This window comes from Enterobacter sp. K16B, assembly GCF_020216105.1.
In the GTDB taxonomy this organism is placed as follows: domain Bacteria; phylum Pseudomonadota; class Gammaproteobacteria; order Enterobacterales; family Enterobacteriaceae; genus Enterobacter; species Enterobacter sichuanensis.
Genome location: NZ_JAIWJZ010000031.1, coordinates 1 through 55,202, shown reverse-complemented (window position 1 = coordinate 55,202; position 55,202 = coordinate 1). Strand labels below are relative to the sequence as shown.

Sequence of the window (55,202 nt, the reverse complement as noted above, 5' to 3'; positions counted from 1 at the left end):
CGAGTCTCTCGCCGGGCTTCTTTTTTGTATCCGGCAGGAGAATCATTTAAGCTCAACGTTTAACAGGCAATGGAGTGATGACGATGGGTAACGTGACCAAAGATGAAGCGCTGTACCAGGAGATGTGCCGGGTGGTCGGCAAGGTGGTGCTTGAGATGCGTGATTTAGGGCAGGAGCCAAAGCATATAGTCATTGCCGGGGTACTGCGTACCGCGCTGGCGAACCAGCGCGTGAAACGCAGTGAATTGACAACCAAAGCGATGGAAACAGTGGTTAAAGCGCTGGCCGGGTAATGCGCCAGCGCTTCGCAAGTTGCTCGAGCGAGCAGCAGAGCAGGTAATAGACCACGCCCGTAAAGATAAAAATGGCCGCCGGGTAAATCTGCACCCGGTTGTTGACCTGTCCCGCCACCGTGGTCAGTTCCGGTACGTTCACGATAAACGCCAGCGACGTATCCTTCAGCAGGCTGATAAAAATCCCCACCAGCGACGGCAGAATGTTCCTCAGCGCCTGGGGCAGCAGCACGCGCCACAGGATTTGCCGGGTGCTAAACCCCTGAGCGAGTGCGGCCTCGTACTGCCCGGACGGTAAGGCCTTCAGCCCGGCCAGCACCGAGTGCATCACGGTGGCCGCGGTAAACCAGGCCAGTGCCAGCGTGACGGTCAACGCGCCCGGCAGATCGCCTCCGGTGATGAGCGGCAGCAAATACCACATCCAGAAAATCACGAAGATGAGCGGGATCCCGCGAATCAGCTCTGCCCACAAGAAGAGGGCTTTTCGCACAAGCCCGGTAAAGCGCCAGGCCAGACACGCGAGTGCCACCCCGCCGGGCAGGGCGATGATCGCTGCCCCCACCGCCATCATTACCGAGAGCAATACGCCACCCGGTTCACCGGTTGCCGCGCGTCCCCACAGCAGATAATCGAGGTTATCGGTGATGACATTAAGTCCGGCAATCATGTTTTTCACTCCCTGTGGTGACGACAAGCGGGCGTTTACGCTTCGCGTGAGGTCCAATGCGAACCAGCACCATCCCCATCACCAGCCCGGTCAGGAGATAGAGCGCGGTGCCGAAGGTAAATGCCTCAAGCGCGTGCGCGTTATAGCTTTCAATCTGCCTGACCTGATAGGTCAGTTCAGCAAAGCCGATTCCGCTGGCGAGCGAGGAGAGCTTCATCAGATTCAGATACTGCCCCACCACGGGCTGCCAGGCGTTGGCCAGCCCCTGCGGCAGCAGGATGTAGCGAAACAAGCGCCACGTGGAGAACCCCTGGGCGAGGGCCGCCTCCCGCTGTCCGGCCGGAACAGAGCGCAGCCCCGATTCCACTTCTTCGATTAAAAATGCCGAGGTAAATACCCCCAATCCCCACGCCGAACAGAGAAACTCGGGCGTAAACCACCAGACGTCGCCGGGCAGCATTGACCAGCGGTGATCCGCATTAACCGCATCCCTGAAGAGCTGCGGTAACCCGTTCCAGGCGGCAAAATACCAGAACAGCAGTTGCACCAGCAGCGGTGTATTGCGAAACAGCGAGACCCAGCTACTGACAATCGCCTTCCCGATGTGTCCGCCGGAAAGGCGCAGCAGCATAAACAGCACCGCGAGCAGGCTGGCCAGCAGGATGCCCGCAAGCGTTACCCAGAGCGTGGTGAGAAACCCGGAGAGGATCCACTGCAGAGGCTGTCCGGTCAGTACCCCCTGCCAGTCGAGCGCGGGCATTACAGGTGCTCCTGATGTAGCGGGTTGAGCACTTTTTGCAGGAACCGCTGTGCGCGGGGATGCGACGGCTGACTGAAAAATTGTGCCGGTGGCGCGATTTCCAGAATGTGCCCCCCGTAGATAAAGACAACCCGGTCAGCAATTTCCCGGGCAAACTGCATCTCGTGGGTCACCACAATCATCGTGATCCCGCTGTGGGCCAGCGCTTTCATCACAAACAGCACTTCGCCAATCATTTCCGGATCGAGCGCAGACGTGGGCTCGTCGAACAGAATGATTTGCGGCGATGAGGCCAGAGCGCGGGCAATCGCCACGCGCTGCTGCTGTCCACCGGAAAGCTCGGCCGGGAAATGGTGGGCTTTTTCCAGCATTCCGACCTTTTCCAGCAGAGCCAGCGCGCGTTCCTGGGCCGGTTGCGGCTTCCAGCCGTGGACGTGCTCCAGCGCGAGCGTGATGTTCTGGCTGGCGGTGAGATGGGCATAAAGATTGAACTGCTGGAACACAAACCCCACGCGGCTTCGTAGCTGACGCAGCCCGGTACCGGAAAGCGTACCGGTCGGTTTGTTGTCGACCAGAATCTCCCCGCCGCTCAGGGTTTCAAGCTGGTTGATAAGCCGAATCAGGGTGGATTTACCGGAGCCCGAAGGGCCGAGGATGGCGACCACTTCACCGGGCGTGATGGTGAGATTAATGTCGTTCAGAACCTGATGGTCACCGTAGCGTTTGTCCACGTGGCGAAACTCGACGCTGGCCTGTTCCAGATGTGAAAAATCCGCGGCACCGGCCGCGGAGTGTGAAAATAAACCTGAGAGCATATTACTTAGCTTCTATTTTAAAGGCGCGAGGCTGTGGAGCAGGAGTACCGGGACCAAACCAGACATCATAGATTTTTGCCGCCTGGCCGTTCTTTTCAAGATTGACCAGCTCATCGTTAACCGCTTTCAGCAGCGCCGTTTCACCTTTTTTCACCCCAACGCCAATCTCTTCTTTGCTGAGCAGGTCAGGCAGAATTTTGAAGTTCGCTTTGTCCGGCGCCTGCGCCAGCAGGCCGGCCAGAATGGTGCTGTCCTGGGTAATCGCCTGTACGTTGCCGTTGCGCAGTGCCGTCAACGCCAGCGGAATATCGTCATAAGAGAGCACGCGGGACTGAGGGAAACGCTGGTGCAGCGCCTGCTCGCCGGTGGTGCCTTTTACCGCACCAATGCGTGCATGGCTATACGCATCCAGCTTATCGGCGGATTTGGCCGGGACCAGGAACTGTTGCCCGGTGACAAAGTAGGGTGTTGAGAAATCGATCACCTGCGCACGTTCCGGGGTAATGGTGATATCCGCGACAATTAAATCGGCTTTACCGGACTGAAGCAGGGGAATGCGGTTTGCCGGGTTGGTGGCTACCAGTTCCAGCTTCACGCCGAGTGATTTTGCCAGTGCTCTGGCGAAGTCCACGTCGTAACCCACGATCTCGTGCGTTTTGGCATCAATCGAGCCAAACGGCGGGTTGGCGTCAAACGTGGCCACTTTTACCACGCCTGCGGCCTTTATATCCGCCAGCTGATCGGCCTGCGCCTGCACTGAAAGCAAGCTCCCGGCCGCCAGCAATCCCAGAACCAGTGTCCGTTTTGTAAACCCTTTCATATTTGCTGCCATAGTCATACGTCATCCCGTTGTTTTTGTTTTCCCTCGCTACGCTCCCATAAGCGAAAGCTATCGCCAAATAAGAAATCGTTCTTTGCTTTTAGCAAAAAAGCATTAGTGAACAGTGTGTTAATGAAGCGTGAAAAGCACGGGGCGCTATTTGCAGATCCTGCACATCGACAGTGGATTTTGGTATTTCCCCTGCACGCAGTTTGGGTTTTAACTGAGTACAGGTTAAGCGAGAGGGGATTGACGATGAAAAAGTGGATAAGCACGTTACGGCGGTTTTTTGCAACCCGACCAGTGAATGCGGAGAACAGCGCGCAACGTGTTCTTGAGTCGATACTGCCTGTCGCGAGCCTGTATGGCGTGGACGTCGCTAACATTGATCCGGAGTGGTTCCATGATAAAACGTCACGCTGAACTGCGCCGCACGCGCGAAATGTACTGGAATGAGCTGTGCCTGATTTTGTTCTGATAACGGATAACTGTTAATGTTGACAGATGGTTAAGTCTGCTCAGTTAACGGAATGAAGAACCCCTTTTTCAAGCGCGGTATTATTGTCTGGACGATAGTCTGCCTCATCAGCGGCATCCTGCTCTATGCCGAACAGATCCGTCGCCAGTTCTGGGAGCGCGATCGCGAGTTCGCGGCTCTCTTCGCGGAATTAAGCGCGGTACTGACGCAAAATGAATCCGTATTGCCGCTTCTGAACGGCGATGAAGATATTGCCGCCCTGCGCAAAAAATTCCCCCAACTGCTTGCCCTGGAAAAGACCTCCGGACGCGCCCTTGATGCGCCACGGGTTGAACCTGCCCACGAGATGCAGTACTGGCTTTACAATCCCTGGCGTCAGATCCGCGTGCGGGTGGATCTCGGGCCGATTCTGAATGCCCATCATCCCTTTACGCATCTCGGGATCCGTTTTATGCCAAACGGCGACGAACCGACGTCTGACGCCTTCTGGCACTGGCAGCGCACCTTCCCGCAGCATACTCAACCTTTTACGCTGGAGGCCGACTCCCGCCCGGACTGGCTCGGCGTCAATGGGGTGCTGTACCCTATCCTGTTTATCGGGTGGGGGATAGTGATTGCGCTGGCGAGCGTGGTGCTCTGGCAGCGTAAAGCGCGCAAAGAGGCCGAGCAAAGGGCGCTCTACTACCAGCACGCCAGGCTCAATACCCTGGGAGAGATCACCGCCGGTATTGTGCATGAGATTAACCAGCCGTTAACCGCTGCGCAGACGTGGATCCAGGGAGCGCAGCGTCAGCTGCAGCAGGAAAACGGGCCAGCGGTGTCGCAGGCGCTGGCGGCCGCGCTGACGCAAATGCAGCGCATTAGCGCCTTGCTGACGCGTTTTCGCGAGCACGTGGTGCAGGAGAAAGTCACCCTGCGGGAAACCGACCTGGCGCAGTGCTGGCAGCAGGTGGTGAATTTGCTTGAGCATGAGCGCAGGGCCGAACATATCATGGTCACGCATGCGTTTACCCCAGGGGCCACGACGGTGCTGGCAGACCGTCTCTGGCTTGAGCAGGTCCTGCATAATTTGCTCAGCAATGCGATTCAGGCCCAGCAGGCATCGGTAGCCGGCTGGGTAAAGATTGAAAGTCAGAAAAACGAGCATGGCGTTGTGATTACCGTGACTGACGGCGGCCCGGGCTTTAGCCCGGAGGCGTTACAACATGCCTTCATGCCGTTTTACAGCGGCAGAGAAGCGGGCATGGGGCTGGGGATGACCCTGACGGAATCATTGATGACGCGTATGAATGGATCGATTACGCTGGGTAATGCGCCGCAGGGCGGGGCGCAGATCCGACTACAACTGGCGCACGGAAAGGAGGCTATGGATGGATAATACAATCTGGCTGATTGATGACGATGAATCCATCAGGGAGTCGATGACGTTTTTACTTTCAGGCATGGGCTGGCCGGTCAGGGCATATGAAAGCGTCGATGCGTTTACCGCTGCCCATGCACAGGAGAAAGCGCTGGTGGGCTGTATGCTGCTGGATATGCGGATGCCCGGTAAAGGCGGTCTCACCTGGCTTGAGGAGGGCACATGGCCCTGGAGCCTGCTGCCGGTGATTATCATGACCGGCCATGGTACCGTTGACGCCTGCCGTCGGGCATTCCGTAACGGCGTGTTTGAGTTTTTCACCAAGCCGCTGGATGCCGACAAGCTTATCGAAACCGTGGGCCTGGCCTTTGAGGAGAGTCACCGTCGCTTTGCCGACTGGCAGGAAACCACCCGGATCGCGACGCGTTTCGCGCAGCTGACCGCGCGGGAACATGAAGTGCTGGGGGAGTTGATGAAAGGGCTCAGCAACAAAGAGGTGGCCGCCCGGCTGAATCTCTCACCGCGTACGGTAGAAGCGCACCGCGCGGCGGCGTTTACCAAGCTTGGCGTCAGCAGTCTGGTTCAGGCAATACGCGAATACGATAAATTGCAATCCGTATAACTACCAGGATGAGTGCGTAATCAACCGAATACCGTTTCATCGTGCGGCTGGGTAACCTCTGGGTGTCTCTTAACACGCGAGGAAGTGCGATGAAAAAAATGATGGTGGCTGCGGCACTGGTGGCTGGTAGCGTAAGTCTGGCGGCGCAGGCCGAAACGTTAAACCAGAAGAATCTCTCACTGGCGCAGGCTAATGCGCTGGCAACGTCCGCCATTCAGGCCTGTACGGCAAAAAATTACCAGGTGACCGTTACCGTGGTTGACCGCGCGGGCGTCGTGAAAGCGGTACAGCGCACGGACAATGCTGGTCCACATACGGTTAAAGCCAGCGAAATGAAAGCCTGGACGGCGCTCAGCGCAAAGAATGCGTCCGGCAAGGTGATGGAAGCGGCGCAGAGCAACGCGGGTGCGCAAAACATGCGTGATATTCCGGGCTTCCTGCTGCTGGCGGGTGGCCTGCCGGTGAAAGAGGGCGATGAGGTGATCGGGGCGATTGGTATCGGCGGTGCGCCGGGCGGTCATCTTGATGAAGCCTGCGCGCAGGCAGCCATTGACGGGCTGAAAAAGTCATAAAAAAAGCACCGGCTTGCCGGTGCTTTTTACTTAGATCTTGCAGGCGTCGCCGCAGTCATCGTCGGCGACAATCGCCTGCGCTTTTTTATCTGCGTCGTCCAGACGTTCCGCATTACGCTCTTCGGCTTCATCCAGACCGTTAAAAACTAAGTTATCGAGATCAATTTCCATGTGGCACCTGCTATGTTCAGTGTTTGATACTGGCAGAGTATAGGGCAAAAAACGCCAGCAATGTACCTCGCAGCACATAACGATAATCCCTGCCATACTCAGTGCTTTATCGCTGAGGAGCGCACATGATTACACTCTGTAAAACCTGCGGAACCGCCTATGATGCACAGCCGGAAAGATGCCCGATTTGCGAGGATGAACGTCAGTACGTGCCTGCTGCGGGCCAGGCATGGATCGATTTCGACACCGTAACCGCCACGCATACCAACAAATGGCAGCAGCTGGAGCCGCGGTTGTTCGGCATCAAAACGGTCCCCGCCTTTGCTATCAACCAACGAGCCCTGCTCCTGCGAACGCCTCACGGTAATATCCTCTGGGACTGCATTGCCAACCTCGACTCCGCAACCAGAACGCTCATCACCGCGCTTGGCGGCATCAGCGCGATGGCGATTTCACATCCGCACTATTACACCACCATGCAGGAGTGGGCTGCGGCGTTTGATGCGCCGTTGTATCTGCACGCCAGCGACAGAGAGTGGGTCATGCGTGGCAGCCCGGCCATTCATTTCTGGGAAGGCGATGCGCTGGAGATTTTCCCGTCTGTCACCCTGCTGCGTCTGGGCGGGCATTTTGCCGGGGGAACGGTGCTGCACTGGCAGGAGGGGGACGGGGTGCTGCTGGTGGGGGACATCCTGCAGGTCACGCCGGGTAAAGACGCCGTCTCGTTTATGTGGAGCTATCCTAACTATCTCCCGCTGCCGGCCCGTACCGTAGAGTCAGTCGTGAATCAGCTCGAAGACAAAAAATTTGCACGCCTGTATGGCGCCTTCGAGGGGCAGAACATCCTGGCCCGCGCGGACGCCATTGTGCAGCGGTCGGGCCAGAAATATATTGCTTGTCTGAAGTAAACCACGATGGGTACACTTTACGAGTGTGATCGCGATCATACCTAAACTAAAACAGATAAAAGAGACATTGCTATGCAACATATCATTGAAGGTTTTCTCAGCTTTCAAAAAGAGATTTTCCCGCAACGTAAAGAACTCTTCCGCAGTTTAGCGTCCAGCCAGAATCCCAAAGCGCTGTTCATCTCATGCTCCGACAGCCGTCTGGTCCCAGAACTGGTCACCCAGCAAGAGCCGGGACAACTCTTTGTCATTCGTAATGCTGGCAATATTGTGCCACCGTTTGGCCCCGAGCCTGGCGGTGTGTCTGCAACCATCGAATATGCGGTTGTGGCGTTGGGCGTCACGGATATCGTCATTTGTGGTCACTCCAACTGTGGCGCGATGAAAGCGATCGCCGATAACGCAAACCTGGAGCCGATGCCCGCGGTGTCACACTGGCTGCGCTATTCCGACGCGGCAAAAGCGGTGGTTGAGAAGAAAACCTGGGATAAGCCGATCGATAAAGTTAACGCGATGGTGCAGGAGAACGTGTTTGCGCAGCTGAGCAACATTAAGACCCATCCGTCCGTTGCGGTGGGCCTGCGTAATAACTCCATCCGTCTGCACGGCTGGGTGTACGACATTGAAAGCGGCGAAATTCTTGCCCTGGATAAAGGGACGAAAACCTTCGTTTCGCTGTCTGAAAACCCGGAAGTCTTCTTCGAGTAATCATCCACAGCAGGGCAAGGATGCCCTGTCAGCTCTCATTGTACGGTAATCTCCGCCGCAATCCTGACGCGGGCTTCTCTGCCGCTTTCGCCATCGCCTCCGCAATCTCTGCGCACTCTGCCAGTCCCTGAACGAAGGGATGATCGTGCATTAGCCACGGTATCGCGCCGAAAGCGATTTTCCCGCGCACCGAGTCAGGCGCTTTCAGGGTGTAATCTTCGCCAATATCGGGTATCTCATCGCCCGTTGCCTGCAGCTGTTTGCGCAGCGTCGGGAAGGGCAGGTCTTTCGTTTTGAGCGGCTTTTGTCCGCGTGCGTCAATAAACACGTCGAAACGATACACGCGCTCTTGTGTGGTGATCACCGTCTGGTCGCTGCCTGCGTCAAGGGTGTAGTCGTCGCCGAGCGCTGCCACGCTAATGATGCCGGCCTCGCGCAGCGCAAGCAGCCGGCGAATAGACTGCGGAGGGATGGCGGCATAGTTGTCGATAAACACCCGGGCCAGCCCTGCTTTGAAGCGCTGAGTGTCCTGCTCATTAAGGTGGGGGACAATCTCCTGAACCACCTCATGCAGCCGAAGCACGGTATAGCGCCAGGCCACGGTGCGCCGTTCACGTTTGTTGCGCTCAACCTCGTTGAGATTCTCTTCCGCCCAGGTAAAGGGGTCGTGCCGTTTTCGATCCTCAAACCAGGCATCACGAATGCTGTCCGCATCTAGCTTATGCAGCGACATTTTCTCGCACCACGCCGGATCGGCGAGCTCCAGTTCGTTGACCATCAGCGCAAAGATGCGGTCAAGCAGGCCATCCGGCCCTTTGCCGATCTCGGTTTCAACCCTGAATTCGGTCAATACCGACAGCGGCTCGTAAGGAATAGGGCAGTAAAAATCGGCTTCTGGCAGAATGCCCGTCCGGGACATCAGGACGATGTTTAATGCTTCACTGCCTTGATCCAGCACGAATTTATCGTCGCGAAACGCGCCATGCTGCATCACCACCGCCATGGCCGCATCAAGGCCGCTTAACGATGTTCCCATAATGCCGACGCGGCACGGTGGAATGCTGGCGTCCATCAGACCGGACCACGGACTTGGGAAGAATGCGCGCGTGGCCTCGTCCTCGTCCGGCCAGACGTGACCGGTGGCGATCACCGCGAGATCGAAGCGTTCGGGAAACGCCTTATCGTTGACGCAAAGCGTGACGCCAGTCGTCGAGGGAATAACGTCGGTCACCCGGGAAGATTCATGGATATCCACCTGGAACCCCAGTTTTGTAGCCTCATTAACGATTGTCCGAAAGCTGTCGCGAAAATATTCCCCCAGCAGGATCCGCGGCAGAAACTGCCGGTCATGCAACCGGGCTTTATCCACCTTAAAGCGCGCCAGATGGTCGTCGCTCTGCTCCTTAAGCCAGTCCAGGTAGGTCATAAACAGAGGGGGGATCTCAATGCTCGCGATGTTTGCCAGCATCAGACGCGAGTTATCGTCGTCGTTATAGGGCATCCCTACGCCCGCTTCATCAGCCTGTTCAAAGACCGAGACCGAAAGCGGCTGCGGGTTTTTAATAAGTGCGTAAAAGGTATAAATCCCTGTAGGGCCGGAACCGATAATGGCGATTTTTTTCATCGACGGTTTTCCTCATTTTTTCCATGAGAAAAGCGTAGCAGGAGAACAGTGATGAAAATAAGGGATTAGGAAAATTCAGGGTATCAGAAGAGGATTTGCACCATTTCAGGACTGAAATGGTGCGTCCGAGTGGACTCGAACCACCGACCCCCACCATGTCAAGGTGGTGCTCTAACCAACTGAGCTACGGACGCAGAATGGTGCGTTCAATTGGACTCGAACCAACGACCCCCACCATGTCAAGGTGGTGCTCTAACCAACTGAGCTATGAACGCAACGTGTTGTCGGTGACAACGGGGACGAATATTAGCGGCACAGCACCAATGAGGCAAGAGGGAAAATGCATTTTTCTCTCTGATTTCACGCGATTGCTTCATTACCGCGCAAAGTGAAGAGAAAGTAGCCGCCAGCAGGCGGCTACTGCGTATTTAACGTGCAGCGCGTTGCAAAATGATGGTGGATGGCTGGCGCTGCAGGAAGCGCATCCGCATCATCATCATGACAGCCGCCGACGTCAGGCCGATGATAAAGCCCATCCAGAACCCTGCAGGCCCCATACGTTCCACAACCAGATCGGTCAGGGCCAGGATATAACCACATGGCAGACCTAACACCCAGTAGGCGATGAAGGTGATAAAGAAGATCGAACGCGTGTCTTTATACCCACGCAGCACGCCGCTGCCAATCACCTGGATGGAGTCAGAGATCTGGTATATCGCCGCCAGCAGCATCAGGTGTGATGCCAGAGCGACCACTTCCGGATTGTCGTTATAGAGCAGGGCAATCTGCTCCCGCAGTGCAACGGTGAAGAGCGCCGTACAGATCGCCATGCAGACACCGACACCAAGCCCGGTGCGCGCGGCCGTTTGCGCATCCAGCGTCGAGCCCTGACCCAGGCGGAAGCCCACGCGGATCGTCACAGCTGCCGCCAGTGACATCGGCAGAACGAACATCAGGGAACTGAAGTTCAGCGCAATCTGGTGCCCGGCCACGTTCACAATGCCCAGCGGGGAGACCAGCAGGGCGACCACGGCAAACAGGGTAACCTCAAAGAACAGTGCCAGGGCAATCGGTAACCCTAACTGCACCAGACGCGTCATGATGCCCCAGTCCGGGGTGCTAAACCGGTTCTCGTTACGAATATCGCGCATTGAGCGGGCGCGTTTTACAAAGGTGAGCATCGACAAGAACATCACCCAGTAAACGGCAGCTGTTGCCACGCCGCAGCCAACGCCGCCCAACTCCGGCATCCCGAAATGACCATAAATAAAGACATAGTTAACCGGAATATTGACCAGCAACCCAATAAAGCCCATCACCATGCCGGGTTTGGTTTTCGCCAGACCTTCACACTGGTTACGCGCTACCTGGAAAAAGAGGTAGCCTGGCGTGCCCCAGAGCAGGGCGCGCAGATAGCCTACGGCTTTATCAGCAAGTGCCGGGTCAATGTTATGCATCGCGCGGATGATATGGCCCGCGTTCCAGAGCACGACCATAATCAGCACCGAGACAAACCCTGCCAGCCAGAAGCCCTGGCGGACCTGATGGGCAATGCGTTCGCGACGGCCCGAGCCATTGAGCTGAGCGATAACCGGCGTGAGTGCGAGCAGCAGACCGTGGCCGAACAGGATGGCCGGGAGCCAGATTGACGTGCCGATGGCAACGGCCGCCATATCGGTGGCGCTGTAGCCACCTGCCATTACCGTATCCACAAATCCCATTGCGGTCTGGGCCACTTGCGCGATGATCACTGGTATAGCCAGTGCCAATAACTGGCGCGCTTCATTCATGTACTTCTGCACGTGAACACCTTTATTTTGTAGTTATTTGAGAGACTAAAAAAGCCGCCGAAACGGGCAGCAAGAAGAAAATGCAGGGGGGTGCCAGCTATTGTAGCGGGCTTTAGCTATTTATCTAGTGAAAAAATCGCCAGAAAATGCGCTCCGCTGGCAACCTGTTTTTCCAACTGTTATTGTGGTGGGATTAAAACGGTGTCACCACCGTCCGGAAAAAACAGGAGTTGTAAGCATGTTTACTGGTATTGTGCAGGGCATCGCCAAAGTGGTGTCCATTGATGAAAAACCGAATTTCCGTACTCATGTTGTTGAGCTGCCGGAATATATGCTGGAGGGCATCGAAACCGGCGCCTCGATTGCCCATAACGGCTGTTGTCTGACCGTTACCGAAATTAACGGCAACCAGATTAGCTTTGATTTAATGAAAGAGACGCTGCGCATCACCAACCTGGGCGAGCTGGTGGTGGGAGATACCGTCAACGTTGAGCGGGCGGCTAAGTTCAGCGATGAGATTGGCGGCCATCTGATGTCGGGACACATCATGACCACCGCTGAAGTGGCGAAAATCGTGACCTCGGAAAATAACCGTCAAATCTGGTTTAAAATGCAGGATCCGTCATTAATGAAATACATCCTCTATAAAGGATTTATTGGCATTGATGGGATTAGTCTGACGGTGGGGGAAGTGACGCCAACGCGTTTTTGCGTGCATTTAATTCCTGAAACGCTGCAGCGCACCACGCTGGGGGCGAAAAAGCTGGGACAGCGCGTGAATATTGAAATCGATCCGCAAACCCAGGCGGTGGTCGATACGGTTGAGCGTGTACTGGCGGCAAAAGAAGCCGCAATAATAAAGGCGGCGGAAGAAGAATAAAAAATAACCCCGGCTGTCCGGGGTTATTTTTTTAGCGTGCGACACGTAATCCGTGTTCAATGCCACGGCTGAAGACAACCTGCCAGAGCTGAATATCCCGTGCGCGAAACGCGCCCGCGCAGGCATTCAGATAATAGCTAAACATCCGTTTGAATCGTTCAGAATAGTTGTCCGCAATCTCCGGCCACGCTTGCTGGAAACGTTCATGCCACGCCATCAACGTGGTGTCGTAATCCGCGCCAAAGTTGTGCCAGTCTTCCATCACGAAATGGGATTCACTGGCGTTGGCAATCTGGCGAACGGAGGGTAAACAGCCATTCGGAAAGATGTACTTGTTGATCCACGGGTCGACGTTATTGTCGGTCCGCTTAGAGCCGATGGTATGCAGCAGGAAGAGTCCATCCGGTCGTAAATTACGGTCCACCACCTCAAAGTAGGTGTCGTAGTTTTTCGGTCCTACGTGCTCGAACATGCCCACGGAGACGATCCGGTCAAATTGTTCGTTCAGGTCACGGTAATCCTGCAGGCGGATATCCACATCGAGACCCTGGCAGCGTTCCCGGGCCATTTTTTGCTGCTCGGCCGAAATCGTCACGCCCACCACGCTGACGCCATAGTGTTTCGCCATAAACCAGGCCAGCCCACCCCAGCCGCAGCCGATATCCAGTACGCGCATACCGGGCTGTAACTGAAGCTTCTCGCTGATCAGACGCAGCTTGGCCTGCTGAGCCTCTTCAAGCGTCGTTGCCTCTTTCCAGTAGGCGCAGGAGTATTGCATGAAAGGGTCCAGCATACGGCTGAACAGATCGTTGCCCAGATCGTAATGCTCTTTGCCGACGATCCATGCGCGTTTTTTACTTTGCAGATTAAACAGTCGGGCAGAGGCAACACGCAGGGTGTCTTTGAGATTGCGGGGTAGTTGATTTTCCAGACCGGCGCGCAACACGCTGGCGAAAAAGATATCCAGCCGTTCACACTCCCACCAGCCGTCCATATAGCTTTCTCCCAGCCCTAACGATCCCTCGCGCAATACGCGTTTAAAAAAGTCGGGATGTTTGACCTGGGGATCGGATGGCGAAGATCCGTTAATAGTGATGCCTGCACGACCCAACAGTTCACTGACGATCCGGGACCAGTTGTCGTCCGGAACGCTGACTTCTTCTATACACGATGAACTCATAGCTTCTCCATCACCCTGATGTGATCAGAACCTTCAAACAGCGTAGACGCTTTTTTTGGTTTGTGAGAAATCTCACGGTAAATACCGCGAGGCTAGTATCCGACGTAGAACAGAGGAAGGGAGATAACCCTTGCCGAAATGCCTTCCATGGTAAAACGGGAGCACTCCGGCTCCCGTTAACGCATAATAATTATCGTATTTATCGAACCAAATTTAGTATAGGCCTCAAAATTTGGTGATTCAACAGAAAATTGTTAGCAACCTAATTACTGAAAATTAACATGATATCCGGCGCAATCAGGCATGTGAGGTTTCCACTCCAGCGCCGTTATCCTGCTCACGCTGGGCGGAGGCCTGCATGCGATAGCCCATCACCGCCAGCGCAACGGTTACCAGCATTACGCTGGTGGTCGTCAGCAGCGGCGTGGCAATCAGCGCAGAGACCACCAGGCTTGCCAGGAAGCACAGCCCCAGCTGCAGGGTGCTCTGCAGCGCGGCGGCGCGACCGGTCGCTTGTGGGAAGGGACGGAGCGCCTGCGCCACCACAATCGGGTAGATCGCCCCGTTAGCGACGGCCATGACACAGAAAGGCATCAAAATCTCTGCCAGGCCCGCACCCGGGATAAACCCAACGGCCCAGGTGCCAATAACGCTCAACGCATACAGCACCAGCAGCCATGGCAGCATCTGCTGACCTTCCCATTTTTGCAGCGCTGCGCGGCAGCCGTACCCGCCCACCAGGAACGCGATGGTTTGCGGAACATAGCTAAGCCCGATAGCCGCCGGGCTGTAGCCCATATCGTGCAGAATAAACGGTGACCCGGTGAGCCACGCGAAGAAGCTGGCCGAGCAGGCGGCATAGATCAGGACATTACCGCGATACGCTTTGGCGCTCAGCAGGGTGGTGAAGGTGATCGGTTTTGCGTCAGCATGCACGTCTTTTTTGTGCGCAGGCTTGAGGGCGAACGCCGGCAACATCAGTACCAGCGTGATGGCAAACAGCGTGGCAAAAATGGCCTGCCAGTCAAAGTGCGCAAGGATCCAGCTGCCCAGCAGCGGCGCGAGGGCAGGTGAGAGACCCACCAGCGGCATAATGGTGGCGAAAATACGGTTTGTACGGTTAGCCGGATAGTAGTCGGTGACCAGCGCCTGCCAGGTCACGGCCGCGGCACAGACCCCCACAGCCTGAATAAAGCGCAGCACCAGCAGCCAGGTGGCATCGCGGACCCAGAGCATCCCCAGACAGCCCACGGCAAAAATCGCCAGGCCCAGCAGTAATACCGGTTTACGTCCAAAGCGATCCGAGAGCGGTCCCCAGAGCAGCTGTGCGAAAGCAAAACCGGCGAGGAACAAACTCAGGCTGGCGCTGATGGCCGCGGCAGGGGTTTGCAAATCTTCCTGCATCGCGGCGAAAGCCGGCAGGTACATATCGGTGGCCAAAAAGCCCAGCACGCTTAAGCCGCCAAGCCAGACTAAAAAACCTTTCCTGGGTTGCATTATTTTCTTCTCCTGAAGGAGGCAGGTGTACGTTGGCGCTGAGTGTATGTAGTGCAAAGCCGCTTGTGAAACGCTAATATTTGGCGGGTGCATTCAAATTTTTTGCAGGCAGAAAATGTGGTCAGATTATTCTCTTGAAGTGGTCGATGCTGTCGCGCGTAACGGCAGTTTTAGCGGTGCGGCGCAGGAACTGCACCGCGTCCCGTCGGCTATCAGCTACACGGTGCGTCAGCTTGAGGAGTGGCTGGCGGTTCCACTGTTTGAACGGCGCCATCGTGATGTGGAATTAACGCCCGCAGGGGCGTGGTTTTTGAAGGAAGGGCGTTCTGTTATCAAAAAAATGCAGATCACCCGCGAACAGTGCCAGCAGATCGCAAATGGCTGGCGGGGTCATCTTTCGATTGCGGTGGACAATATCGTTAAGCCGGAACGCACCCGGCAAATGATCGTGGATTTCTATCGACATTTTTCCGATGTCGAACTGCGGGTCTCACAGGAGGTATTCAACGGCGTCTGGGATGCGCTGGCGGACGGAAGGGTGGAGATGGCGATTGGGGCCACACAGGCGATCCCGGTCGGGGGGCGTTACGCCTTTCGTGATATGGGGATGCTGAGCTGGAAATGCGTGGTGGCCAGCGATCATCCCCTGGCGGCGCTGGAAGGGCGGCTGAGCGACGATACGCTGCGCAACTGGCCATCGCTGGTGCTGGAGGATACCTCCCGTTCATTACCCAAGCGCATCACCTGGCTGCTGGATAACCAGCGGCGCGTGGTGGCACCTGACTGGGAATCGTCAGCAACGTGCCTCAGTGCCGGGCTGTGCGTCGCGATGGTGCCCGCTCATTTTGCGCGCCCCAGAATCGATACCGGAGAATGGGTAGAACTGACGCTGGAGAATCCCTTCCCGGATGCGGCCTGCTGCCTCACCTGGCAACAAAATGACGTCTCGCCCGCCATGGCCTGGCTGCTGGATTATCTGGGAGACAGCGAAACGCTAAACCGGGAATGGTTACGGGAGCCAGCATAGCTGGCCCCGTACAAAATTAACGACGATAGTCGCGGAACGGACCATCCGCAACGGAACGGCGTTCGATAAGACGCGGATGAACTTCAATGGACTGCGACTCTTCGCGCTTGTTGACGATCCTGTCCAACAGCATATTGAAAGCCGTTTCACCCAGTGAATCTTTTGGCTGGTGAATGGTGGTCAACGCGGGGGTAAAGAAGCGCGCGTTACGCACGTTATCATACCCGATCACCGAAATATCCTGCGGTACGCGCAGACCCAGCTCATCGGCTGCGCAGAGCGCGCCCATCGCCATGATGTCACCCCCGCAGAAAACAGCGGTTGGGCGGTGCTGCTGGGAGACAATCTGCTGCATCGCGCGGTAGCCTGATTCCGGCTCAAAGTCTCCCTGTACGATCCAGTTTTCCGGTACGGTGATCAGCGCTTCTTCCATCGCTTTCATAAAACCGGCCAGACGGCCCGCGCCGGTATTGCGCTCCAGAGGGCCCGGGATCACGCCAATCTCACGGTGGCCGCGCTCGATCAGGTAACGACCGGCCATATAGCCGCCTTCAAAGGCGTTATCGATGACGGAATCGGTGAAATCTGCTCGCGCTTCACCCCAGTCCATCACCACCATGGGAATATGGCGATACTCTTCCAGCATCGACAGCACGGATTCCGGGTATTCGGAACACATTACCAGCAGGCCATCCACGCGCTTTTGCGCCATCATCGACAGGTAGGCGCGCTGTTTTTCAATGCTATTCCACGCGTTGCCCAGAATCAGGGTATAGCCTTTCTGGAAGCAGTTTTTCTCTACTGCCTCGATGATCTCGGCAAAATAGGCCGCTTCACTGCTGGTGGCCAGCAAGCCAATGGACTTGGTGTGATTCACCTTGAGGCTACGCGCAACCGCACTTGGCGAGTAGTGCAGCTCTTTGATTGCCGCCCAGACGGCGTTGCGCGTCTCTTCCGCCACAAAGCGGGTTTTGTTAATTACATGTGATACGGTTGTAGTGGAAACGTTTGCGCGTTTTGCTACGTCTTTAATTGTTGCCATTAAATGTCACTCCAGACCATATCCTAAGCTCCTGAAAAACTTGAAGGTAAACGTTTGCCTTCTCTCACCCTTATCACGCAATTTTGAATTGCGGCACGCCGGGAAAACGACACGGGACGTCAGGAGGGGGTCAATGGCCGGTACGCTAATAAATTTAGCGTGGAATTTTGTCCTATCTTGATGAAAAGGGGAAGAGGTAAAGTGGTTATCAGTTTAAATCCAGGAAGATTTTTGACGTAAACTGTGCAAAAATGAGCAGGCTCACTTTTCGTGGGGGGATTAAAAGGAGAAAAATTGATGAGTGCCGATCTGAAGTTTTCGCTGTTCACCACCTTTATTGTGCTGGCGCTGATTGTTGCCGCAGGCCTGACGGCGGCGCTGCACTGATTTACGCGCAGGGAGCGCACGCTCCCTGCGGCTGCGCCTGATTGTTACATCTACGGCAAAAATCTTTTGCCATTTTGTTAACTTCTCATTTTTTGTGATTGATGTCATGCTTTGCGCTTCTTTGTTCTGTGTCACCACATGACACGGCATCCGGAGTTGACGCATGAAAATCAATTTTCCCCTGCTGGCCCTGGCGATTGGCGCTTTTGGGATTGGCACCACTGAATTCTCCCCGATGGGGTTACTGCCTGTTATCGCCCGCGGCGTGGACGTCTCGATCCCTGCGGCAGGCATGTTAATCAGCGCCTACGCCATCGGCGTGATGGTAGGCGCTCCGCTGATGACGCTGCTGCTTTCACACCGCGCGCGTCGCAATGCGCTGATTTTCCTGATGGCGATCTTTACCCTCGGTAACGTGCTTTCCGCCATTTCGCCGGACTACACCACCCTGATGCTGTCACGCATTCTGACCAGCCTTAACCACGGCGCCTTCTTTGGGCTGGGCTCAGTTGTAGCGGCAAGCGTGGTGCCAAAACATAAGCAGGCGAGCGCCGTAGCCACCATGTTTATGGGGCTAACGATTGCCAACATTGGCGGCGTTCCTGCGGCTACCTGGCTGGGTGAAGTGATTGGCTGGCGAATGTCGTTCCTGGCGACGGCCGGGCTGGGCGTGGTCGCGATGGTAGCGTTATTCTTCTCTCTGCCAAAAGGCAGTGCCGGTGAACGTCCTGACGTGCGCAGGGAGCTGTCGGTGCTGATGCGCCCGCAGGTGCTTTCCGCACTGCTGACCACCGTGCTGGGGGCAGGCGCGATGTTTACCCTCTACACCTATATTTCGCCGGTGCTGCATGACATCACCCACGCGACGCCACTCTTTATTACCGCGATGCTGGTACTGATTGGCGTGGGCTTCTCGATTGGCAACTATCTGGGTGGTAAATTTGCCGACCGCTCCGTGAGCGGGACGCTGAAGGGCTTCTTAACCCTGCTGATCGTCATCATGATTGCTATTCCGTGGCTGGCACGTAATGAGTTTGGGGCGGCCGTTGCGATGGTCGTCTGGGGCGCTGCCACCTTTGCCGTGGTACCACCGCTGCAGATGCGCGTGATGCGCGTCGCCCATGAAGCGCCGGGCCTTTCATCCTCAGTCAATATTGGTGCCTTCAACCTGGGCAATGCGCTGGGGGCGGCAGCCGGAGGGGCGGTGATTTCGGGTGGGCTGGGCTACAGCTTTGTGCCGGTGATGGGGGCGATTATTGCCGCGCTCGGCCTGCTGCTGGTGATGATGTCGGGTCGTAAACAGCCAGAAGCAGTCTGCGCTGCAGAGTAAATAAAAAACGCAGAAGGGGAGCCCCTTCTGCGTCTTGCTTACGCGGCGAAGTTCTTCGCCACAAACTCCCAGTTAACCAGTGCCCAGAAGTGCTCCAGGTAGTTCGGACGCGCGTTACGGTAATCAATGTAGTAAGCGTGTTCCCAGACGTCCACGGTCATCAGCGGTTTAGCGCTGGTGGTCAGCGGAGTGCCCGCGTTAGAGGTGGAAACGATAGCCAGTTTGCCATCAGCCTCTTTGACCAGCCACGTCCAGCCAGAACCGAAGTTCTTGATGGCGGCATCGGTGAACTTCGCTTTGAAATCTGCAAAGCTGCCGAAAGCGGCGTTAATGGCGGCAGCCAGTTCACCAGCCGGTTCGCCACCCGCATTCGGCGCCAGGCAATGCCAGTAGAAGGTGTGGTTCCACACCTGGGCCGCGTTGTTAAATACGCCACCCTCTGAGCTGCGGACAATCTCTTCCAGCGTTTTGCCTTCGTAATCGGTGCCCTTGATCAGATTGTTCAGGTTGGTGACGTACGTCTGGTGATGTTTGCCGTAATGATATTCCAGGGTTTCCGCAGAAATGTGCGGTGCCAGGGCGTCTTTTGCATACGGTAGTGCAGGTAATTCGAACGACATTGCTTCTCTCCTTATTGTATTTTGCGTTGCCAATAACCACACAGACAACAGGGACAGAATAGCAAATTGAAAGGCTATGCAAAAGAGGAACTTACCCTGCCACGGATGTGGCAGGGCAGGGGTTAGCGAATGGTTTTCGGCGTCATGACGCGACGGGCGCCGACGTAGTGGCGAACCCAGTAGTCTTCACTGAGCGAGGTGATCTGAATATCCTGGCCGCTACGCGGCGACTGGATGAATTTGCCGTTGCCAACATAAACGCCGACGTGGTCAGCGGTGCCGCGGCCCTGAGTGCGGAAGAACACCAGATCGCCGTTTTCCAGCTCACCACGGTTAACCGGGGAGGCATCGCGCAGGTGGTACATCTCATTGGCGGTACGGGGTATACGGAACTTGACCAGATCTTTATAGGCGTAATAGACGAGGCCGCTGCAGTCAAAACCGGTACGGGGCGACGTGCCACCCCAGCGATAAGGTTTGCCAATTTGACCCATCAGTTTGTTCATTGCGGTTTTTTGCGCTTTCTGAACACGCACTTTATGCACTTCTGCTAATTTCGTGACCTTTGTACATTTCGCTTTGTGGCCTTTACGCGTGATGCACTTTTCAGTAACGAGGTTAGCGGCGGTCTGTGAGGCTTTGCTTTTGGCGGTGCGGGCAGTGCGGGAAGAGGTGGTTTTCGTCTTGCTGGAAGCGGTTTGTTTCGTGTTAGCCGGTGTTTTTTTCTTGTCGTTCTTAGCGGTGGTTTTTTTCTTACGTTCTGTGGTTTTCACCAGATGGTTTTTTTGTACAGCAGAATGCCGCGCCTGCTGAGAGGCGTTTGCCACTGGCGTGAAAGTGAGTGATGTAAACAGTAAAGCACAGAGCGTGATCGAGATTTTATTTATCCGCGCCACTGGGCAGTCCCCTGATATATGCAGGTCATCAATAATACCCGCGTGTGATTTACAAAGCCCGTCGATTCTAATCCATAAAAACAGAGAATGTTAATAGCATTTTTCACTCTCCAGGCCTGTTTCGTTAGCAAGTGCAAAAAAATTCATCGTTCTGTCGCACATTTGTCCGTCCCCTAAGCAAAACCCTGACGGCCGAAGGGGTAAACACCATTTGGAATGCAACTTTTCGTGACTCAGGGTACAATGTATAAACGTGACAAAAATGTTATTTTCCGATGCCAGTCTGACCCGCTACAATGTCAGACGAATGCCGTAACAGAAGTTTAAGGAAGCAAGACATGAGCACCACTATTGAAAAAATCCAGCGCCAGATCGCTGAAAACCCGATTCTGCTGTATATGAAAGGTTCTCCGAAGCTGCCAAGCTGCGGCTTCTCCGCGCAAGCGGTTCAGGCGCTGTCCGCCTGTGGTGAGCGTTTTGCTTACGTTGATATCCTGCAGAACCCGGACATCCGCGCTGAGCTGCCAAAATACGCTAACTGGCCGACTTTCCCGCAGCTGTGGGTAGACGGTGAACTGGTTGGCGGTTGCGATATCCTGATCGAAATGTATCAGCGCGGCGAACTGCAGCAGCTGATCAAAGAGACGGCGGCTAAGTACAAAACTGAAGAGCCTGACGCGGAGTAATTTTCTGCGCAAATAAAAAAGCGACCTTAAGAGGTCGCTTTTTTTTATTCTTCGCTGTCGCCCATCGGCAGCGGCCAGCCGCCCAGACGCTTCCAGCGGTTGACGATCTCACAGAACAATTCTGCGGTGCGCTCCGTGTCATACAACGCGGAATGGGCCTGCGTGCCGTCAAACTCAATACCTGCCGTGATACAGGCCTTTGATAGCACTGTTTGTCCCAACGCCAGGCCGCTCAGTGCGGCGGTGTCGAAGGTCACAAAGGGATGGAAAGGGTTTCGTTTGAGCGAAGCACGCTCCGCGGCGGCCATGGTAAAGCTGTGATCGAAGGTGGCGTTGTGGGCCACCATGATGGCGCGGCTGCAGTTGCTCTCTTTCATGCCTTTACGCACCATTTTGAAAATCGCGTGCAGCGCATCATATTCACTGACGGCACCACGCAACGGGTTGTGCGGATCGATACCGTTAAACGCCAGTGCTTCCGGCTGTAAATTTGCCCCTTCGAATGGCTCTACGTGGAAATGCAGCGTGGTGTCTGGTGTAAGCCAGCCCTGTTCATCCATCTTCAGCGTGATGGCGGCAATTTCGAGCAGCGCATCGGTTTTAGCGTTAAATCCGGCTGTTTCTACATCAATGACAACGGGATAAAAACCACGAAAACGGTCGCACAGACCGCTAAATTGAGCGTTATCGGACATCAGGGTCTCTTACATGGGGAAAAAGCAGTGCGCATTATGGCAAATTTTGGCAGGGGATGCAGTAAAACTACGGGCGCACGTTGCGCCCTGAGGGATCAGTTGCCCAGACCGCGACCGGCGTCTTTGGCTTCAATTAGCTCGATTTTGTAACCGTCCGGATCTTCCACAAACGCAATCACGGTGGTGCCGCCTTTTACCGGGCCCGCTTCGCGCGTGACGTTACCGCCGTTGCTGCGAATGCGTTCACAGGCTTCTGCCGCGTTGTCCACTTCCAGTGCGATATGACCATAGGCCGTGCCCAGCTCATAGCTGTCTACGCCCCAGTTATAGGTCAGTTCGATAACCGCTTCATCCGTTTCCGGGCCGTAACCCACAAACGCCAGCGAGTATTTGTATTCCGGGTTTTCGCTGGTGCGCAGCAGTTTCATACCCAGTACGTTAGTGTAGAAATCAATAGAACGTTGCAGATCGCCAACGCGCAGCATGGTGTGAAGTAGGCGCATAATTTCCTCATTAACCTATCGAATAGACTGTTTTTTTGAACAGAAACGATGTTTTAGTATAGCGGCGAAAGGTCGCCGCTATCAATCAACAATGGCGAGATTACAGGGAAGGGTAGTCGGTGTAGCCTTCCGCGCCGCCGCCGTAGAAGCTTTCCGGGCGCTGCGGGTTGAGTGCCGCTTTCTGCTGCAGACGGGCAACCAGATCCGGGTTGGCAATGTAATCGCGACCAAACGCGACGGCATCGATCAGCCCTTTATTGATCAGATCTTCGGCTTTCTCAGGCGTATAGGCCCCCGCACCGATGATCACACCGTGGAAGCGCTCGCGCACTTTCTGGCGGAAGGCTTCAGTGTAAGGTTTACCGCCGGCCCAGTCCGGCTCGGACATGTGCAGGTAAGCAATACCGCGTTTCGCCAGCTCTTCAATCAGATAGAGCGCGTCGGCTTCTTCATTCGGGCCGTTATCGACGTTCTGGAAAGAACCGATTGGGGAGACACGGATCCCGATACGGTCCGGGCTCCACTCTTTGCAAACCGCATCCACCACTTCCAGTACCAGACGGGCACGGTTTTCAACGCTGCCGCCGTACTGGTCGGTGCGGTGGTTAGAAGACGGTGACAGGAACTGGTGCAGCAGATAGCCATGGGCGGAGTGCAGCTCAATCAGGTCAAAACCCGCTTCACGCGCGTTGGCCACCGCCTGACGGAAGTCGTTCACGATGCCCGGGATCTCCTCCAGCTCAAGGGCGCGTGGCATCGAGGTATCCACACGGATCGCATTGCCGTTTTCATCACGCAGGGAGGTCCGGGTATTGGCGCTCAGGGCCGACGCAGAGACCGGCGCCTGACCGCCAGGCTGGATGCTGCTATGGGAGATACGGCCGGTATGCCACAACTGAACCGCAATGCGACCCTCTTCAGCGTGAACGCCCGCGGTGATTTTCTGCCATGCCGCGATCTGTTCCGGGCTATGAAGCCCCGGCGCACCGGCATAACCTTTGGCCTGAGCAGAAATCTGCGTGGCTTCGGTGATGATCAGGCCAGAGCTTGCGCGCTGACGATAGTATTCACCCATCAGTGGGGTGGGGATATCACCCGGTTCAATACTGCGCAGACGGGTAAGCGGAGCCATGAACACGCGGTTTGGCGCCGTGACAGCACCCACTTTTAAGGGGGTAAACAGTTTTTCAGCTGACATAGAGACTCCTGAGTAGACCAGTCGACTAGTAATAAGGTAAATAAAAAGCGCCCGTTATACGCCAGGCGCAGTAATGCTGCTTTTCACATGTGCCAGGGCGCTTTCCAGCGGCACGGCACTGCGCGAAATTTTTGCCTGCAGGTTAGCCCCTAACCAGAGCGCGTATAACACCTGCGCCTGGGTGAGAGGCTCGCCGGAAAAGGCCAGCGTTTTCTCATTGCGGCCTTTTTCCAGCGCCTGGGCCAGCAGGGCGATCACGCCGCTGGCCCCTTTATCCATCGCCGCGCGCATATCTTCAGAAAGATCGCACACTTCGGCAGACAGTTTTACCGTCAGACATCCGCTGATAATGCCCTGCTGGCAGAACTGGTTCAGCGTTTCCTGATAGTAGTTGAGAACACGATCGCGATAGTTTCCTTCGCCCGAGGCAAAGTGGGTTGCCAGGCGCTGGTGGTAGCCCGCGTAATGACGCTCAAGCATCGCCACGCCAAAGGCCTCTTTGGACCGAAAGTAGTGATAAAACGACCCTTTCGGTACCTCAGCGGTTTTTAACAGCTCGCTCAACCCCATCCCGGTAAACCCGCGATGCATACAAAGTCGCTCGCCGGTGGCCAGTAAATGTTCGCGGGTATCGTGTTCAGTATGTCTGCTCATGAGCGCACTCTAATAGACCGTTCGGTCTAATGCAAGCGGGTTTACTGCCGACATGCGTTCAAAATATCCAGCTGCTGTTGATAAACCGTTGATTTCACGTCCATCATACCCAGTACGGTTGAGAACAAATTGTCCTGGGAAACCGCATTTTTTGCTGCATGGTCACGTAAACACTGTTCGTTAATGCCAAAGTTCTTCGCATAGTCCGGGGAAAGCCAGAACATAAACGGAATGTGCGTTTGCTGCTCCGGTGCCAGCATATACGGTGTACCGTGCAGATAAATACCGCTTTCACCCAGGGATTCCCCGTGATCCGAGAGGTAGATCAGCGCGGTGTTCATGCTCCCCTGGCGCGCTTTCAGCGCATCGATGGTTTTGCTGACCACGCTGTCGGTATACAGAATGGTGTTGTCATAGGTGTTCATCAGCGCCTGGTGATCGCAATCCTGAATTTCATTGGTGTCGCAGGTAGGGGTGAACTTACGGAAATTATCCGGGTAGCGGCGGTAGTACGCCGGGCCGTGGCTGCCCATCAGGTGGATAACCAGCACCGTGTCCTGCTTCAGGCCGTCCAGCACGTTGTCCAGACGGTAGAAATTGACATCGTCGAGGCAGGATTTGTCTTTACAGAACTGATCCAGCTTCCACTGCGTCATGTCGGTATGGGGCACGCGATCGCAGGCACCTTTACAGCCGCCGTCGTTGTCGCGCCACAGCAGATTAATACCCGAATGTTTAAGCACGTCGAGCAGCCCTTCCTGATGATGCGCGAGGTCGGCATCGTATTTGCTGCGCGTCATGCCCGAGAACATGCAGGGAACGGAAACGGCGGTTTCAGTGCCGCAGGAGGTGGCCTGCGGGAAGTTAATGATATCCTGCTTTTTCAGCTCCGGATTGGTTTCACGTTCGTAACCGTTCAGGGAGTAATTCGCCGCGCGAGAAGCTTCACCGACGACCAGCACCAGAACCGTTTTCTTCTGTTGGCCTGCAATCAGTGGGCCCTTATGCGCATCTTCGCCAATCCGCACCAGCGTTTGATCGCCTGCAAACCAGCGCATTTTGCTGTACTTCACCATGGCGCTGACATAGTTCGCCGGGGTCACCATTTTGACGATGCTTTTGTTATTGCGAAACAGCGATGCGTAATCTTTATAAAACACCGCGGCAACCAGAATAATTACCAGCAGGGCGCCGAGCAGTGCGGCAACGCGTGTCAGCAGGGCATACCACCATTTCCCGGTATGAATGCGGGTCAACGCCAGCACCACGGAAGGAACGAGGCCGGCAATGACAATCCACAAAATCATTTGCGGGGTGACCAGCGCGGTGGCTTCCTGAGAGTTGGTTTCGAACACGTTCACAATCATGTTCTGATCGATCACCGCGCCGTAGGTGTACATGAAATAGGTCGCTGCCGCACAACCCATCGTTAACACGATCAGCAGCGGCTTACGGATAAACGGAATATTGAGCAGGCTAAAGACAATCACCCAGCCGCAAAACAGCACCAGCGGTACGGACGCGGCAAAGAGAACGTCATGCAGATGAGCAGGGGCGATAATCGCCCAGCTGCGCTGGATAAACAGCCCATTAATCAGCGTAAAGAAGAGTGCACAGCCCAGAGTAAATTTTATGTCGTTACATTGTAACTTTTTCATTAACCACATCGAACGGGAAACCTGTCATTGTCATGATGGGGCGAGTATAGAGAGTGAAGATTAGTGAAACCTTAATGCCACAAATCTGTGGTAAAGCGCTTGCACGTGGCGTGTTTAACGTCTTCACTGTAGGTGAGAGCGGTATTACGGAGGTGAGAGTGGCAGAGCAACTGGAGTTTTTCCCTATCCAGAGCCCGTGCCGGGGGATTTGTCAGGTAGATGAACGCGGATATTGCCGCGGGTGCATGCGCACCCGTGATGAACGTTTTAACTGGCAAAACTTCAGCGACACGCAAAAGCAGGAGGTGCTGCGACTTTGTCGACAGCGTCTTCTGCGCAAAATACGCGCAAACAAAGCCGCTGAGACCGAAGAACCCCAGCAACCTTCACTTTTTTAACACGGTAATTGCGTATACTCATGACATTACATCCTTGAGGAAAATGTTATGGTTCAGCGAATTACCCTTGCCCCCCAGGGGCCAGAATTCTCCCGTTTTGTGATGGGCTACTGGCGCCTGATGGACTGGAATATGTCCCCCCTCCAGCTGGCGAGCTTTATTGAAGAGCATATCGATCTGGGCGTCACCACGGTCGATCATGCGGATATTTACGGTGGCTACCAGTGTGAAGCCGCGTTTGGCGAGGCGCTTAAGCTGGTACCCGCACTCCGGGATCGCATGGAGATCGTCACGAAGTGTGGGATTGCCACCACGGCGAAACCGGAACACGCCCTTGGGCATTACATCACCGACAGCGCGCACATTATCAAGAGCGCTGAGCAGTCGCTGGTCAACCTGGCAACCGATCGCATCGACCTGCTGCTCATTCACCGCCCGGACCCGCTTATGGATGCCGATGAGGTGGCAGAAGCCTTCCTGAACCTGCATCAGAGCGGCAAAGTGCGTCACTTCGGCGTCTCAAACTTTACCCCGGCGCAGTTTGCACTGCTTCAGTCTCGCCTGCCGTTTACCCTGGCCACCAACCAGGTTGAGATCTCCCCGGTACACCAGCCGCTGCTGCTGGACGGGACGCTCGATCAGCTCCAGCAACTGCGCATTCGCCCGATGGCCTGGTCGTGCCTGGGGGGCGGGCGCCTGTTCAATGATGATGAATTCCAGCCGCTGCGCAACGAGCTGGAAACTGTCGCCCGCGAACTGAACGCCGGGAGCATCGAACAGGTGGTTTACGCGTGGATCTTGCGTCTACCGTCAAAACCACTGCCAATCATTGGTTCCGGCAAAATCGAGCGCGTGCGTGCTGCGCTGGGGGCGGAAGCGCTGCAGATGACCCGTCAGCAGTGGTTCCGCATACGCAAGGCCGCGCTGGGTTACGACGTGCCTTAATCCGCCAGAAGCTGACTTTCCGGTGAAATCTTTGCCTCTGGTATACACTTAAGGGGCAAAAAATAACCAGCGGAGGTCATATGAAGCGTTTTGCTCTGGCACTGGTCACGCTGGTTGTTTGCGCAGGGGCGCAGGCAGCCAGCGACGAAGTGGAAATGAATCTCGTCACCTCTCAGGGTGTGGGTCAGTCCATCGGAACAGTGAAAATCACTGAAACCGATAAAGGACTGGAGTTCGCCCCGAACCTTAAAGCACTCCCTCCCGGCGAACATGGTTTTCATGTTCATGCCAAAGGCAGCTGTCAGCCCGCGTTAAAAGAGGGGAAACCGTCGGCGGCGGAAGCGGCAGGCGGCCACCTTGACCCGCAGCACTCCGGCAAGCATGAAGGCCCGGAAGGTATGGGACATCTGGGCGATTTGCCTGTGCTGGTGGTGAATAACGACGGTAAAGCCACAGAGCCCGTTGTCGCCCCGCGTCTGAAAAAGCTGGATGAGGTGAAAGGCAAAGCGCTGATGATCCACGTCGGCGGCGACAATATGTCCGATCAGCCTAAACCGCTTGGCGGCGGTGGGGCACGCTATGCCTGCGGGGTGATCTGATCCCCAATTGTGCCCGGTGGCGGTGCCTGTTCCAGTTGTGACAGCGAGCAGTGCAGCCGCCAGATTATCGAGGCCAAATCACGGGCTGCGGGGAGATGATGTCGCGCCAGGGTATCGCAGATCCGCTGCAGTTCATTTAGCGTGGCTTCCAGCGGCCGCTGCTGGACCCCGCGTTCACTCATGACATCGCGCAGCAGGGAGATGCACACATCACGAACCTGCGACAGTGGATCGGAACGCGTTTCCCATGCCCGAAGCTGCCAGACCACGTGTGAACAGTTCAACAGCACCACGCCCCAGCGCAACAGCCAGCGTCGGGAAAGCGCATCCTGGCTGTTATTCAGTTGGCTGACGTGGTGATAAACCAGCGATTCATACTCACTTTCACGCAGATGCGGTTTACGGCTGAGCTGGTCGACAAAGCCCCGGCGTAGCTCCCGGATGTGCCGGCGGCTCTTGCGCGCATCGGAGCCGGGACGCAACACGGCGAATGCCAGCCAGGCCAGCCCCACACCCAGGATCTTGGCCAGATTGTCATTAAGAAAGTCGGCGTAATCATACACCGGCGGATTCGTGACCGAGATAAACGATCCCATAAAGACAATCAGCTGTCCCCAGAGACCGGCCAGTTTTGGCATTTGCAGCTTCAGAAGCTGCATGGTCGTTAACAATGGGAACAGGAACAGCAGGAACTGCCACAGATCGCTTACCTGCACCATCAGGCCAAATTTCACCACAAAACTGAACAGGGACAGCAACACCAGCGTGCGCAGCAGAAGCGTCAGGGAGTTGAATGGCGAGGCCGCGACGGAGTAGAGCACGCAGCTGATGGCGGCAAGCGTCAGGGCCGCCGTACCGGATTCCCACTGCGTGGTGATGCTCCACGCGCCGACCAGCATCAGAGCACAGAAGGTGCGAAAACCGCTCCACAGCGCTTCCAGATAGTCGGTATGCCTTGCGAGGGCCGGGCTGCCGGGGACGTTGAATTCTGTCAGTGGAGTCGCAGTCTCGACCGCCTTAATCCAGCGACTGCTGCGCAGGTAAAGCCGACAAAAGTAATTCAGACGCTGCCAGAAGGCGCGATGGCGGTAGTCGTACTCATCAACCGGGGCGAGCGGGGCGATGATCCGTGCGACCGTATAGATGTCTGCATCCGGTCGCGCAAGGGCCGCGAGTAGCGTTTCAATCACAGCTCGGGTGTTATCAGGTGGTGCTGGCCAGTTGAGCAGCATCCGGCGCAGGCTGGAGATCGCGCTGGTCATCCGTAACTGCTGGTGCAGTAAATAATTTAGCAGCGTGTTCTGACGGCGAAAGCGGTAGTGGCTCCAGAACGCCTGAATACGCAGCAGGTTCATCGTCAGGATCTGCCCGATAACCTTTTCATGGGCGAGACGAATATCATCGCTGGTTTCCGGTTGCCATAGCAGGCTCGCATGCTCCAGCAATCGGGTGTGCATGGTTTTCAGTGCGCTGATAAGCGCGCTGCCGTCGGAGGTGCTGGGCAGGATCATCATCATGAAGCCGCCACTGAGGATCCCGACAATCACTTCGCAGACGCGTGCCTGAGCAATATCCCACAGCTCAGTGGTGTCGAGCACGTTTACCACCGGAAAGGCAATGATGGCAGCGGTATAACCTGCCAGCTGAAACGCGTAGGCGACGTTATTGGTAAAATGGGCGCAGGCCCAGGTGCAATATCCCAGCCACGCCGCCATGCTCAGTAAGAACAGCCAGGGATCGTTCAGCGTATGGCCGGCGATAATTAACGCCGCAGTGGCACCTAGCAGGCTGCCTGCGATACGGCCAAGGCTTTTACTGATCACCCCGCCGACGGTGGGGAAACTGACCACCGCCGCAGAGGTCATTGCCCAGTAAGGTTCATCCAGATTCAGATAGTAGGCGACGGACAGCGCTAGACACATGGCAATGCCGTTACGCAGCGCGTAGCGCCACTGGGGACGTGTCGCTTTCATCCACGGCGTGTTTTGCCAGGCGAAAACCGGCAGCTTCATTAACGGTTTCCGATAGAGACAGTGCAGGTCGTGCCGGATACCAGCGTGATGTCCTGCGGTAAACGGTCAAACTCCACGCGAACCGGTACGCGCTGGGCCAGGCGCACCCACGGCACGTTTGGCTTAATGTCTGGTACCAGCCCTGAATCCGTTTCCACGCTTTGATCGTAAATGGCCCGGCCAATGCTGGATACGTGACCCTGTAACTTCTGCGAGCTGCTATAAAGCGTTATCGTGGCAGGCGAACCCGCGCGGATATGTCGCAGTTTGGTCTCTTCAAAATAGCCCACAACGTAGAAGGAGTGGCTGTCGACGAGGGCGAAAACGGGTTGTCCGGTGGTGGCGTAATTGCCCACACGGGCGGAAAGATTGGTCACCCATCCATCAACGGGTGCGGTTATAACCGTTTGGGTCAGCGCCCACTGGGCCTGTTTAAGCGTGGCTTCGGCCACCCTGACGTTCGCCTGCATGGCCTTCACGTTGATATTCGCAGTGTCTAAGTCTTCCGCTGAGATGTAATTTTGCGATAAATGCCGGCGACGGGTAGCCTCGTTATTGGCTTTTGCCAGATCAGACTGGGCTTTTGCCAGCTGCGCTTCGGCATTCAGAATGGCAATGTGGTAAGGGGTATCGTCGATCCGGAATAACACCTCTCCCTTTTTCACGTACTGGTTATCCTTAACCCGCAGCGTCGTGATGCTCCCCGACACCTGAGGCGTGATGCTGACCTGTTCAGCGCGAATTTTTCCGTCTCGCGTCCAGGGCGACTGCATATAAAAATTCCACAACCACCAGCCCGCCACCAGCGCGAGGGCAAGAACAAACAGCGTGGAAAAGTATTTCAGCGTTTTCATAGGTATAGTCACCACACCAGCAAGACAGCAAGGCCCAGACATACGGAGAGGGCAAACAGGGAGAGATCCATCAACATGGGATGCCAGATTTCGCCGGAGTACATCCAGTCGCGAAGCAGACGATGTGCAATGAGCCAGAGCATAAAGCCCACCAGAACGGCTTTAAACAGGGGAGGAAAGTAGACTGACGCACCGAAAATCAGGTCCTGAAGGGGTAAACCCTCCGAGCGATGAAAAAACGTCACGGGCAGAGATCCTTTGCAGTGAACAGAATGCCGCGTTGGCTTGTCTGAGTAAGAGGAAGCATCACAATTCAGTGTAAGTCATACTTTTAAGTTCGATGAATGCAGTATTGCATTTGTTTTGGCAATACAAATGCTGCACACTATTCTAAAATCAGTATAATAACTTAGCAAGCTAATTATAAGGAGATGAAATTGGAATCGCCATTAGGTTCTGATCTGGCAAGGTTGGTACGCGTCTGGCGTGCTCTGATTGACCATCGCCTGAAACCTCTGGAATTAACACAGACGCATTGGGTCACGCTGCACAATATTCATCAGCTGCCGCCCGATCAGTCACAAATTCAACTGGCAAAAGCGATCGGCATTGAGCAACCGTCGCTGGTGCGCACACTTGATCAGCTGGAAGAGAAGGGACTGATCTCCCGACAAACCTGCGCCAGCGATCGTCGCGCTAAGCGGATTAAACTCACAGAGAAAGCGGCGCCCATCATCACTGAGATGGAAGCCGTGATCACCAAAACCCGCGGTGAAATCCTCTCAGGCGTTTCACCGGCGGAGCTGGAAATGCTCATCAGCCTCATTGCACGCCTTGAGCAAAACATCCATGAACTGCAGTCACGCGACTGACATCCAACAAGGCCTTGCACGCGCAAGGCCTTTTTCTTACTTAAAAACCACCACCCGATTACGACCCGTCTCTTTCGCTTCATACATCGCTTTGTCGGCGCTTTCCACGCAGGTTTCTGCGGTTATCGACGGTGACGTTGCCGTAAATACCCCCATACTGATGGTAATCGGTTCCGGTAGCTGACCGCCGCTGCTGGTTTTATCAAAGCTGCTGAGCTTTAACCGGATGCGTTCAGCCACCTGGTATGCCGCCTCTGATGAGGTATTGGCCAGCATCAGCACAAACTCTTCCCCGCCGATACGGGCGGCAATGTCCTGTGGGCGCACGGAGTCCATCAGCAGGTTGGCGACGAACTGCAGAACTTTGTCGCCCTGAAGATGCCCGTAGGTGTCGTTGATACGCTTGAAGCGATCGAGATCGCTGACGATAACGGAAACAGGACGGCTGGTTTTGGCGATTTCCAGTGCCTGATTTAACGATTCATAAAAATAACTGCGATTATAAAGTCGGGTGAGCGGGTCGCGAATCGAGTTCTGATACGACTGTTGATACTTGACGTGCGAGTCACGATACAGCCTGAATACATCATAAAGCAGAACAAAAATAATCAGCAGCGTGGCGACAGTTTCAAATAACCGGGCGCGATACCAGGAGATATCTTCGGCATGCCCACCCGCTAACAGCATTGCAAGCGTGACGATATAGCAGACACAAAGAAAATTACCTCCCACCCAGAATAAATTACGCACGCGGGTAACAAACATCAGTGTGGCTAATGTTACGACCCAAACGACAATTAATAAAATATTAATGCAGTGGCTCCAGAGCACCATAAACTGACGGGTTTCATTATCAACCAGGTCAATAGATAACAATGGTGAATGACTGGAATAGATCCATGCCAGCAGGACCATAACAGCGGTAAACAGAAAAGCACCACTGACAATAGCGATATGCGCCATTCGTGAAAGGGGGTGATTGCGAGAGGTATAGAGTATTGCCGCGACGATGATCAATACCGCCATTAAGAGATGACGGAACATGTAATAAATCATCGCATCGTTGTAGTTCACGACGTTGAACTGATAAAGATCCAGCCAGGCGGGAAAGCTGGTCAGCGTTCCGATCATCAACGATGCCGATCCGGCGAAAGCGAAAGCAAACGCGATCAGATATAAGCGCCGCCTGTCACACCAGTATTTCATCGCCATAAAACAGGCAATAAAAAGATGAAACACCAGCAAGAAAATGGTGAGGGTCGGGAACAACAGCGGTGAAAAGGAAGGCACCCATTCAACGAGTTTTGAAAATAGCGTTTGTAATATACCGGTGACAATAATGCAACCGAAACAGAACGAGATATAACGACCTTTTACAGAAAGACGATTCGCAACCATATAAGTTTTAACAAAATTATCATGAGTAAGGGAGAGGTAATTGCGAAGAGTCTAACTAATTAAGGCGATAAATACTTTGCGCAGAAACAATTTACGTCAGATTAATTGATAGGGGGAATTAATGTAATTTGTAAATATATTCACGCAAATGATATATATTGTAAATGGATGTGGCCCAGGGGCCACATCCATTTTTATTTAACGTGGGGAAACGGTCACCTGGCTACCGTTGCTGGCCAGTACAACACGCTGGCCTGCTGAGAAGCGGGTGTTGCCTTGTTTCTGCACAACCATGATCGTGCTGCCATCGTCTTTACGAATTTCCAGCTCTACGCCCTGAGATTTATTCATCGCACCCTGAACGCCCTGGCCTGCCACGCCACCTGCAACGGCACCTGCGGCTGTTGCCAGAGAGCGGCCGGTACCGCCGCCGACGGTATTCCCCAGGAAACCACCCAGTACGGCACCGCCGATTGCGCCCATCACGTTGTTTTCATCACCACCCTGGATCTGTACAGGACGTGCGTTAACAACGGTACCGTAAGTCACGTTCTGAACCTGTTTCGCTTCAGAAGCGCTGTAAACGTCGCCAGAAAGTGAACTGTCGTTCACACAGCCAGCCAGAGTTAAACCAATCAGCGAAACGCCCAGTACACGTAAAATCATTTGAATCTCCTGTTCACCAAAAACGCCCCATTCCGGGCATCCGTTATGGCTAAATTATATGGCATAAGGGGCCATCGTTCATATCTTTGCACTAACAATAGGAAAATTGTACTTGAATTTGACTTAACGAGACATAAACAGGATCCGCGCGTGTTAGCCGTCTGACATTGTTAAAAAATATTATCCCCGGATGGCAAAGCAACGCCGTTTATGGTTGAGTGGGTAACCTTAGCCCACGCAACGTAAGGAAAGCGCATGAAATCGGGTCGCTACATTGGTGTGATGTCTGGTACCAGTCTGGATGGGGTAGATGTCGTTCTGGCCGCCATTGATGAAAACATGGTGGCGCAGCAGGCGAGCCTGACCTGGCCAATCCCCCTTTCACTGAAAGAGGATATCCTGAGTATCTGTCAGGGCCAGCAACTGACCCTCTCCCAGCTTGGACAACTCGACGTCCGTCTGGGAGCGCTGTTTGCGGATGCGGTGCTGGCTTTGATGCAAAAAGAACATCTTCGTCCGCAGGATGTGGTAGCCATTGGGTGTCATGGACAAACGGTCTGGCACGAGCCGGGCGGAGACGCGCCGCACACCTTGCAAATCGGCGATAACAACCAGATTGTGGCGAAAACGGGTGTAACGGTAGTGGGGGATTTTCGCCGTCGTGATATTGCGCTTGGCGGCCAGGGGGCTCCGCTGGTGCCCGCGTTCCACCAGGCGTTACTGGCCCATCCGTCCGAACGGCGTATGGTGCTCAACATTGGCGGGATTGCCAATCTCTCGATGCTGATCCCGGGGCAGCCTGTTCGCGGTTACGATACGGGGCCGGGCAACATGTTAATGGATGCCTGGATCTGGCGGCAGTGCGGACAACCGTATGATAAAAACGCAGAGTGGGCGAGCGAGGGTAAAGTGATTATCCCGCTGCTGCAGTCCATGTTGAGTGATCCTTATTTTGCCTTACCGGCGCCGAAAAGCACCGGGCGAGAATACTTCAACTTTGGCTGGCTTGAGCGCCAGCTGGCCTCCTTCCCGGCGCTCGCACCACAGGATGTTCAGGCGACGCTCGCCGAGCTTACGGCCGTGTCGGTCTCCGAACAGGTGTTGCTCAGCGGCGGATGCGAACGCCTGCTGGTGTGCGGCGGTGGCAGCCGTAACCCGCTGGTGATGGCGCGTCTGGCCGGGCTGCTGCCGGGTACCGAAGTGACAACAACCGATGCGGCGGGTATCAGTGGCGATGATATGGAAGCGCTGGCCTTCGCCTGGCTTGCCTGGCGCACCGTTGCCGGACTGCCGGGTAATTTACCGTCGGTGACCGGGGCGCGCGAAGCCAGCGTGCTGGGGGCGATTTTCCCGGCGAATCCGCGTCATAATCAGAGTTAACTGAAATTCAGCGCCGCGTCCCGTCGTTACAATGGAATGAAACAGGAGGGCAGGCATGCCCTCCAGGACCAGGAAAGTCTTCGGAATACGCCCATGAAAAAAGTTCTTCTTATTGCCGCGCCTTTATTGCTGTCAGGATGCAGCGTCTATAACCAACTCCTTGAGCGCATGCAGACCGATACGCTGGAGTATCGCTGCGACGAAAAACCGCTGACCGTGAAGCTCAATAATCCCCGCCAGGAAGCCAGTTTTGTTTACGACAATAAATTGCTGACGCTGAAGCAGGGTATCTCGGCCTCTGGCGCGCGTTATACCGACGGTATCTATGTCTTCTGGTCGAAAGGTGTTAGCGCCACGGTCTACAAACGCGACCGAATTGTGCTGAACAACTGCCAGCTCGAAAATCCGAAGCGTTGAGATTTTTACAGGGGCGGCGCACAATAGCGCCACCCAATCTCAATGTTAGCTAACGCCATGTCAGATAACGACGAACTGCAGCAAATTGCGCATCTGCGCCGTGAATACACCAAAGGCGGCCTGCGTCGCCAGGATCTTCCCGCTGAACCCCTTGTGCTTTTTGAACGCTGGCTGAAACAGGCCTGCGAAGCGAAACTTGCCGACCCAACGGCCATGGTTGTCGCGACGGTTGATGAAAACGGGCAACCGTATCAGCGCATCGTATTGCTCAAGCATTATGACGAGAAAGGGCTGGTGTTCTATACCAACCTGGGTAGCCGTAAAGCGCACCACTTAGAAAACAATCCGCGTATTAGTCTCCTGTTCCCCTGGCATATGCTGGAACGTCAGGTGATGGTGACCGGCAAAGCGGAACGCCTCTCCACGCTGGAAGTGGTGAAGTACTTCCACAGCCGTCCGCGTGACAGCCAGATTGGCGCCTGGGTATCAAAACAGTCCAGCCGCATCTCTGCCCGTGGGGTGCTGGAAAGCAAGTTCCTGGAGTTGAAACAGAAGTTCCAGCAGGGTGAAATCCCACTGCCCAGCTTCTGGGGCGGTTTCCGTATCCCCATTGAGCAGATTGAGTTCTGGCAAGGGGGCGAACATCGCCTTCACGACCGCTTTTTGTACCAGCGCGAAGAGGGCGGCTGGAAAATCGACAGACTGGCACCCTAATCCCCGAAATTTGTTGATTTAAGCGCTAGCGCACACCGCGCTTGCGCTTTATTCTATGTTCCTTTCGCATCAGGCGAAAAGTCGTGTACCGGCAAAGGTGCAGTCGTTTATACATGGAGAATTTGATGGCAAGCAGTAACTTGATTAAACAATTGCAAGAGCGGGGCCTCGTGGCCCAGGTGACGGACGAGGAAGCGTTAGCAGAGCGACTGGCGCAAGGCCCGATCGCGCTCTATTGCGGCTTTGATCCCACCGCTGACAGCTTGCATTTGGGGCATCTTGTTCCATTGTTATGCCTGAAACGCTTCCAGATGGCAGGCCATAAGCCTGTTGCCCTGGTGGGCGGCGCGACCGGTCTGATTGGCGACCCAAGCTTTAAAGCCGCTGAGCGTAAACTGAATACCGAAGATACCGTGCAGGAGTGGGTGGATAAGATCCGCAAACAGGTTGCACCGTTCCTCGACTTCGACTGTGGTGATAACGCCGCGATTGCCGCGAACAACTACGACTGGTTTGGCAGCATGAACGTGCTGACCTTCCTGCGTGACATCGGCAAACATTTCTCTGTTAACCAGATGATTAACAAAGAAGCCGTGAAGCAGCGTCTGAATCGTGACGACCAGGGTATCTCCTTTACCGAGTTTTCGTACAACCTGCTGCAGGGCTATGACTTTGCCTGCCTGAACAAACTGCACGGCGTTTCCCTGCAGATTGGCGGTTCTGACCAGTGGGGTAACATCACCTCCGGTATCGATCTGACCCGTCGCCTGCATCAGAACCAGGTCTTCGGGCTGACCGTTCCACTGATCACCAAAGCCGACGGTACCAAATTCGGTAAAACGGAAGGCGGCGCGGTATGGCTTGATCCGAAGAAAACCAGCCCGTACAAATTCTACCAGTTCTGGATCAACACAGCGGATGCCGATGTCTACCGCTTCCTCAAGTTCTTCACCTTCATGGACATTGCTGAGATCAATGCGCTGGAAGAAGAAGACAAGAACAGCGGTAAAGCGCCACGTGCCCAGTACGTGCTGGCGGATGAAGTGACCAAACTGGTGCACGGTGAAGAGGGTCTGGCCGCAGCAAAACGCATTACCGCCAGCCTGTTCAACGGTACCCTGAGCGATCTGAGCGAAGCGGACTTCGAACAGCTGGCCCAGGACGGCGTGCCAATGGTTGAGATGGAGAAAGGGGCTGACCTGATGCAGGCGCTGGTGGACTCTGAGCTGCAGCCTTCACGCGGTCAGGCGCGTAAAACCATCGCCTCTAACGCGATCACCATCAACGGTGAGAAACAGGCCGACCCGGAATACACGTTCGTCGACGGTGACCGACTGTATGGCCGCTACACGCTGCTGCGTCGCGGTAAGAAAAACTACTGTCTTGTCTGCTGGAAATAAGTCACAGTCTCCAGGGGCGTGGGAAACCACGCCCCTTTTGTTTTTTCAGGGTTTGGTAAGCATATAATGAAGAACATCCTCGCCATTCAGTCCCACGTTGTTTTTGGACATGCTGGCAACAGCGCAGCGGAATTCCCGATGCGCCGCCTCGGCGTCAACGTCTGGCCCCTCAATACCGTTCAGTTCTCTAACCACACGCAGTACGGCAAATGGACCGGCTGCGTGATGCCGCCTTCGCACCTCACCGACGTTGTGCAGGGCATTGCCGATATCGACCAGCTCAAGCGCTGTGACGCCGTACTGAGCGGTTATCTTGGTTCAGCGGAGCAGGGGGAACATATCCTCGGCATCGTGCGTCAGGTGAAAGCGGCAAACCCGGCGGCTAAATACTTCTGCGACCCGGTCATGGGGCATCCGGAGAAGGGCTGTATTGTGCCGCCAGGGGTGGCAGAGTTTCACGTCCGCCATGCGCTGCCCGCCAGCGATATCATTGCGCCAAACCTGGTTGAACTGGAGATCCTCTGCGAGCATCCGGTGAATAGCGTAGAAGAGGCAGTCAGCGCGTCCCGCGAGCTGATAGCCCAGGGGCCTGACGTTGTGCTGGTAAAACACCTGGCGCGTGCAGGGCTAAGCCAGGACCGTTTTGAGATGCTGCTGGTCACGAAAGATGACGCCTGGCACATCAGCCGTCCGCTGGTGGATTTTGGTCAGCGTCAGCCGGTAGGGGTTGGAGATGTCACCAGCGGTCTGTTGTTGGTGAAATTGCTGCAGGGAGCCGCGCTGCAGGATGCGCTGGAACATGTTACAGCGGCAGTGTACGAAATTATGATGGCGACGAAAGCGATGCAGGAGTATGAACTGCAGGTAGTTGCGGCGCAGGATCGTATTGCGGAGCCGGAGCACTATTTCAGCGCGACGCGGCTCTGAACGATGCCGGGAGGCGCTGCGCTTGCACGGGACTGAGAGGTATTGTGCAATTTATTGGTAGGCCGGGTAAGCGCAGCGCCACCCGGCAAAACAGACCGCTCGGTTAACTCAAACCTTCTGCTTTCAGCGCCGCAGCCACCGCAGGACGCTCCGCCACGCGTTTCATATACGATGCGATATGATCTAACCCTTCAAGATTCAGCTTAACCGCGCGCGCCCAGCGCAGTACGGTAAAGAGATATGCATCGGCAATGGTGAAACGTGACCCGCCAATCCACTGTTCGTCTTTCAGCGATTCGTTGACGTACTGCAGCTTTTTCTCCAGCAGAGCGGGCAGGGTCGGTTTAAACTCTTCTGGCGTATCCGGGCGGAACAGCGGCGTAAAGCCTTTGTGCAGCTCGGTGGCAATGTAGTTCAGCCATTCCAGCGTCTTGTAGCGCGAAATGGTGCTGACAGGGGCCAGCAGCTGGCGATCGGGCACGCTGTCGGCCAGGAACTGCATAATCGCTACGCCTTCGGTCAGCAGAGTACCGTCATCCAGCAAGAGTGCCGGAACTTGTCCCTTCGGGTTAATGGCCAGAAAATCATCGCCGTTTTCCAGACGTTTTTTCATCAGATCCACACCATCCAGCGTGAAATCTTTGCCGCTCTCGCGCAGCGTGATATGCGAAGCAAGAGAGCACGCGCCCGGTTTGTAGAACAGTTTCATCGGTAACTCCTTTTTGCTGAGGTTTCAGCTATGTTAGTGCGCGAACAGATAAAAAAAAAGCCGCTAATAGATTAGCGGCTCATCGTTTCTCAATCACATTACGCGGTAGCGGTTTTGGTCGCTTCAGCAGTCTTATTGTCGTCCTGAGTCATACGATTCAGTTTCGGTGCGGTCAGCAGCATCAGCGCCGCAATCACCGCCGTCGCGATACCAATCTGCATGAACACGGTACCGTAGACGTTCAGAGAGACCAGTGGGTCCGTGACGTTATCCGGTACCGCCATCAGGTTCGCAATCTTACCTGCGATAATTGCTGCACCCGCAGTAGTCAGGAACCAGCTACCCATGATGAAGCCCATCAGGCGCTGTGGCACCAGTTGAGCAACCATTGCCAGACCCAGGCCGGAGATCATCAGTTCGCCGATAGACTGCAGCGCGTAGCTCAGGATCAGCCAGTTCACGGACACGATACCTGCGTCGGTGGCAAATTTGGTACCCAGTGGCAGCACCAGGAACGCGCCAGAGCACAGCACCATACCAATCGCAAACTTGTGCGGCATTGGCAGACGGTCACCCATCTTGTTATAGATAGCGGCCAGAATCGGGCTACCAATCATGATCCAGAACGGGTTCAGTGCCTGATACTGCTCCGGCTCAAACGCGATGCCCAGAATAGAGTGCTCAACGTTACGAATCGCGAAGAAGTTCAGAGAAGTAGGCATCTGGCTGTACAGAACGAAGAAGATAATCGCTTCCAGCATCAGGATGAATGCCACGATCATCTTACGACGGGCAGCGCCCTGCATGGCGAACGCTTCTTTCGCAAAGATCACCACGATACCCAGTGCAACCACGCCCAGAACCGCACGCGCGATACCCTGGTTGTGCAGCAGCCAGGTGGCGATCGTGGCGAGGATCACCACGCCCACAATGGTCGCCAGCAGTTTACCCATATGCACAGGTTCGAAGTCTGGTTTTGAACCGTAATCTTTAACCCAGCGCTGGCAGAAAGCAAAGTTCACCACGGTGATCAGCATACCGACCACGGAGAGGGAGAACGCCACGCTCCAGCCGAATTTAGCGGCCAGCCATGGGGTTGCCAGCATGGAGAAGAAGGAACCGATGTTGACGGACATATAGTACATGGTAAATGCACCGTCCAGACGCGGGTCATCTTTGCTGTAACAGGTAGAGAGCAGGGAGGACGGGTTCGCTTTGAACAGACCGTTACCGACGGCAATCGTCGCCATACCCATATACACCACAGCGGCATCGTGCCCGGACCATGCAACCAGTGCATAGCCAATCGCCAGGACGATGGCGCCCAGCATGATGACACGTTTAGTACCGAGAACTTTATCACCCAGCCAGCCGCCGATAGCGACCAGGCCGTACACCAGAGCGCTGAAAGAAGAGAACAGCGTGATGGAATCGGCTTCGGACATACCCAGCTGTTTTACCAGGTAAACCGCCATGATCCCTTGCAGGCCGTAATAACCAAAACGCTCCCATAACTCGATAGAGAAGATGAGATAGAACGCTTTAGGTTGTTTAAAAGCGTTAAGACTCACGCTTTCATCTGTTGGTTTATTGTTTGCAGTCGACACATATACCTCTTTTTTTACATCCCATATTAACGGGGGGTGTGCATAGCGTGATGGCCGTAGTCCATCCGCCTTATAGTTATATTGGGAGGAGAAACGGCGGGTAATGTTCACTATCCTGACCCGTCTGGCAATACGTTTGTAATAATCTGTTACATATATCTGAGGTGGTATAATCTTCGGTTCATACAAATGTTATTTAGCGTTAAATTTCATACAGTGAAGAAAGGTAGTTTTTTCGACTGGCAATTACCGGCTCTGACGGGCTTTTGGCGATATCTTCTGCTATTTGCCGCTTGATGCAGTGATATAGCCCATATTCTGAAAAATAGCTGGTCTTATGTTCGGTTTAAGGCAAGAGATATCTTATGCCACAAAGGGTTTAGGCGGATTTTAACAACAAAAAATCAACATGAAGTTATCAGGGTGATCGTGATCACAGATGTATAGAAATTTTTGGCTATGAAAAAAGTATTAACCTGTTTGAGCGTTAAAGAACCGAATAAGTGACAGGTGAGGCAAAACAAAAGGCGGACAAAAAACGGCCAAAAGAAGAGCGCTTGATAGCCCTTCTTTTGCTAAGGGGTTGAGTGCTCAGGGATAGACTTTTTCTTTGTATTCGCAGAGATCTTCAATAATGCAGGAGCCGCAGCGAGGCTTACGGGCAATACATGTGTAACGGCCGTGCAGGATCAGCCAGTGATGACAATCAACCTTAAATTCGGCAGGTACCACTTTTAACAGCTTCTCTTCGACCTGTTCGACGTTTTTACCCGGGGCAAAGTTGGTCCGGTTCGACACGCGGAAAATATGCGTATCCACGGCGATAGTAGGCCAGCCAAACGCGGTGTTCAGCACCACGTTCGCCGTTTTGCGACCGACGCCCGGTAACGCCTCCAGCGCGGCGCGGTCCTCCGGTACTTCACCACCGTGCTGTTCGAGCAGGATCCGGCAGGTCTTAATCACATTCTCGGCTTTGCTGTTAAACAGGCCGATGGTTTTGATATAGGACTTCACGCCTTCCACACCCAGCTCAAGCATGGCCTTCGGCGTATTGGCGACCGGATAGAGCAGGGCGGTGGCTTTATTGACGCTCACGTCGGTAGCCTGTGCAGACAGCAGCACGGCGATCAGCAGCTCAAACGGGGAGGTAAAGTTCAGCTCCGTCGTCGGGTGCGGGTTCTCGTCCCGCAGACGGGTCAGGATCGCAATGCGCTTTTCTTTATTCATGAGGCCTTCTCGGGTGTCCCTTCCAGAACGCTACGCTCAGCCGCGCGGCGCTTACGTTTCTCATCAATCAGGTATTTTACCGCCAGCATCATGCCGAGGCCAATAAACGCGCCAGGCGGCAGCATCGCCAGCAGGAATGGCGTATCGGTGTGGAACACTTCAATGCGCAGCGCTTTGGCCCAGCTGCCCAGCAGCGCGTCCGCGCCGTCAAACAGCGTACCGTTGCCAAGGATTTCGCGCAGCGAACCCAGCACGAACATGGCGCAGGTGGCGCCCATACCAATGGAAAAACCATCCAGCGCCGACATGACCGGGCTGTTTTTCACCGCGAAGGCTTCCGCACGCCCGACCACGATACAGTTGGTGACGATCAGGGGAATAAAGATCCCAAGCGACTGGTACAGACCGAACGCGTAAGCGTTAATCAGCATCTGGACGATACTGACTACTGACGCAATGATCATGACGTAGATCGGAATACGGATTTCCGACGGCGTCCAGCGGCGCAGGGCAGAGATGGAGAGGTTGGTCAGGGTCAGCACCAGCGTGGTCGCCAGACCCAGACCGAGCGCATTGGTGGCGGTGGATGTCACCGCCAGCAGCGGACACATCCCCAGAAGCTGTACCAGCGCGGAGTTGTTCTTCCACAACCCCTGGACAATAACCTCTTTAACCTGGCTCATGATTACTCCTCACAGGCCGGAAGATTGTTGATTTGCGCGGGCAGCGTTTCAGCATACAGCCCGGCTCGTTTTACAGCGTTCACCACGGCACGCGGCGTGATGGTCGCGCCGGTGAACTGGTCGAACTCACCGCCATCTTTCTTCACCGCAAACGCGGTATCCTCTTCGCCATGGATCACTTTACCGGCAATGTGCAAAATCCAGTCGCTCAGACGGGTTTCAATCTTATCGCCTAGACCCGGCGTTTCATGATGTTCCGTGACGCGGGTGCCCAGTATCGTACCGGAGAAATCGCTGCCCACAAGCAGCTGAATGGCACCGGAATAGCCGTCAGGTGCCGTCGCTTCCATCACCGCGCCTACCGGTTTATCCCCTTTGCGGGCAATAAAGAGGCGGTGTGGGCCTTTCCCCAGCTGCGGCGCGTCTACCACAAAGCAGCTTTTTTGCAGGTCATTATCGTAGAAATCTGACGGGATCACCTGATCGAACAGCGCTTTTTGCTGCTTCGACGCCTGCTCTTCGATCGTGGTTTTGGTCAGAGCGTTGACCAGCGCCGTCAGCCCTGTCAGGACCGCGGCGAAGACAGCCAGCGTGACGCCGTGTTTTTGCATCGTTTTTAACATGGCGAAACCCTTAGCGATGGCCGTACACGCGTGGACGCGTGTAATAGTCAATGAGCGGAACGGTAATATTGGCGAGCAGGACAGCAAACGCCACGCCATCCGGGTAACCACCGAAGCTGCGAATGAGCCAGACCAGTAACCCCGCCAGCGCGCCGAAGATCAGACGCCCGCGGTTAGTCGTGGAGGCTGTCACCGGATCCGTCAGGATAAAGAAGGCACCGAGCATGGTCGCACCGGAGAGCAAGTGCATTTGTGGGCTGGCCAGTGATTCAGGGGAGAAGACCCAGCCCAGCGTGGCGCAGACCGCCAGCGTCACCAGGAAGCTGACCGGAATATGCCAGCGAATGGCTTTCTGCTGCAGCAGGAACAGGCCGCCAAGCAGATACGCCAGGTTGACCCACTGCCAGCCGGCCCCCGCCAGCATGCCGCGATAGATGGCGGATTGCATAATCTGCTCAACGCTATGGCCGGCATGCAGGGAGGTTTTAAAGGTATCAAGCGGCGTTGCCTGGCTAATCCCGTCCACGCCCATACGCAGCGCGTTCATATCCGCTCCGAGCGCCGTATGGCCGGTAAAGATAACGTGCAGGGCATCCATAAAGCCCGGAACCGTGGCCGCAATGTCGTGCGGCGGCAGCCAGCTGGTCATCTGCACCGGGAAGGAGATCAGCAGCACCACGTAGCCAATCATCGCCGGGTTAAACGGGTTATGGCCCAGTCCGCCATAGAGCTGTTTCGCAATGATCACGGCAAATACGGTGCCGAGGACCACCATCCACCACGGGGCAAACGGCGGGATACTGATGGCCAGCAGCAGGCCGGTCAGCAACGCGGAGTTGTCAGCGAGAATACGGGAGACCGCTGCCTTACGCAGCTTAAGCACCAGGGCTTCTGCCGCTAAGGCGCTGACACAGCCGAGAAGTATCTGGAAGAGGGTTCCCCAGCCGAAAAACCAGCACTGAACGGCAATGCCCGGCAGGGCCGCCAGGCAAACCAGCATCATAATGCGCGATGTCTGACGCTGGTTATGGGTGTAGGGGGAACTTGCGATTCTGAAAACCATTTAATCCTCGTTAACTGCTTGCTGTGCGGCTTTCTTTGCCTGAACGCGCGCAATGGCGGCGGCGACGGCGGCTTTGCGCGGGTCATCGTTAGCGGCCTGCGGTTGCGTTTCCTGCTGCGCCGCCTTACGGGCTTTGGCGCGGGCAATGGCCGCTTCGACGGCGGCTTTACGCGGGTCGACCGGTGTTTCCGCTTCTGCCGCAGGCGTCTGCTGCGCCGCTTTACGGGCTTTAGCACGCGCAATGGCCGCTTCGACGGCCGCTTTGCGCGGATCGACCGGGTCCTGTTCTACCACCACCGGTTGCTCTCCGGCTTTGCGGGCCCTGGCGCGGGCGATTGCCGCTTCAACGGCCGCTTTGCGCGGATCGACCGCAGCATCCGCCGGGGTCGTTTGTGCTTTTTCTGCCTGACGGGCGCGAGCGGCGGCCTTGTGTGCTTCACGTGCGGCGATCGCTTCGCTGTTATCCGGCTTTTCACCCGCCGGGATCACCACAGGCTGCGCTGCATTGGCTTTTTTCTCGCGAACGCGGGCCAGTGCGGCGTTAATCGCATCCTGATCTTTCTCGCCAGGCTGAACGGCAGCCTGTTTGTGGCGCTCCTGACGGGCGAGTTTTTCGCGTTCCAGTCGCGCCTGGCGCGCTTCAAAGCGTGCTTTGGCTTCTGCGGCCCGTTTCTCTTCCATGGAGATGGCATAAATTTCAGCCTTCTCCTGACGGAAATACTGCACCAGCGGAATGTTGCTGGGGCAGACCCAGGCGCAGGCACCGCATTCGATGCAGTCGGCCAGGTTATGGGCTTTCGCTTTGTCATGCAACTGGCCTTTGCTGTACCAGTACAGCTGCTGCGGAAGCAGATCGGCAGGGCAGGCATCGGCACAGGCGCTGCAGCGGATACAGCCTTTCTCTTCCTGCTCCGCACCCATTTCGCTCGTTGAAGGCGCGAGCAGGCAGTTGGTAATTTTCACTACCGGAACGTCCAGCCACGGCAGGGTAAAGCCCATCAGGGGGCCGCCCATGATCACCATCTGGTCGCTGCCCGGACAAAATTCAGCCTGTTCCAGCAGGTGACGCACCGGCGTACCCAGACGCGCCCAGACGTTGCCCGGGCGAGAGACCGACTCCCCGGTCAGCGTCACGACGCGCTCGGTCAGCGGCTCGCCGTCAATCACCGCACGCTTCACGGCGTAAGCGGTGCCGACGTTCTGCATCAGCACGCCGATATCTGAAGAGCGTCCGCCGTGCGGTACCTGCTTGCCGGTGAGAATTTGCGTCAGTTGTTTAGCACCGCCAGAGGGGTACTTGGTCGGGATCACGCGCAGGCTGATATCATGGCTACCCGCCAGCACGGCACGCAGCATGGAAATAGCCTGCGGTTTGTTGTCTTCGATACCAATCAGCACTTCCCGCGGCTGCAGAATATGCGCAAGGATGCGGATGCCTTCCACTACCTGCGCGGCGCAGTCCTGCATCAGACGGTCGTCGGCGGTGATATAGGGTTCGCACTCGGCGGCGTTGATAATCAGCGTTTGGATCTTATCGCCACCGCCGCGCAGTTTAACCCCGGTCGGGAAACCTGCGCCACCCAGACCGGCAACGCCGAACTGATGAATGCGTTCGATAAGCGCTTCACGGCTGCGGGCGCGGTAGTCGCTCCAGCCGTCACGTTCAATCCAGCGGTCTTCGCCATCGGCTTCAATAATGACGCTCAGCTCTGAGAGCGCTGACGGATGCGCCACCGTATGGGGCGCAATGGCCACCACCTTACCGGAGGTGGGGGCGTGTACCGGCAGCATACGTCCGCGCCCAAAGGTCAGGGGCTGACCGCGAAGGACGGTATCGCCCTCTTTTACACACAGCTCACCCTCAGCGCCTATGTGCTGCTTCAGCGGCATGACGAAACGGGTCGCCAGCGGAATTTGACGCAGCGGGGTACCGCTGGACTGGGTTTTCATCTCCGGTGGATGGATCCCACCGTCAAAGTCCCAAATCTTCTCTTTTCTGAAAGCAGAAAATAACTTAAGCATGTTGTTCCACAGGAATGATGCGAACCGGAATGGTTTGAAGATCCCATTTCCAGCTTTCGGTAGTCGGTTCAACCGGGCGCAACTCGATACATTGCGTCGGGCAGGGGGCCACGCAGAGGTTACAGCCGGTGCACAGATCCGCCACCACGGTGTGCATGGCGCGGGTTGCGCCAACAATGGCGTCCACAGGGCAGGCCTGAATACATTTGGTGCAGCCGATGCAGTTTGCTTCGTCAATCACGGCCAGAGCGCGTACCGGCTCCTGGACGTCCGCATCGCCATCCACAGGCTGCGGGTCAACGTTCAGCAGGGCCGCAATTTTCAGCATCACCGCTTCGCCACCGGGCGCACAGCGGTTAATTTTTTCACCCTGAACCCCTACCGCTTCGGCATAGGGGCGGCAGCCAGGGTAGCCACATTGCCCGCACTGGCTTTGTGGCAAAAGCTCATCAATTTTCTCAACAACAGGATCGTCCTCTACCGCGAAACGGCGGGAGGCGTAGCCCAGGATAAGGCCAAACACCAGCCCCAGAACGCTGATAGAGGCGATGGCAATCCAGATAGCATTCATTACAACTTCACCAGACCACTAAAGCCCATAAAGGCCAGAGACATTAAACCGGCGGTCACCAGTGCAATCGCGTTGCCGCGGAAGGGCGCAGGGATATCCGCTGCGGCCAGGCGCTCGCGAATGGAGGCGAACAGCACCATGACCAGAGAGAAACCGACTGCCGCAGAGAAACCATACAGCGCCGACTGCATAAAGTTGTGGCCAAGGTTGATGTTCAGCAGCGCCACGCCGAGTACCGCGCAGTTGGTGGTGATCAGCGGCAGGAAGATACCCAGCAGGCGATAGAGCGCCGGGCTGGTTTTGCGCACCACCATTTCGGTAAACTGCACCACCACTGCGATAACCAGGATAAAGGCCAGCGTGCGAAGATAGGTTAACCCCAGCGGGATGAGGATCCACGTATCAATCCACCACGCGCAGATGGACGCCAGCGTCATCACGAAGGTCGTCGCCAGCCCCATCCCCATTGCCGTTTCCAGCTTTTTGGAAACGCCCATAAACGGGCACAGGCCAAGGAACTTCACCAGAACGAAGTTGTTAACCAGCACGGTGCCGACAAAGAGCAGTAAGTAATCGGTCATTATTTAGCCTGAAATAAAAAAGCCGCCTATTATCGGATAAACCCACGCAGGCGACAACAGGTTATCTGTAAGGTTATTACGGGTTCACAAAGGTGTTTTTCACCCGCGTTGAACGCTTGAAATAGGGCACCAGCAGCGCTGCGGCCAGTAGCGGGAAAAGCAGCTGACGGACGGCCAGGGCATCAGAAACGGGCGAAAACGCAAAGGCCTTCACCGCCAGCAGAACCGAAACCAGCAGCCAGATAATGTAGTGTTTAGGCACGCTTTTGCGGCGCTTAAAGAAGGCGATCGTCAGCCACAGCGTGTAGTACCACATCCCAATCGCGAAAACGAACGACACAAACCACATCGCAATATTAAGCACGCTTTGCGACATCAGCGTCTGAATGGCATGAGGGGTAATCAGTGCGGTGGTATAAAGCAACAGCGCAAGTGATGCGCTTAATAAGGCAACCAGCAGCCATGCCAGTGGGGCGATTAACCAGCCTCCAATGCGTTCTCCAGGCGTTGCGGTCATGAACTCTCCCATAATCTGCGCGAAATGTTGTACAGCCAGTTTGCAGGGCGGAGAGTATATAACATTTCGCGCGGATGGCTACTTTCTTATAGAACGTAACGCCAGACAGACTTCGGTACTTCACCCACGTTGAACAAACGGCCTCCGGACACCAGCTCCGCTCGACGATGATCGGCGGCGCGATACATATTGATGATCTCCTGATTATCCGACAGGGTGTAGTTCAGATGGTCAAACAGTTTTTCCAGGCTCTCAAGCGAATTGATCTTGCGAAATTTTAATAAATAGTCCTGAACTGTCATATTAATAAGTTTCCATATAAAAGATGTGTAATACCCGTTAAGGTAATTTGTTCGAATAATAAACGGATTAATAAAGACGTAAACAGCCCACTCAGGTAACGCGACGAAATTAGGAGTTTTCTTTGCTGAAATTCAGGCATCAGAAGATGCCTGGAAGAGAAGGTTAACCGTGTTCACCAGGGCTGGCAATACGTAACTGACATATTATGTCACTCTTTATTGCCGTAACCGGTTACTTAGGTTGGGCGACAGTGACAGGCTCCGGCGGCTGGTAGTTATCGATATGGCTGGCGACGCCAAGCAAAATGACCGATACCCCAAGAACAATCCATCCCGCTAATTCAATGATTCGATTAATAATTGACGTCATGATTCGTAATTGTACTTTATCCATAAAGACCGGGTGCAAATGTTACAGCGAGCTTTTCCCGACGGCAAGGGCTTTGGGAACGGTTCCCCTAAACAAAATCAGCAGGTTAATACTATGTAACAAAAACAACCGGTACAACCTGCTATTTTAAGTCATATGGCTCATTATTAATCTGTGGTAATGCCAGACTACCCAGTGTGAAATAAGAACGTCATAAAAGAGGATGGCACTATGAGTGATAATATCCGCGTCGGGCTTATTGGATACGGCTACGCGAGCAAAACGTTTCATGCGCCTCTGATAGCCGGAACGCCGGGGATGGCGCTGGCGGCAGTCTCCAGCAGCGATGCCGCTAAAGTTCATGCCGACTGGCCTTCCGTGCCGGTTGTCTCTGAGCCTAAACATCTTTTCAACGATCCGAAGATTGATTTAATCGTCATCCCCACGCCGAACGATACCCACTTTCCGCTAGCAAAAGCCGCGCTGGAAGCCGGTAAACACGTGGTGGTGGATAAACCCTTCACTGTGACGTTGTCACAGGCTCGCGAGCTGGATGCGCTGGCGAAGAGTCTGGGCAGGTTGCTGTCGGTTTTCCATAACCGCCGCTGGGACAGCGACTTTCTGACGGTAAAAAGGCTTCTCGGTGAGGGTACGTTAGGGGAGATCCTCTTTTTTGAATCGCACTTTGACCGCTTCCGCCCACAGGTACGCAACCGCTGGCGCGAGCAGGCCGGTCCGGGCAGCGGCATCTGGTACGATTTAGCCCCGCATCTGCTGGATCAGGCCGTGAATCTTTTTGGCCTGCCGGTGAGCATGACGGTCGATCTGGCCCAGCTCAGGCCCGGGGCGCAGACCACGGATTACTTCCACGCCGTGTTAAGTTACCCGCAGCGACGGATAGTGCTGCATGGCACGATGGTCGCGGCCGCGGAATCCGCCCGTTATATTGTCCACGGCACGCGCGGGAGCTATGTGAAATTTGGTCTCGATCCCCAGGAAGACCGGCTGAAAAATGGCGAGCGTTTGCCGCAGGAAGACTGGGGCTACGATATGCGCGACGGCGTTGTCACGCGGGTCGAAGGTGAAGAGCTGGTCGAGGAAACCCTGCTGACAATTCCGGGTAACTATCCGGCGTATTACGCGGCCATTCGCGATGCGCTGAACGGCTCGGGGGAGAACCCGGTGCCAGCCAGCCAGGCGATTCAGATTATGGAGCTGATTGAACTGGGGATTGAATCTGCCAAACATCGCGCCACGCTCTGTCTGGCATAAGTTTTAACTATTGTGTAGGCCGGGTAAGCGTCAGCGCCACCCGGCAACGGTGTTAACCGCGGGCCACTTTATCTTTCAACGCCTGCTTCTCTGCAGGCGTCAGGAAGGCCATTTCCAGCCCGTTGATCTGCGCCTGACGGATCTGTTCGCGGCTCAGGCCCGCCTGCGGTGCGGCGATGTTGTACTCATGGATAATATCCACGCCCTGTACCGCCGGATCGTCCGTGTTCAGCGAGGCCAATACGCCGTGCTCCAGGAACGTTTTCAGCGGGTGCTGGGCAAGCGTCGCCACGGTGCTGGTCTGAATATTGGACGTCAGACAGGACTCAATCCCGATACGCTGCTCTGCCAGGAAATCCATCAGGGCGCGATCTTCCACCGCCTTCACGCCATGACCGATACGCTCGGCACCCAGCTCACGGATGGCCTGCCAGATGCTTTCCGGGCCTGCGGCTTCCCCGGCGTGAACGGTAACATGCCAGCCGGCATCGCGCGCGCGGTTGAAATGGGAGAGGAACAGACTGCCCGGGAAGCCCAGCTCATCACCGGCAAGATCGACGGCGGTGATGGCATCGCGATGGGCCAACAGCGCCTCCAGCTCCTGCAGGCAGGCGGCTTCGCCGAACGTACGGCTCATAATGCCAATCAGGCGGGCCTGAACATCGAAGGCTTTACAGCCTTCACGCACGCCTTCAATGACAGCTTCCACCACGCCCGCAACGGGCAGGTTGTGGGTCATCGCCATATAGCCCGGCGAGAAGCGCAGTTCGACATAGTGCAGACCGTTGCGGGCCGCATCTTCAATGTTCTCGAACGCTACGCGACGGCAGGCATCCAGCGAGGCCAGCATCTTTACGCCCCAGTCGAGTTTGCTCAGGAAGCTGACCAGATCCGGTTCATTTGAGGTGACCTGTACGTGAGGGATCAGGGCATCAAGCGTTTGAGCGGGGAGCGTTAAATTGAACTGGCGGCCAAGATCGAGAATGGTTTGGGCACGAATGTTACCGTCAAGGTGACGATGAATATCAGTTAAAGGCAGGCGTGTATCAATCATGGTCGCACTCTTTTCTGGTTAAAGTGCGCCATATTATAAAAACAAAACGGGGTAAAAAGCTATTTGCGCAAGGGAATATTCCGTTGCGCAAACTGATTACCGCAGCGTGTTAATGCCCGCGATGAGGCGCTGAACCCCCTGCTCCAGCTTGCTGCGCGGGCAACCCGCATTCAGACGTACGAAGCCGTTTCCCTCTTTTCCGTAGGTATATCCCGGCATGATGGCGACTTTTTGCTGCTGGATCAGCACCTTTTGCAGCAACCGATCGTCAAGGTTCAGCGGGCGCAGGTCAATCCAGGCCAGATAGGTCGCCTCTGGCGGCTGCCAGTTCAGTTCCGGAAAAGCGCCGTTTAATTCCTGCGCGATATACAACAAATTGTCTTCAAGATATTGGCGTAAGGCATCCAGCCAGGGGGCCCCCTGCTGATAGGCCGCGATATGGGCCGTCAGCGCCAGCACGGAGGGGGAAGAGAGCCCGTCGCGGCCTTTCAGGGCGCTGAGATAGCCGTTACGGCTCGCGTCATCGCCAATCAGGCCGTAAGCCCCGGTGAGCGCCGGAATATTAAAGCTTTTCGAGCCGGAGGTCAGAAGCGCCCATTTGCCGCGCGCCACCGCGCTCCATGGTGTGTGACGATGCTCGCCCCACACCATATCCATATGGATTTCATCACTGATCACCGCCACGTCATAGCGCGCGCACAGTTCCGCCATGTGCGTCAGTTCGTCCCGCGTCCAGACCTTGCCGGTGGGATTTTGCGGGCTGCACAGCAGCAAAATTTTGTTTTCCGGTTTCGCCAGGGCTACTTCAAGGGCAGTCATATTTCCCTGCCAGCCTGTTGGCTGTTTTTGCATCTCAACGGTCACCACCTGACGCGCATTGCCCTCAATGGCTTTGTAAAACGCATCGTAGGCTGGGGTGTGCACCACCACGCCGTCGCCAGGGTTTGACCAAAGGCGTATCAGCTCGGAGACCATGTAGATAACGGAAGGGCCATAGACCACGCTTTCAGTATCAATCTGGCAGTTAAAGCGTTGCTCAAACCAGTGCGCGATGGCGGCGAGAAACTCGTCATTTTTCCAGCGGCTGTAGCCGAACACGCCGTGATGAATACGCTCATGCAGCGCGTCGGTAATGCAGGGGGCGGTGGCGAAATCCATATCCGAGATGGTGAAGGGCAGTAAATCGGCCGCGCCAAAACGGTCGGCGACATAGTCCCACTGCGTACACCAGGTGCCGTGACGATCCACGACGGTTGAGAAATCAAACATGCTTTAATCCTTAACGTAAAACCCCCTCATGGTGAGGGGGCTGAGGCATCAGGCTTCAACTGTTCGCATCAGGGTAGCCAGTTCATCTTTCACTGACTGCACCTGCGGGCCGATAACCACCTGCAAATTATGCTGATTAAGTTGTACCACGCCGATGGCCCGGTTGGCTTTCAGGGCGTTGGTGTCCACTTTTGACATATCCGCCACAGAAAGGCGCAGGCGGGTAATACAGTTATCCAGAGAGGTAATGTTATCCGCACCGCCCAGCGCCGCCAGAATGGCCGGAGTGTTATAGCCGGATTTCCCCACGGTTCCTGCAACCGCCTGTTCCACGCTGGTGGCCGTATCGGTATCGCGGCCCGGCGTTTTCAGGTTAAAGCGGGTGATGGCGAAGCGGAAGATGCCGTAGTACACCGCGAACCAGATCGCCGCCACAACCGGCACCAGGTACCACTTAGTGGAGAGGCCGTGCAGGATGCCGAACACCACGAAGTCGATCACGTTGCCGTCGGTGTTGCCGATGGTGACGCCGAGCACCGCCATCACGGTAAAGCCCAGACCGGTCAGCACCGCGTGGATGAGGTACAGCACCGGCGCGACAAACAGGAACAGGAATTCGATGGGCTCAGTGGTACCGCCTACGACGCAGGCGATCACGCCGGAAATCAGCAGTCCTTTAATTTTATGGCGGTTTTCCGGACGCGCGCAGTGGTACATCGCCAGCGCGGCGCCAGGCAGACCGCCGAGGAAGGCCGGCATTTTACCCTGAGAAAGGAAACGGGTTGCGCTTTCAGAGAACCCGTGGGTGGTCGGGCAGCTCAGCTGTGCCTGGAAAATGGTCAGCGCACCGCTCACATCGTGGCCGCACACTTCCATGGTGCCGCCCGCTTCGGTAAAGCGGATCAGGGCCACCAGGATATGCTGCAGGCCAAACGGCAGCAGCAGACGTTCGCCAGTGCCGAAGATCATCGGACCAAAATCGCCCGCGCCGTTAATGATGCGGCCAATGCCGTTAATGCCCATCGCGAAGACCGGCCAGATCAGCGGAATGATCAAACCAAACAGGCCCATCACCACCAGGGTGATAATCGGCACAAAGCGGGTACCGCCGAAGAAGGCCAGCGCATCCGGCAGACGGATATTGTGGAAACGCTCGTGCAGCATCCAGATAATCACCCCGGCGATCACCGCCCCGAGGATCCCGGTATCAATAGACTGGATACCAATCACGCTCTGAATATTGTTGGCTTTCAGTACCGCCGCGTCGGTGGTAGGCAGAATGCCTTTCGCGGTCAGCCAGAAGTTAACCGCGAGGTTCATTACGGCGTAACCCACAAATCCGGCGAATGCCGCGACGCCTTTGTTCTCGCGGGCCAGGCCCAGCGGGATAGCGATGCAGAACATGACGGGGAGGAAGCTGAAGGCGAAGGAGCCGACTTTACTCATCCAGATAAAGATCGCCTGCAGCGCGGGCGCGCCGAGGAACGGGATCAGGGTGATGACGTCTTTACTGCTTAACGAGCTGCCGATGCCGAGCATGATCCCGCAGAACGAGAGGAGCGCCACGGGCAGCATAAAGGTTTTACCCAGTTGCTGGAAAAATTCCCACAGCGATATTTTTTGTGCTGCTTTCGCCGTCATAAAACGACTCCTTTATTGTTAAAATCAGTTTGCCTGCTTCAATGCTGCGAGAAGATAAAACGTTTTATCAAACTTTAGTGCGCTCTGTATCACATTCTCAGGCTTTGACTGGTAGTATAAAGATAACGTATTGATAAAACGTTTTACCGATCTCATTTCAGGGAGTCACGCCGACACATGGCTGTAGCGAAAAAAATCACCATTAATGATGTCGCGCTGGCGGCGGGGGTTTCCGTCAGCACCGTTTCGCTGGTGCTGAGCGGAAAAGGACGTATCTCACCCGCAACCGGCCAGCGGGTTAACGAGGCGGTTGAGCAACTGGGCTTTGTGCGTAACCGCCAGGCATCGGCGCTGCGCGGCGGGCAGAGCGGGGTGATTGGCCTGATTGTCCGCGACCTGACGTCACCGTTCTATGCGGAGCTGACCGCAGGGCTAACGGAAGCCCTTGAAGCGCAGGGGCGAATGGTCTTTTTGCTGCATGGCGGACGCGAGGCCGATCAGCTTCTCTCCCGTCTCGATATGCTGCTGACCCAGGGGGTGGACGGGGTGATCGTCGCCGGCGCGTCGGGCGTGGGCAGCGAGCTGTGCGAGCGTGCCGCCGAAAAAGGCGTGCCGCTGGTGTTTGCCTCTCGCGCCAGCTATCTCGACGAGGCCGACACGCTGCGCCCGGATAACATGCAGGCCGCGCAAATGTTGACCGAGCATCTGATTCGCCGCGGGCACCAGCGCATTGCCTGGCTGGGGGGCAAAAGCTCGTCCCTGACGCGGGCTGAGCGGGTAGGCGGCTACTGCGCAACGCTGATCAAGTATGGCCTGCCGTTCCACAGCGAATGGGTCGTGGAGTGTGAATCCAGCCAGAAGAAAGCGGCAGAAGCGATAGGCGCGCTGCTGCGCAGCAGCCCGACGATCAGCGCCGTGATTTGCTATAACGACGTGATTGCCATGGGCGCCTGGTTTGGCCTGATCCGCGCCGGGCGTCAGAGCGGCGAGGGCGGGGTGGAAACGTTCTTCGGCCATCAGGTGGCGCTGGGGGCGTTCGCCGACGTCGGCGAAAACGCGCTCGACGATCTGCCGATCGTCTGGGCCACGACCCCAGCGCGGGAGATGGGCTACACCCTGGCGGACAGGATCATGCAGCGCATCGACAATACGGATGTCCAGGCCGGGCACCAGATTGTGGCGGCGCGGTTAGTGACGGTGAAATAGATACCTCGGCACATTGCCCGGCGACGCTGCGCTTGCACGGGCCTACAACGGCCCGGAATCGT

General features: G+C 55.6%; 60 protein-coding genes and 2 tRNA genes. 23 read left to right on the top strand and 39 right to left on the bottom strand.

What is annotated here, in order from left to right:
- The first annotated feature begins 83 nt into the window (after positions 1-83).
- On the top strand, positions 84-293 hold the full coding sequence (gene fumD / locus LDK53_RS08445) for a fumarate hydratase FumD (RefSeq protein WP_003857676.1): 210 nt from the start codon (positions 84-86) through the stop codon (positions 291-293).
- Here fumD and LDK53_RS08440 read toward each other — a convergent pair.
- Genes LDK53_RS08440 through LDK53_RS08425 form a run of 4 tightly spaced genes read right to left on the bottom strand, consistent with a single transcriptional unit; the run spans position 274 to position 3,367 of the window.
- Positions 274-960: an amino acid ABC transporter permease gene (locus LDK53_RS08440; RefSeq protein WP_225285428.1), complete on the bottom strand. Its 687-nt coding sequence runs from the start codon at positions 958-960 to the stop codon at positions 274-276. The genes fumD and LDK53_RS08440 overlap by 20 nt on opposite strands.
- On the bottom strand, positions 944-1,720 hold the full coding sequence (locus LDK53_RS08435) for an amino acid ABC transporter permease (RefSeq protein ID WP_225285426.1): 777 nt from the start codon (positions 1,718-1,720) through the stop codon (positions 944-946). The genes LDK53_RS08440 and LDK53_RS08435 overlap by 17 nt, the downstream gene beginning before the upstream one ends.
- On the bottom strand, positions 1,720-2,535 hold the full coding sequence (locus LDK53_RS08430) for an amino acid ABC transporter ATP-binding protein (protein ID WP_225285425.1): 816 nt from the start codon (positions 2,533-2,535) through the stop codon (positions 1,720-1,722). The genes LDK53_RS08435 and LDK53_RS08430 overlap by 1 nt, the downstream gene beginning before the upstream one ends.
- Position 2,536: 1 nt before the next feature.
- Complete coding sequence (locus LDK53_RS08425; protein ID WP_176472010.1) at positions 2,537-3,367, bottom strand: ABC transporter substrate-binding protein; 831 nt, start codon at positions 3,365-3,367, stop codon at positions 2,537-2,539.
- A gap of 243 nt (positions 3,368-3,610) precedes the next feature.
- Between LDK53_RS08425 and LDK53_RS08420 the strand changes: the two genes are divergently transcribed.
- From LDK53_RS08420 to LDK53_RS08405, 4 genes are all read left to right on the top strand, one after another.
- On the top strand, positions 3,611-3,778 hold the full coding sequence (locus LDK53_RS08420) for a hypothetical protein (RefSeq protein ID WP_014831607.1): 168 nt from the start codon (positions 3,611-3,613) through the stop codon (positions 3,776-3,778).
- 107 nt (positions 3,779-3,885) lie between these two features.
- On the top strand, positions 3,886-5,211 hold the full coding sequence (locus tag LDK53_RS08415) for a sensor histidine kinase (RefSeq protein WP_225285423.1): 1,326 nt from the start codon (positions 3,886-3,888) through the stop codon (positions 5,209-5,211).
- Positions 5,204-5,815, top strand: a complete 612-nt coding sequence (locus tag LDK53_RS08410) for a response regulator transcription factor (protein ID WP_059385795.1) — start codon at positions 5,204-5,206, stop codon at positions 5,813-5,815. The genes LDK53_RS08415 and LDK53_RS08410 overlap by 8 nt, the downstream gene beginning before the upstream one ends.
- A gap of 89 nt (positions 5,816-5,904) precedes the next feature.
- Complete coding sequence (locus tag LDK53_RS08405; RefSeq protein ID WP_225285422.1) at positions 5,905-6,387, top strand: GlcG/HbpS family heme-binding protein; 483 nt, start codon at positions 5,905-5,907, stop codon at positions 6,385-6,387.
- Positions 6,388-6,417: 30 nt separating this feature from the next.
- On the opposite strand, the gene LDK53_RS08400 is transcribed toward LDK53_RS08405, so the two are convergent.
- Entirely contained in the window at positions 6,418-6,558 is a 141-nt protein-coding gene (locus tag LDK53_RS08400; protein ID WP_003857665.1) for a hypothetical protein, read from the bottom strand.
- Between the two features lie 125 nt (positions 6,559-6,683).
- Between LDK53_RS08400 and LDK53_RS08395 the strand changes: the two genes are divergently transcribed.
- Positions 6,684-7,466 carry an MBL fold metallo-hydrolase gene (locus LDK53_RS08395; RefSeq protein ID WP_225285421.1) on the top strand — a complete coding sequence of 261 codons (783 nt, stop codon included), beginning with the start codon at positions 6,684-6,686 and terminating at the stop codon, positions 7,464-7,466.
- 72 nt (positions 7,467-7,538) lie between these two features.
- Positions 7,539-8,174, top strand: a complete 636-nt coding sequence (locus LDK53_RS08390; protein ID WP_025758321.1) for a carbonic anhydrase — start codon at positions 7,539-7,541, stop codon at positions 8,172-8,174.
- Between the two features lie 28 nt (positions 8,175-8,202).
- Here the strand turns inward: LDK53_RS08390 and LDK53_RS08385 are convergent, their stop codons facing one another.
- The 4 genes from LDK53_RS08385 to mdtK all read right to left on the bottom strand — a co-directional run bounded on the left by LDK53_RS08385 (position 8,203) and on the right by mdtK (position 11,600).
- The gene (locus LDK53_RS08385) at positions 8,203-9,798 is read right to left on the bottom strand and encodes an FAD-NAD(P)-binding protein (protein ID WP_225285420.1); all 1,596 of its coding nucleotides are present in this window, start codon (positions 9,796-9,798) and stop codon (positions 8,203-8,205) included.
- A gap of 117 nt (positions 9,799-9,915) precedes the next feature.
- A tRNA-Val gene (locus LDK53_RS08380) sits at positions 9,916-9,992 on the bottom strand.
- A 4-nt stretch (positions 9,993-9,996) separates the two neighbouring features.
- A tRNA-Val gene (locus LDK53_RS08375) sits at positions 9,997-10,073 on the bottom strand.
- A 153-nt stretch (positions 10,074-10,226) separates the two neighbouring features.
- Positions 10,227-11,600 (bottom strand): MdtK family multidrug efflux MATE transporter, encoded by a 1,374-nt coding sequence (gene mdtK / locus LDK53_RS08370; RefSeq protein WP_088244181.1) that lies wholly within the window; start codon positions 11,598-11,600, stop codon positions 10,227-10,229.
- 226 nt (positions 11,601-11,826) lie between these two features.
- Between mdtK and LDK53_RS08365 the strand changes: the two genes are divergently transcribed.
- On the top strand, positions 11,827-12,468 hold the full coding sequence (locus tag LDK53_RS08365; RefSeq protein ID WP_025758324.1) for a riboflavin synthase: 642 nt from the start codon (positions 11,827-11,829) through the stop codon (positions 12,466-12,468).
- Between the two features lie 31 nt (positions 12,469-12,499).
- Here LDK53_RS08365 and cfa read toward each other — a convergent pair whose 3' ends face one another.
- On the bottom strand, positions 12,500-13,648 hold the full coding sequence (gene cfa, locus LDK53_RS08360; protein ID WP_047958380.1) for a cyclopropane fatty acyl phospholipid synthase: 1,149 nt from the start codon (positions 13,646-13,648) through the stop codon (positions 12,500-12,502).
- Positions 13,649-13,945: 297 nt separating this feature from the next.
- On the bottom strand, positions 13,946-15,145 hold the full coding sequence (gene punC / locus LDK53_RS08355) for a purine nucleoside transporter PunC (protein ID WP_225285417.1): 1,200 nt from the start codon (positions 15,143-15,145) through the stop codon (positions 13,946-13,948).
- A gap of 115 nt (positions 15,146-15,260) precedes the next feature.
- On the opposite strand from punC, the gene punR reads away from it, so the two are divergent.
- A complete protein-coding gene (punR, locus tag LDK53_RS08350) occupies positions 15,261-16,172 on the top strand; it encodes a DNA-binding transcriptional activator PunR (RefSeq protein ID WP_155031066.1) in 912 nt (303 codons plus the stop codon).
- Positions 16,173-16,188: 16 nt separating this feature from the next.
- On the opposite strand, the gene purR is transcribed toward punR, so the two are convergent.
- A complete protein-coding gene (purR, locus tag LDK53_RS08345) occupies positions 16,189-17,214 on the bottom strand; it encodes an HTH-type transcriptional repressor PurR (protein ID WP_014883552.1) in 1,026 nt (341 codons plus the stop codon).
- Between the two features lie 297 nt (positions 17,215-17,511).
- On the opposite strand from purR, the gene LDK53_RS08340 reads away from it, so the two are divergent.
- Entirely contained in the window at positions 17,512-17,601 is a 90-nt protein-coding gene (locus tag LDK53_RS08340; RefSeq protein WP_225285413.1) for a YnhF family membrane protein, read from the top strand.
- Between the two features lie 163 nt (positions 17,602-17,764).
- Complete coding sequence (locus LDK53_RS08335; protein WP_225285411.1) at positions 17,765-18,931, top strand: MFS transporter; 1,167 nt, start codon at positions 17,765-17,767, stop codon at positions 18,929-18,931.
- A 38-nt stretch (positions 18,932-18,969) separates the two neighbouring features.
- Here LDK53_RS08335 and sodB read toward each other — a convergent pair whose 3' ends face one another.
- Both sodB and LDK53_RS08325 read right to left on the bottom strand, forming a co-directional pair.
- Entirely contained in the window at positions 18,970-19,551 is a 582-nt protein-coding gene (gene sodB, locus LDK53_RS08330; RefSeq protein WP_095440796.1) for a superoxide dismutase [Fe], read from the bottom strand.
- A gap of 122 nt (positions 19,552-19,673) precedes the next feature.
- The gene (locus tag LDK53_RS08325) at positions 19,674-20,447 is read right to left on the bottom strand and encodes a C40 family peptidase (protein WP_025758332.1); all 774 of its coding nucleotides are present in this window, start codon (positions 20,445-20,447) and stop codon (positions 19,674-19,676) included.
- 338 nt (positions 20,448-20,785) lie between these two features.
- On the opposite strand from LDK53_RS08325, the gene grxD reads away from it, so the two are divergent.
- Complete coding sequence (gene grxD / locus LDK53_RS08320; RefSeq protein ID WP_003832760.1) at positions 20,786-21,133, top strand: monothiol glutaredoxin 4; 348 nt, start codon at positions 20,786-20,788, stop codon at positions 21,131-21,133.
- Between the two features lie 44 nt (positions 21,134-21,177).
- Here grxD and rnt read toward each other — a convergent pair whose 3' ends face one another.
- From rnt to eptA, 5 genes are all read right to left on the bottom strand, one after another.
- Positions 21,178-21,828, bottom strand: a complete 651-nt coding sequence (gene rnt, locus LDK53_RS08315) for a ribonuclease T (RefSeq protein WP_025758334.1) — start codon at positions 21,826-21,828, stop codon at positions 21,178-21,180.
- 95 nt (positions 21,829-21,923) lie between these two features.
- Entirely contained in the window at positions 21,924-22,331 is a 408-nt protein-coding gene (gloA, locus tag LDK53_RS08310; protein WP_013096923.1) for a lactoylglutathione lyase, read from the bottom strand.
- 100 nt (positions 22,332-22,431) lie between these two features.
- Positions 22,432-23,529 (bottom strand): alkene reductase, encoded by a 1,098-nt coding sequence (locus tag LDK53_RS08305; RefSeq protein ID WP_047958385.1) that lies wholly within the window; start codon positions 23,527-23,529, stop codon positions 22,432-22,434.
- A gap of 54 nt (positions 23,530-23,583) precedes the next feature.
- On the bottom strand, positions 23,584-24,183 hold the full coding sequence (locus LDK53_RS08300; RefSeq protein ID WP_025758336.1) for a TetR/AcrR family transcriptional regulator: 600 nt from the start codon (positions 24,181-24,183) through the stop codon (positions 23,584-23,586).
- Between the two features lie 41 nt (positions 24,184-24,224).
- On the bottom strand, positions 24,225-25,850 hold the full coding sequence (gene eptA / locus LDK53_RS08295) for a phosphoethanolamine transferase EptA (RefSeq protein ID WP_225285408.1): 1,626 nt from the start codon (positions 25,848-25,850) through the stop codon (positions 24,225-24,227).
- Positions 25,851-25,999: 149 nt separating this feature from the next.
- Here eptA and LDK53_RS08290 point away from each other — a divergent pair, with 149 nt between their 5' ends.
- The 3 genes from LDK53_RS08290 (at position 26,000) to sodC (ending at position 27,783) form a co-directional block, all read left to right on the top strand.
- A complete protein-coding gene (locus LDK53_RS08290; protein WP_014883562.1) occupies positions 26,000-26,239 on the top strand; it encodes a DUF1289 domain-containing protein in 240 nt (79 codons plus the stop codon).
- Positions 26,240-26,287: 48 nt separating this feature from the next.
- A complete protein-coding gene (locus LDK53_RS08285) occupies positions 26,288-27,184 on the top strand; it encodes an aldo/keto reductase (protein ID WP_045284923.1) in 897 nt (298 codons plus the stop codon).
- 80 nt (positions 27,185-27,264) lie between these two features.
- A complete protein-coding gene (sodC, locus tag LDK53_RS08280) occupies positions 27,265-27,783 on the top strand; it encodes a superoxide dismutase [Cu-Zn] SodC (protein ID WP_094917650.1) in 519 nt (172 codons plus the stop codon).
- Here the strand turns inward: sodC and LDK53_RS08275 are convergent.
- Genes LDK53_RS08275 through LDK53_RS08265 form a run of 3 tightly spaced genes read right to left on the bottom strand, consistent with a single transcriptional unit; the run spans position 27,762 to position 30,894 of the window.
- A complete protein-coding gene (locus tag LDK53_RS08275; protein ID WP_225285405.1) occupies positions 27,762-29,795 on the bottom strand; it encodes an FUSC family protein in 2,034 nt (677 codons plus the stop codon). The genes sodC and LDK53_RS08275 overlap by 22 nt on opposite strands.
- The gene (locus LDK53_RS08270; protein ID WP_025758343.1) at positions 29,795-30,655 is read right to left on the bottom strand and encodes an HlyD family secretion protein; all 861 of its coding nucleotides are present in this window, start codon (positions 30,653-30,655) and stop codon (positions 29,795-29,797) included. The genes LDK53_RS08275 and LDK53_RS08270 overlap by 1 nt, the downstream gene beginning before the upstream one ends.
- Before the next feature lie 2 nt (positions 30,656-30,657).
- Entirely contained in the window at positions 30,658-30,894 is a 237-nt protein-coding gene (locus tag LDK53_RS08265) for a DUF1656 domain-containing protein (RefSeq protein ID WP_025758344.1), read from the bottom strand.
- 186 nt (positions 30,895-31,080) lie between these two features.
- Here LDK53_RS08265 and slyA point away from each other — a divergent pair, with 186 nt between their 5' ends.
- On the top strand, positions 31,081-31,521 hold the full coding sequence (gene slyA / locus LDK53_RS08260; protein WP_021241135.1) for a transcriptional regulator SlyA: 441 nt from the start codon (positions 31,081-31,083) through the stop codon (positions 31,519-31,521).
- 36 nt (positions 31,522-31,557) lie between these two features.
- On the opposite strand, the gene LDK53_RS08255 is transcribed toward slyA, so the two are convergent.
- Both LDK53_RS08255 and slyB read right to left on the bottom strand, forming a co-directional pair.
- Complete coding sequence (locus LDK53_RS08255; RefSeq protein ID WP_225285404.1) at positions 31,558-32,919, bottom strand: GGDEF domain-containing protein; 1,362 nt, start codon at positions 32,917-32,919, stop codon at positions 31,558-31,560.
- A gap of 198 nt (positions 32,920-33,117) precedes the next feature.
- On the bottom strand, positions 33,118-33,585 hold the full coding sequence (gene slyB, locus LDK53_RS08250) for an outer membrane lipoprotein SlyB (protein WP_025758346.1): 468 nt from the start codon (positions 33,583-33,585) through the stop codon (positions 33,118-33,120).
- Positions 33,586-33,840: 255 nt separating this feature from the next.
- Between slyB and anmK the strand changes: the two genes are divergently transcribed.
- The 5 genes from anmK to pdxY all read left to right on the top strand — a co-directional run bounded on the left by anmK (position 33,841) and on the right by pdxY (position 38,423).
- Positions 33,841-34,965 carry an anhydro-N-acetylmuramic acid kinase gene (anmK, locus tag LDK53_RS08245; protein ID WP_025758347.1) on the top strand — a complete coding sequence of 375 codons (1,125 nt, stop codon included), beginning with the start codon at positions 33,841-33,843 and terminating at the stop codon, positions 34,963-34,965.
- 93 nt (positions 34,966-35,058) lie between these two features.
- The gene (gene mliC / locus LDK53_RS08240; RefSeq protein ID WP_225285403.1) at positions 35,059-35,382 is read left to right on the top strand and encodes a C-type lysozyme inhibitor; all 324 of its coding nucleotides are present in this window, start codon (positions 35,059-35,061) and stop codon (positions 35,380-35,382) included.
- 57 nt (positions 35,383-35,439) lie between these two features.
- Positions 35,440-36,096 (top strand): pyridoxamine 5'-phosphate oxidase, encoded by a 657-nt coding sequence (gene pdxH / locus LDK53_RS08235; RefSeq protein ID WP_025758349.1) that lies wholly within the window; start codon positions 35,440-35,442, stop codon positions 36,094-36,096.
- A 125-nt stretch (positions 36,097-36,221) separates the two neighbouring features.
- The gene (gene tyrS, locus LDK53_RS08230) at positions 36,222-37,496 is read left to right on the top strand and encodes a tyrosine--tRNA ligase (RefSeq protein ID WP_025758350.1); all 1,275 of its coding nucleotides are present in this window, start codon (positions 36,222-36,224) and stop codon (positions 37,494-37,496) included.
- 66 nt (positions 37,497-37,562) lie between these two features.
- Positions 37,563-38,423: a pyridoxal kinase PdxY gene (gene pdxY / locus LDK53_RS08225; RefSeq protein ID WP_225285395.1), complete on the top strand. Its 861-nt coding sequence runs from the start codon at positions 37,563-37,565 to the stop codon at positions 38,421-38,423.
- Between the two features lie 103 nt (positions 38,424-38,526).
- On the opposite strand, the gene gstA is transcribed toward pdxY, so the two are convergent.
- The 12 genes from gstA to blr all read right to left on the bottom strand — a co-directional run bounded on the left by gstA (position 38,527) and on the right by blr (position 48,686).
- Positions 38,527-39,132: a glutathione transferase GstA gene (gstA, locus tag LDK53_RS08220; RefSeq protein WP_225285393.1), complete on the bottom strand. Its 606-nt coding sequence runs from the start codon at positions 39,130-39,132 to the stop codon at positions 38,527-38,529.
- A 98-nt stretch (positions 39,133-39,230) separates the two neighbouring features.
- Positions 39,231-40,739 carry a dipeptide/tripeptide permease DtpA gene (gene dtpA / locus LDK53_RS08215; protein ID WP_025758355.1) on the bottom strand — a complete coding sequence of 503 codons (1,509 nt, stop codon included), beginning with the start codon at positions 40,737-40,739 and terminating at the stop codon, positions 39,231-39,233.
- Positions 40,740-41,330: 591 nt separating this feature from the next.
- Positions 41,331-41,966, bottom strand: coding sequence for an endonuclease III (gene nth, locus LDK53_RS08210; protein WP_008500570.1), 636 nt, complete (start codon positions 41,964-41,966; stop codon positions 41,331-41,333).
- Complete coding sequence (locus LDK53_RS08205) at positions 41,963-42,649, bottom strand: electron transport complex subunit E (RefSeq protein WP_225285391.1); 687 nt, start codon at positions 42,647-42,649, stop codon at positions 41,963-41,965. The genes nth and LDK53_RS08205 overlap by 4 nt, the downstream gene beginning before the upstream one ends.
- A 2-nt stretch (positions 42,650-42,651) precedes the next feature.
- A complete protein-coding gene (gene rsxG / locus LDK53_RS08200) occupies positions 42,652-43,272 on the bottom strand; it encodes an electron transport complex subunit RsxG (RefSeq protein ID WP_225285389.1) in 621 nt (206 codons plus the stop codon).
- Between the two features lie 10 nt (positions 43,273-43,282).
- Entirely contained in the window at positions 43,283-44,335 is a 1,053-nt protein-coding gene (gene rsxD, locus LDK53_RS08195) for an electron transport complex subunit RsxD (RefSeq protein WP_025758360.1), read from the bottom strand.
- Positions 44,336-46,357 carry an electron transport complex subunit RsxC gene (gene rsxC, locus LDK53_RS08190; protein ID WP_225285386.1) on the bottom strand — a complete coding sequence of 674 codons (2,022 nt, stop codon included), beginning with the start codon at positions 46,355-46,357 and terminating at the stop codon, positions 44,336-44,338.
- Positions 46,350-46,928 (bottom strand): electron transport complex subunit RsxB, encoded by a 579-nt coding sequence (gene rsxB, locus LDK53_RS08185; protein WP_025758363.1) that lies wholly within the window; start codon positions 46,926-46,928, stop codon positions 46,350-46,352. Before rsxB ends, rsxC begins: the two co-directional genes overlap by 8 nt.
- A complete protein-coding gene (gene rsxA, locus LDK53_RS08180) occupies positions 46,928-47,509 on the bottom strand; it encodes an electron transport complex subunit RsxA (protein ID WP_008500564.1) in 582 nt (193 codons plus the stop codon). Before rsxA ends, rsxB begins: the two co-directional genes overlap by 1 nt.
- Positions 47,510-47,585: 76 nt before the next feature.
- Entirely contained in the window at positions 47,586-48,026 is a 441-nt protein-coding gene (locus tag LDK53_RS08175) for a DUF2569 domain-containing protein (protein ID WP_025758365.1), read from the bottom strand.
- An 86-nt stretch (positions 48,027-48,112) separates the two neighbouring features.
- On the bottom strand, positions 48,113-48,328 hold the full coding sequence (gene ydgT, locus LDK53_RS08170) for a transcription modulator YdgT (protein WP_006174966.1): 216 nt from the start codon (positions 48,326-48,328) through the stop codon (positions 48,113-48,115).
- A gap of 232 nt (positions 48,329-48,560) precedes the next feature.
- Positions 48,561-48,686 carry a division septum protein Blr gene (blr, locus tag LDK53_RS08165; RefSeq protein ID WP_168112406.1) on the bottom strand — a complete coding sequence of 42 codons (126 nt, stop codon included), beginning with the start codon at positions 48,684-48,686 and terminating at the stop codon, positions 48,561-48,563.
- A gap of 243 nt (positions 48,687-48,929) precedes the next feature.
- On the opposite strand from blr, the gene LDK53_RS08160 reads away from it, so the two are divergent.
- Positions 48,930-49,970: an oxidoreductase gene (locus LDK53_RS08160; RefSeq protein ID WP_225285383.1), complete on the top strand. Its 1,041-nt coding sequence runs from the start codon at positions 48,930-48,932 to the stop codon at positions 49,968-49,970.
- 52 nt (positions 49,971-50,022) lie between these two features.
- On the opposite strand, the gene add is transcribed toward LDK53_RS08160, so the two are convergent.
- The 3 genes from add to malX form a co-directional block, all read right to left on the bottom strand.
- Positions 50,023-51,024, bottom strand: a complete 1,002-nt coding sequence (gene add, locus LDK53_RS08155; protein ID WP_025758367.1) for an adenosine deaminase — start codon at positions 51,022-51,024, stop codon at positions 50,023-50,025.
- A gap of 96 nt (positions 51,025-51,120) precedes the next feature.
- Positions 51,121-52,293 carry a MalY/PatB family protein gene (locus LDK53_RS08150; protein ID WP_225285382.1) on the bottom strand — a complete coding sequence of 391 codons (1,173 nt, stop codon included), beginning with the start codon at positions 52,291-52,293 and terminating at the stop codon, positions 51,121-51,123.
- Between the two features lie 48 nt (positions 52,294-52,341).
- Positions 52,342-53,934 carry a maltose/glucose-specific PTS transporter subunit IIBC gene (malX, locus tag LDK53_RS08145; protein WP_095449759.1) on the bottom strand — a complete coding sequence of 531 codons (1,593 nt, stop codon included), beginning with the start codon at positions 53,932-53,934 and terminating at the stop codon, positions 52,342-52,344.
- Positions 53,935-54,111: 177 nt separating this feature from the next.
- Here malX and LDK53_RS08140 point away from each other — a divergent pair, with 177 nt between their 5' ends.
- The gene (locus LDK53_RS08140) at positions 54,112-55,140 is read left to right on the top strand and encodes a Mal regulon transcriptional regulator MalI (RefSeq protein WP_025758370.1); all 1,029 of its coding nucleotides are present in this window, start codon (positions 54,112-54,114) and stop codon (positions 55,138-55,140) included.
- Positions 55,141-55,202: the final 62 nt, after the last annotated feature.

Excerpts from the sequence above, each read along its gene's own strand:
- nth (WP_008500570.1), bottom strand. The coding sequence starts at position 41,966 with ATGAATAAAGAAAAGCGCATTGCGATCCTGACCCGTCTGCGGGACGAG.
- LDK53_RS08340 (WP_225285413.1), top strand. The coding sequence starts at position 17,512 with ATGAGTGCCGATCTGAAGTTTTCGCTGTTCACCACCTTTATTGTGCTG.
- mliC (WP_225285403.1), top strand. The coding sequence starts at position 35,059 with ATGAAAAAAGTTCTTCTTATTGCCGCGCCTTTATTGCTGTCAGGATGC.
- LDK53_RS08440 (WP_225285428.1), bottom strand. The coding sequence starts at position 960 with ATGATTGCCGGACTTAATGTCATCACCGATAACCTCGATTATCTGCTG.
- LDK53_RS08415 (WP_225285423.1), top strand. The coding sequence starts at position 3,886 with ATGAAGAACCCCTTTTTCAAGCGCGGTATTATTGTCTGGACGATAGTC.
- rsxB (WP_025758363.1), bottom strand. The coding sequence starts at position 46,928 with ATGAATGCTATCTGGATTGCCATCGCCTCTATCAGCGTTCTGGGGCTG.
- LDK53_RS08140 (WP_025758370.1), top strand. The coding sequence starts at position 54,112 with ATGGCTGTAGCGAAAAAAATCACCATTAATGATGTCGCGCTGGCGGCG.
- LDK53_RS08300 (WP_025758336.1), bottom strand. The coding sequence starts at position 24,183 with ATGAGCAGACATACTGAACACGATACCCGCGAACATTTACTGGCCACC.
- LDK53_RS08405 (WP_225285422.1), top strand. The coding sequence starts at position 5,905 with ATGAAAAAAATGATGGTGGCTGCGGCACTGGTGGCTGGTAGCGTAAGT.
- LDK53_RS08410 (WP_059385795.1), top strand. The coding sequence starts at position 5,204 with ATGGATAATACAATCTGGCTGATTGATGACGATGAATCCATCAGGGAG.
- LDK53_RS08420 (WP_014831607.1), top strand. The coding sequence starts at position 3,611 with ATGAAAAAGTGGATAAGCACGTTACGGCGGTTTTTTGCAACCCGACCA.
- LDK53_RS08335 (WP_225285411.1), top strand. The coding sequence starts at position 17,765 with ATGAAAATCAATTTTCCCCTGCTGGCCCTGGCGATTGGCGCTTTTGGG.
- LDK53_RS08430 (WP_225285425.1), bottom strand. The coding sequence starts at position 2,535 with ATGCTCTCAGGTTTATTTTCACACTCCGCGGCCGGTGCCGCGGATTTT.
- anmK (WP_025758347.1), top strand. The coding sequence starts at position 33,841 with ATGAAATCGGGTCGCTACATTGGTGTGATGTCTGGTACCAGTCTGGAT.
- purR (WP_014883552.1), bottom strand. The coding sequence starts at position 17,214 with ATGGCAACAATTAAAGACGTAGCAAAACGCGCAAACGTTTCCACTACA.
- tyrS (WP_025758350.1), top strand. The coding sequence starts at position 36,222 with ATGGCAAGCAGTAACTTGATTAAACAATTGCAAGAGCGGGGCCTCGTG.
- rsxG (WP_225285389.1), bottom strand. The coding sequence starts at position 43,272 with ATGTTAAAAACGATGCAAAAACACGGCGTCACGCTGGCTGTCTTCGCC.
- LDK53_RS08395 (WP_225285421.1), top strand. The coding sequence starts at position 6,684 with ATGATTACACTCTGTAAAACCTGCGGAACCGCCTATGATGCACAGCCG.
- add (WP_025758367.1), bottom strand. The coding sequence starts at position 51,024 with ATGATTGATACACGCCTGCCTTTAACTGATATTCATCGTCACCTTGAC.
- fumD (WP_003857676.1), top strand. The coding sequence starts at position 84 with ATGGGTAACGTGACCAAAGATGAAGCGCTGTACCAGGAGATGTGCCGG.
- malX (WP_095449759.1), bottom strand. The coding sequence starts at position 53,934 with ATGACGGCGAAAGCAGCACAAAAAATATCGCTGTGGGAATTTTTCCAG.
- rsxC (WP_225285386.1), bottom strand. The coding sequence starts at position 46,357 with ATGCTTAAGTTATTTTCTGCTTTCAGAAAAGAGAAGATTTGGGACTTT.
- LDK53_RS08400 (WP_003857665.1), bottom strand. The coding sequence starts at position 6,558 with ATGGAAATTGATCTCGATAACTTAGTTTTTAACGGTCTGGATGAAGCC.
- LDK53_RS08205 (WP_225285391.1), bottom strand. The coding sequence starts at position 42,649 with ATGAGCCAGGTTAAAGAGGTTATTGTCCAGGGGTTGTGGAAGAACAAC.
- rsxD (WP_025758360.1), bottom strand. The coding sequence starts at position 44,335 with ATGGTTTTCAGAATCGCAAGTTCCCCCTACACCCATAACCAGCGTCAG.
- LDK53_RS08285 (WP_045284923.1), top strand. The coding sequence starts at position 26,288 with ATGGTTCAGCGAATTACCCTTGCCCCCCAGGGGCCAGAATTCTCCCGT.
- pdxY (WP_225285395.1), top strand. The coding sequence starts at position 37,563 with ATGAAGAACATCCTCGCCATTCAGTCCCACGTTGTTTTTGGACATGCT.
- slyB (WP_025758346.1), bottom strand. The coding sequence starts at position 33,585 with ATGATTTTACGTGTACTGGGCGTTTCGCTGATTGGTTTAACTCTGGCT.
- LDK53_RS08160 (WP_225285383.1), top strand. The coding sequence starts at position 48,930 with ATGAGTGATAATATCCGCGTCGGGCTTATTGGATACGGCTACGCGAGC.
- LDK53_RS08425 (WP_176472010.1), bottom strand. The coding sequence starts at position 3,367 with ATGGCAGCAAATATGAAAGGGTTTACAAAACGGACACTGGTTCTGGGA.
- LDK53_RS08275 (WP_225285405.1), bottom strand. The coding sequence starts at position 29,795 with ATGAAGCTGCCGGTTTTCGCCTGGCAAAACACGCCGTGGATGAAAGCG.
- sodB (WP_095440796.1), bottom strand. The coding sequence starts at position 19,551 with ATGTCGTTCGAATTACCTGCACTACCGTATGCAAAAGACGCCCTGGCA.
- LDK53_RS08175 (WP_025758365.1), bottom strand. The coding sequence starts at position 48,026 with ATGACCGCAACGCCTGGAGAACGCATTGGAGGCTGGTTAATCGCCCCA.
- gloA (WP_013096923.1), bottom strand. The coding sequence starts at position 22,331 with ATGCGCCTACTTCACACCATGCTGCGCGTTGGCGATCTGCAACGTTCT.
- pdxH (WP_025758349.1), top strand. The coding sequence starts at position 35,440 with ATGTCAGATAACGACGAACTGCAGCAAATTGCGCATCTGCGCCGTGAA.
- LDK53_RS08150 (WP_225285382.1), bottom strand. The coding sequence starts at position 52,293 with ATGTTTGATTTCTCAACCGTCGTGGATCGTCACGGCACCTGGTGTACG.
- sodC (WP_094917650.1), top strand. The coding sequence starts at position 27,265 with ATGAAGCGTTTTGCTCTGGCACTGGTCACGCTGGTTGTTTGCGCAGGG.
- punC (WP_225285417.1), bottom strand. The coding sequence starts at position 15,145 with ATGCAACCCAGGAAAGGTTTTTTAGTCTGGCTTGGCGGCTTAAGCGTG.
- LDK53_RS08255 (WP_225285404.1), bottom strand. The coding sequence starts at position 32,919 with ATGGTTGCGAATCGTCTTTCTGTAAAAGGTCGTTATATCTCGTTCTGT.
- cfa (WP_047958380.1), bottom strand. The coding sequence starts at position 13,648 with ATGAGTTCATCGTGTATAGAAGAAGTCAGCGTTCCGGACGACAACTGG.
- gstA (WP_225285393.1), bottom strand. The coding sequence starts at position 39,132 with ATGAAACTGTTCTACAAACCGGGCGCGTGCTCTCTTGCTTCGCATATC.
- LDK53_RS08390 (WP_025758321.1), top strand. The coding sequence starts at position 7,539 with ATGCAACATATCATTGAAGGTTTTCTCAGCTTTCAAAAAGAGATTTTC.
- eptA (WP_225285408.1), bottom strand. The coding sequence starts at position 25,850 with ATGTGGTTAATGAAAAAGTTACAATGTAACGACATAAAATTTACTCTG.
- LDK53_RS08305 (WP_047958385.1), bottom strand. The coding sequence starts at position 23,529 with ATGTCAGCTGAAAAACTGTTTACCCCCTTAAAAGTGGGTGCTGTCACG.
- LDK53_RS08435 (WP_225285426.1), bottom strand. The coding sequence starts at position 1,720 with ATGCCCGCGCTCGACTGGCAGGGGGTACTGACCGGACAGCCTCTGCAG.
- slyA (WP_021241135.1), top strand. The coding sequence starts at position 31,081 with ATGAAATTGGAATCGCCATTAGGTTCTGATCTGGCAAGGTTGGTACGC.
- punR (WP_155031066.1), top strand. The coding sequence starts at position 15,261 with ATGTGGTCAGATTATTCTCTTGAAGTGGTCGATGCTGTCGCGCGTAAC.
- LDK53_RS08365 (WP_025758324.1), top strand. The coding sequence starts at position 11,827 with ATGTTTACTGGTATTGTGCAGGGCATCGCCAAAGTGGTGTCCATTGAT.
- grxD (WP_003832760.1), top strand. The coding sequence starts at position 20,786 with ATGAGCACCACTATTGAAAAAATCCAGCGCCAGATCGCTGAAAACCCG.
- rnt (WP_025758334.1), bottom strand. The coding sequence starts at position 21,828 with ATGTCCGATAACGCTCAATTTAGCGGTCTGTGCGACCGTTTTCGTGGT.
- rsxA (WP_008500564.1), bottom strand. The coding sequence starts at position 47,509 with ATGACCGATTACTTACTGCTCTTTGTCGGCACCGTGCTGGTTAACAAC.
- LDK53_RS08385 (WP_225285420.1), bottom strand. The coding sequence starts at position 9,798 with ATGAAAAAAATCGCCATTATCGGTTCCGGCCCTACAGGGATTTATACC.
- ydgT (WP_006174966.1), bottom strand. The coding sequence starts at position 48,328 with ATGACAGTTCAGGACTATTTATTAAAATTTCGCAAGATCAATTCGCTT.